This is a genomic window from Agathobacter sp. (assembly GCF_977054825.1).
Genome location: NZ_CDRTEH010000006.1, coordinates 57,672 through 107,492, shown reverse-complemented (window position 1 = coordinate 107,492; position 49,821 = coordinate 57,672). Strand labels below are relative to the sequence as shown.

The following is a 49,821-nucleotide window of genomic DNA, read 5'->3' as shown; positions in this document are numbered from 1 at the left end:
CCTTCTTTCTACTGCTGTCAGAAAGAAAGATAACCTTACCATTTTTATATGAAAGAGTAAACCTTTACTGTGCGGGAGTAAATTCCACCACCAAATGTGGTGGTGGAATTTAAAATTTCATTTTTGGGTATGGAGAAATAGGAACGATTATTATTGTGAATATAGACATATGATGATATAATATGTCTATATTGAAAACGGAGGTGATAATCATGTTTGCACAGCAGGAAGTAATTAGACCATCTGCAGATTTACGAAATCACTATAACGAAATATCCAGACAATGCCGTGAAGACAATGAGGCTGTTATCATTACGGTAAATGGTAGAGGAGACACAGTTTCCATTTCCTATGAGGAGTATAAGAGGATGAAAGCGAGAATTGAGCTTTTGGAAATTCTTGCAGAAGCTGATGAGGATGTTAAGTACGGAAGAGTTGCACCTATGAAGAACACATTTGACGACTTAAGAAGTCTTCTTAAGGAGGGGAAAGCTTGAAGTACGAAGTTATACGAACTGATACGGCTGATTCCTTAATCAGAAAGCTCATCCTCTATGTTGCAGAAAACTTTGGGGACGATGTGGCATTGGAAAAGTTGGATTATCTTGAAGAAGCCATTATGAATTTGGGTGATAATCCGTATATTGGTGTAAAGCCGAAATACAATGTTTTAAAAAGACAGGGGTATCTGGTTCTTATTTTGGAAAAGGATATTGTATTTTATAAGGTAGATGATAATAAGAAGCAGGTTATTGTCTATGCCGTAGTAGATCAGAGGCAAGATTATTTAAGTATTATCAGAGGATTGTAGATTATCTTAATCCCAAGCAAATTCGACTTTCTCCCCAAAAGAACATATTTTTGGGATTAAAAAGGATTGTAGTTATGCAATATGCAAGAAAATTAAGAAATAAATAAAATTGGGAGGTATGTCAATATGCGTGATTCAATAGAAAATATATCACAACTTCAGAAAAAGTTGAATGACCTACAACTGGAAAATCAGATATTAAAAAACATATTGGACAGGGCAGGATTGGCATACAATAAGGAACTATCGGCATTTAGACAAAATGATAGTAAAGAAGATTATGATCCAAAACAGGGCAAAAGAATCATTCATCCGCAGTCAATAACAGAAAATATGGCAAATAAGTTCTTTTATATGTTCTGGGGAAGGCAGGATGTTTATGCAAAGCGTAGTGTTAATAAAGAAACTGGAAAAGCAGCGTACTATCCACAGTGTAATAATTTTTGGACAAGTGTGTGTCATAAGAAGATAAAAGATGGCATCAATTGCAAGGACTGTAAGAATCGTTCTTATAAGAAAATAACAAAATACGATATATTAAATCATTTGCAGGGAAATGCTTATAATTCATCTGATGTGATAGGTGTTTATCCTCTTCTTAATAATGGAACGTGCAGGTTTATGGTATTTGATTTTGATAACCATGATAAAGGAGCAGAAGAAAAAGATTTTGCCAACGATGACGATACATGGATTGAAGAAGTTGAAGCAATGAGGAAAATCTGTGTGATGAATGGAATAGATCCGTTAGTGGAACGCTCAAGATCTGGAAGGGGAGCACATGTATGGATATTCTTTGATAAGCCGATAGCTGCTTCATTGGTAAGAAAGTTTGGATTTGCTTTGCTTGATAAAGGTGCGGAACAGGTTAATTTAAAATCATTTAAATATTATGACAGAATGCTGCCTGCGCAGGATTCATTATCGGATAACAGTGCGCTTGGTAATCTGATTGCATTGCCATTGCAGGGGAAAGCTTTGCAGGAGGGAAATAGTGCATTTGTTGATGGCAACTGGAACGCATATCCTGATCAATGGAAGATATTATTTAGCAAGCCAAGATTGTCACAGGAATTTCTAGAAGAAAAAATAAAAGAATGGTCAAATCACATTGAAGATATTGTTGCAGATGCTGATGAAAATGATAGGGAAAAACCATGGAACAGAATACAGCATTTTAATAAAAATGATGTAGATGGGAAGCTACATATTACACTATCAAATGGAATATATGTTGATAATACAAACTTGAAAGCTTCTATGCAGAATAAAATCCGCAGAATGGCGGCGTTCAGTAATCCGGTTTTCTATAAACATCAGATTATTGGCACATCTAATTATGATACGCCAAGATGGATATATCTCGGAAAAGACCATCTGAGTGGGTACATACAGATACCGAGAGGATTGCAGGATAACCTTTTGGAAAGGGCAAGGCAGGCAGATGTCGATTATGAAATTCAAGACGAGCGTCAGCGTGGAAAACATATTAATGTGGATTTCAAAGGAGAATTGCGCCAGGAACAGGATAAGGCGCTAAAAGAACTGACGAAATACGATAACGGAATACTTCATGCTGCAACTGCATTTGGAAAAACTGTTGTCAGTAGTGCAATAATTGCACAAAAGAAAGTCAATACATTGATTATATTGGAATCATCGGCTTTAATAGAGCAGTGGAAAGATGCATTGGAGAAATTTTTAAATATTGATGAGGAACTTCCGTCATATGAAACTAAGACAGGAAGAGTACGGAAAAGAAAAAGTCTGATTGGAACATTGCAAGGAGTTCACGATTCAATGACTGGAATTATAGATATTGCAATGGTTGGTTCACTATGTAAAAAAGGAGAGTATCATAAGCTGTTGAATGAATATGGACTCGTGCTGATTGATGAATGCCATCATTCTGCTTCTGAAACAATAGCAAATGTTTTAAAAGAATTGAAAGCAAAGTATGTATACGGTGTGACAGCAACTCCGAAAAGAGGAGATGGACTGGAAAAAATTAATTACATGCTAATTGGTCCTATAAGGTATAGCTATACGGCAAAAGAAAAAGCTAAGGAGCAAGGAATACAGCATCTTGTTTACCCACGCTTTACCAGAACTGTACCACCAAGAGGTGTGATTACTGGTAAGATGCATCCCAATGAAGCATATGAGATCATTCATAATAATGATTTAAGAGATGAGCAGATTGTTGATGATGTGAAGAATTGTGTATCGGCAGGTCGTACTCCGGTTGTTTTGTCACGGTACAAGGATCACTCTGAAAAATTGTACAAGCGTTTAAAAAGCTATGCTGATTATGTGTTTCTTATGACTGGTAATAATTCTAAAAAAGAACATAGAAAAATTCTTGAGCAGATGCGTCAGGTTGGCAATGATGAATCTATGATATTAGTAGCAACAGGCTCTTTGGTAGGAGAAGGCTTTGATTTTCCAAGATTGGATACACTTTTTATGGCAACACCTGTATCATTTCGTGGTGTAGTTGAACAGTATGCCGGACGACTGAATCGTGATTATGCAGGTAAAGAAAATGTGATAATATATGATTATGTAGACAATCATATTCCAATGTTTGATAATATGTATATGAAGCGACTTAAAGCATATAAACAGATTGGATACCAGCTTTCGGGTGGATTGAAAGCTCGTAAACAGACAGTTAATGCAATATATGATGGGGATGATTATAGAGAGACTTTCAATAAGGATCTGTTTGATGCCGATAAAAATATAATCATTTCCAGTCCTGCAATCAGCGGACCAAAAGTATATGAATTAATCAGGATGCTAAAGGAAAAACAGGAGGAAGGAGTTCAGATTACAATAGTTACATGGACTTCGGATTCATATGGATTTGGTGATGCATCGTACTGGATGCAGTTGCATGAAGATATGCGTAAAGCCGGGTTTTACATTAAAACAGTAGAAGAATACTGCGACCGGTTTGCCGTTATTGATCAGGAAGTTGTCTGGTATGGAAATATTAATCTGCTTGCAAAAGATAAGATTGATGACAGTATTATGAGAGTCATGAGTAAAGAGATAGCAAGTGAATTGATGGAAATTACATTTGGAAAGAAACAAAACAAATAACGAAAGCAGGTGAACAGATGTCAGAGAAGACATATTTATGGATAGAAGATCGCATAGGAAAAGCAAGCTATAAGTTTTGGACGGCATTTATGCACGAAATATGTCCGCAAGTAATTGTGGAAAGTAAGATGAATAACCGAGAATTGGTAAAAGCGGTTAAGGGGTTAACAGATAAAGAAAATAGATATATAATTGCATTGGACAATTCTTTTGATAATGTACAGATTTACATGGAACAGAGAATTTTGAAAGAGGCAGCCGATAAAAGGAATAATGTATTTCTGCTAAATTTTATATGCTTTGAATATATATTGTTGGAATTTGATAAACTGATTGACTGGATTTATGCACCTGAGGATGAGTTTAGAGAAAAACGTGCGGGTGCTATTGCTGCAAGAGAAAAGCTGGTTCAAATTATAAGTTCAAACGATATGAACTATAAAGCAATACAGGAAATACTGGATTATGACAGCAATTTGCATAATCATAATATTGAGCAGTTATCTGCAAAGCTATTATTTGACCTTACAAGGAATACAGGCTTTGAGGTTTCAAAGGGAAATCTGGGAGAATGTTGGAGGCAGGATTGTTGCGAGTGGGTAGATAGACAAGAAGATGATATATGCGGATTGGATCAGACAAAGCTTTCACTAAAGGAAAAAATGAAGAGCATTTATTGCGGGACATCTCTACATAGGGAATTTCAAAATATTGGTTTGGAGGTGCTGGTATGATTACCATATTGAAAAATAAAAAAGATATACCAAGTGATAAGGATTACGTTGAGCTTAACGATGTTTTCTTTAACCAGAATACCGTTTCCAAGATAGATGATAGCGCAAATGTCATTGTAGAGAAAATAGACGCCTCCAAGCTGATTGGGAAATATAAGATGGAATCAAAGTTCAATGGCGTTACATTAGATATTGATTGTTTATCGACAGGCTGTAAAACCGTGTTGAATGTACTGTATTTTCCTGATAAGGTATTTTGCATGAAAGAATGTGGCGATAATGCCTTGGAAGTATTGTATGGACTAGAAACTGGAACGGTATATAGTGATTATGCAGTAATACCGTTTGACATGAACAAAGTAAAAGTATTTGATGAAAACGGAACTAGAGTGATAGAGGATTACGAAGAGTTGAAGGAGTGGTGGAATAATGAAGAGTAAGCCAATTGTTATGGAACATTTTTCAACGGTTCATACATCGTATATACTTAATTTTGACTTCACAAATAATATTACAATTCTTACTGGTTTATCGGCAACCGGAAAAACAGCTTCTTTTTCATTTATGAGGGAGTGTATGGCGGTGAATCCCAATATAGTATGTATCAATTACCAGGATTATCAGAGGGATATAAAGAAGCTTATTGCTGGTGAGACAGGCAAACTTATAGTGATTGATAATGCTGACATATTGTTAGATGATGATACAAGAAAGTATATTTCGCTGGATGATAAGAATCAGTATTTGATTATAGGAAGAAATCCAAAGAATTTGTTTACAACAAGTGATAATTTATTTGAACTCGTTAGTGAGAAAAAGGGGGAGCAGACAGAATTTAGTTTGAGAAAATATTTGTGAGCTATATTAGAATTTTCCGCAACCTGGTATGTCTAACAGGAGTGTGGAAAGAGCTTGATTTTGAAACTGTAAGTAATGTGGCAGTTAGTGAAATTCAGCAAATAATCCAACAAATTATTTTATTCATGAGATGAAAATGAATGGTTTAATAACGTTTGTTAACAATGCCTATTGAAAATAAAATATTTCATTACTACAATAGATATTAGTAATGCTTCGAACAATATGAAAGGCATAAACCTAATATGAAAAAACACACAAACATAATAATCACAGCTGCGGCATCGCTGCTTATCGTCACACTTGCGGGCAGAGAATTCATTAAAAATCATAAGAAAGAGCATAATGATAAAACATCTATAAATGTATCAGAAAATACATGTGAAGATATACATGACACAAGTATACCTGACACAAGTATATCTGATACGAGTGTAGCTGATACGAATACACCTGACACGAGTACATCTGAAGCAGGTATTCTGGATCAGACCTATGAGAATAATAAAGAGCAATTTTACATATCCGAAATCCCGGATGACATTTTTGAAAAAATGCAGGGCAAATCCTACAAGGCAGATTGTACACTCCCCAGAGAAAATCTGCGATATATACATGTATTACACGTAGGCTTTGACAATCAGGTGCATGAAGGTGAGCTGGTTGTCAATAAAGATATTGCAGATGATGTACTTGAAATATTCAAGGAGCTCTATGAGTCCGGATATCAAATAGAAAAAGTCCGGCTCGTTGATGAATACGATGCAGATGATGAGGCATCTATGAGCGATAATAATTCATCGGCCTTCAATTTCAGATTTATTTCCCACACCACGAAGATATCTAAGCATGGAATGGGAATGGCGGTGGATATCAACACTCTTTACAATCCTTATGTCAAAACAGTCGATGGAGAGCTTTCAATTGAGCCTGCAAATGCTGCAGATTATGTTGACAGGAGCAAGGATTTTTCACACAAGATTGACCATGACGATTTATGCTATAAGCTGTTTACGGAGCATGGCTTTGAGTGGGGAGGCGATTGGACGCATTCCAAGGATTATCAGCATTTTGAAAAATAATGCTGATAATTTCTACGGAAGCAGGTGACCTGCCGCCAGGTACAGCTCATACCATTCCTCGCGAGTCAGCGTAATATCGCATGCCGCGATAATTTCTTTCAGGCGGCTTTCACTTGCAGTTCCGGTAATGATCTGCATATTTGCCGGATGGCGTAAAATCCATGCAGCTGCAATAGTAGTATCGCTGACATTATATTTTTCGGCTATCACTTGAAGTTTTTTATTCAGTTCCGGGTATTCGTCGCTTCCGAGAAAACAGCCTTTCCATGCAGGCATCTGAAACGGAGACCATGCCTGGAGAGTGATATTGTGGAGTCGGCAGTAGTCGAGCAGACTTCCATCATGATCAATTGAACCGGGTGTTTCCATATTGACCTCCATGCCGTTTGCAACGAGATTGGAAACAGGGATACTGAACTGAACCTGATTGACAACGAGTGGTTGGCGTACATACTTCTGTAGCAGTTCAATCTGCATCGGCTTATGGTTTGAAACACCAAAATGGCGAACCTTTCCGCTTTCAAACAGGACGTCAAATGCAGCGGCAACCTCTTCCGGTTCTACGAGTGCATCCGGACGGTGAAGCAGTAAAAGATCGAGATAATCGGTATGGAGTCGTTGTAAAATACCATCTACGGATTTCAGAATGTGCTCCTTTGAGAGATCATAGAAGCCTTGGCGGATGCCACATTTTGACTGCAGATACATATCTTCACGTTTTAGGGATGGATCATCTGCAAACGCTTCGCCGAATATACTTTCGCTCATACCGCCACCGTAGATATCTGCGTGATCAAAGAAATATGCGCCTTGTTCCAGAGCTGCATGAATAAAATGATTCATCTCATCCTTAGATTTTTCAGAAAGGCGCATGCATCCAACTGCAACTGAAGGAACCTTTCGTATGTTATTGCCTAAAATTGTTTCTCTCATAATAAAAATCTCCTTTGGAATTATTTTGTATTAACGTTAAGTGATTATTTCCTAATTCCCATAATGAGTGCGGCGTAGCCCCAATCCCATATGAGCTTTGCAAAGCTGTTTTCCAGATATTCATGTATGTCATCGTCATCATATCCTGTCATGCGTGAGATGATGACAATATGCTCTCTGATGGTTTCATATGTCAACGGACTATTGGCATTGTGACTGTACCATAGGAAAAGACTTTGACGTATAGCAGTGTATTCAATCATAATCCATTGCATTTTGATAATCATGTGTTCAATAATCTTTTTAGTGGATGCTGCTTCAGGCGATATCAGGTCAGAAAACAGTTCGTTTGCCAGATAATTGCGAAAAACAATGTCATAATCTGTGAGCAATGAGTAAAATTGTTTTTGCGATGTTTGTAAGCTGCGGCTCATGGAATTGTTATCTGACTGTGAATAAATATTGGAGTATTTACAAGCCTCGGTCAGTAAAGGTTTAAGAAAGGCGGTATACAAACCTTCTTTGCGATAATTTACTGATAAATCCTGAAGCAGCTCATTGCATTCGATAAATGTATCTTCGTCCGGGATATGGATATCTTCCATGGCGGTATTCAGTTCATTAAGCGTATGTCCGGAAAAATATTCCTGTATATGTGCTTTGGTGATCGGCTGGTTTTTATGTAATTCCAATAAAATGTAAAGCCCGTCAAGCAAAGCCTGCTCCACTGAAAGCCCTTGGTCAGATATCAGTTTAATCAGATTATCACGGATTAAAAATGCCGGAGATAAATTATCCATGGTCTCGGATATTACAGGAAATGTGACAGGTTTTTCGCACCACAAATCAATAACTGCCGGACAGCACGGCATGAGTGTTCGTTCCTCATGTGTTGAAAACCGGTGGATTTCTCTGGGAAACAGTGTGCATGTCTCTGAAAGCACTTCATCTGAGTATGTCATTACAAGATGACATAGCTTATCCTTTGAAAGAAACGGACACCTGTGTTTTTCATCCAGTTTAATAACACGACTGCCATCCTTATGGCAGGTGTAAGAGCTTAAATTGTTACTTTTTCCAGACACATTATCAGCAGAAAATGGGGCTGTACATAAAGTATCCGGAGGAGAAAGCTTCATCCATTTGCGGTTTGTCGCTTCATCTACTGCGATTTTCCACTCCTGACAGCATGTGATACTGCATTTGTCAGCAATACATTTGAATTTGTTGTAATAGTCCGGTTGATAGTTTTTCATAGTTTTCCTTTGCTTTTACAGATTTGTGAATAATGCAGGGTATAGCTTGTTATTATCAATCAATCACATGATGATTCAGCCATTTCCTTGAGTGGAATCTGGCGGTAAATATAATAGAACGAAGCAGCCAGTCACATGCCATGCCAATCCACACGGCGATTGGACCAAAGCCCCATACACGGCAGAGGTATATGCACAGGCTTACACGGCAAAGCCACATTGTGCAGCAGGATACAATCATGGAAAATTTTACATCGCCTGCGGCACGCAGTCCATATGGCGGTATGAAGGATGGTACCCAGCAGATTGGTTTGGTAATTGTGATAAAGGTAACCATCTCAAAGCAGAGCCTTGCACTGGCAGGCTCCATTCCTGCAAGCATCGTGATAGGCTTTGTGAGTATAAAAATAATCAGACAGCTGGCAATGATAACGATCTCAGACACCAGTGACAGTTTTTTGATATAGTAGACAGCTTCATCCTTTCTGCCGGCACCCAGACACTGTCCGACAACAGTCATAAGACCGATTCCTATTCCGATAGCGGCAATACCATTTAAGTTTTCGAGGATATTGGTCATGGCCTGAGCGGCGATGGCTACGGTTCCAAGAGTGGATACAGTAGACTGGATAGCCAGCTTTCCAAACTGGAACATGCTGTTTTCGATTCCTGATGGGATACCGATGAGAAGTATTTTCTTGATCAGGCCCCATTCAGGGCGTATGGACATATAGTTCTTGATGAAAATCGGTTCATTTTCCTTTCGAAGCTGTAGGATAACGACAATTGCGCAAAATATCCTTGATACGAGAGTGGAAATAGCAGCTCCCTCAACACCCATGCCGAAGCCGAAAATCAGGATAGCGTTGCCACCGATATTCATAAAGTTCGAAATAACAGATATGACCATAGGATTGCGGCTGTTATTCTGTGCACGCATAATGGATGCACCGGCATCATAGAGTCCTATAAAAGGAAATGACAGCAATGTAAAAAAGAAATAAACCTGTGAGTTTCTCATTACATCAGCTTCAACAGCACCAAATATGGCACGAAGCAGCGGCTTTCTTGTTATCAGACAAAAAGCAGATAGAATAACAGACAGAAATGCCATGACAAAAAATACCTGCCTTGCAGCATGGCGGGCGCCCTTTGTGTTGTGGCTTCCCAGATACTGCGAACAGAGAATGGCACCACCGGCGGCAAGCGCTGAAAGTGCCTGTATGACAAGGATATTGATTGAGTCTACAAGCGAGACTGCCGAGATAGCGGCAGAACCTACATTGCTGACCATCATTGTATCTACAGTTCCCATAAGAGAGGCCAATAGCTGCTCTATTATAATCGGAACCAGAAGCTTTCGAAGCTTGGTATTTGTATAAATATGATTGGTTGTAGTATGCAGGTTTGCTGTTTTTATTTTATCGGAGTGTAAATTTGTCATATCTGATTACCTTTATTGAAATAAATTCTACGCGTTTAGGTTAATACGATAAATTCGTAATGTCAATAAGAAATATTTAAAGCGTTAGTAACATAAAATAATTAAAATGTCAGCAACATAAATCTTTTTAATAATGGTTTTTGAACAATAGTTAAACAATATTGCACAATCCCCTTTTATTTTGAACCAAAAAGTTGTACAATAGTACCATAGTAAAAGGCAGCAAAACTAATTCCAAAATTAAACCACGAGAGGTATCAACATGAAAAAAGCAAAGAAACCACCTCTGTACAAAAGCTTCGGCTATGCCTTCGAGGGCATATTTACATGCATCAGAAATGAACGCAATATCAAGATACACTGCACTGTCGCTATACTTGTAGTGATAGCAGGGGCTATACTTGGGATAACACCGACCGAGTGGTGCATCTGCCTGACGCTGTTTGGACTGGTGATAGCGCTTGAGCTGGTAAATACCGCGGTTGAGTCTGTTGTTGATTTGGTAACGACAGAGCGAAAGCCACTTGCCAAGGTTGCAAAGGACACGGCAGCAGGGGCGGTGCTTGTGGCAGCTATAATGGCTGCGATAGTTGGACTTATCATTTTTGTGCCAAGGATTGCTTCACTATAATAACAGGAAACGGAGGATTTTACCATGGAAAGACTTACAGACGGATTAAAGAAGATTTTACTTGCAGGAATAGGAACAGTGGCAGTGACCGCTGAGAAATCAAAGGAAGTGCTCGATGAGATGGTTAAGAGAGGCGAGCTGACTGTCGAGCAGGGCAAGGTGCTCAATCAGGAGCTTAAGCACAATATCAAGGATACAGTAAAGAAAAATGTAAATGTATCTGTTAAGCCACAGTCACCGGAGGAGCTCGAGGAGCTTTTGGACAAGATGACACCTGAGCAGATACAGGCTTTAAAGAGCAAACTTGCACAGATGGATGAGGCTGACGTTGATGAAGAAGCCGATGAAAGTGTATTTGAGGATGAGGACATTGTAGCAGATTCTACAGAAGATGAGAAAAGTACTTCCGGTGAAGAATCACAGACAGTGGAGATAAAAATAGAAGCTGAGGACGATAAAGAGGAAAGCGTGAATTAGTATGGACAGCCGCCTGAAGGAGATGACAGCGGTACTGAAGAAGTACAAGCTCACGCATGGACTTACACCCGAAAAATTCAGACTTATATTGCAGGAGCTGGGACCTACCTATATTAAGCTGGGACAGATAATGTCGCTTCACTCGGATATTCTGCCAAAGGAATATTGCGAGGAGCTTATGAAGCTCTGCTCAGATGTGGAGCCGATGCCGTTTGAACAGGTGGAGGCTGTCATAGATGCTTCATTTGGCTATTCCTGGAAGGATGTTTTTGCTTCGATAGATAAAAAGCCTCTTGGGGCAGCTTCTATAGCGCAGGTGCATAGGGCAGTGCTTAAGAGTGGTGAGCAGGTGGTCGTGAAGGTGCAAAGAAAGGGCATTCACGAGGTGATGTCAAAGGACATGGCACTGCTTCACAAGGCAGTTAAGCTCGTGCCGCCAATATCCATAAAGGGCATTGTGGATTTTGACATGGTGCTTGATGAGATGTGGGCAGTGGCACAGGAGGAGATGAATTTCCTGCTTGAGGCATCCAATATTGAGGAGTTTGCCCGCAATAACAGAGATGTCGCGTTTGTCGCCACACCAAAGCTTTACCGCAAGTATACCACATCACATGTGCTTGTCATGGAGTATATAAAGGGCTTTAATATCGATGATAAGGATGGCCTTTTAAAGGAGGGCTATGACCTTGAGGAGATAGGCAGCAAGCTGATTGACAACTATATCAGGCAGGTGATAGAGGATGGCTTCTTCCATGCTGACCCGCATCCGGGCAATGTCAGGATAAGGGATGGCAAAATCGTCTGGATTGATATGGGCATGATGGGAAGGCTCACAGAGCATGACAAAAAGGAGCTTAGCAATGCTGTTTACGGCATCGCCATGAACGATATCGGAATGATAGAGGATGCAGTGCTTGCAATCGGTGACTTTAAGGGTGAGCCTGACAGGGCAAAGCTGTACAAGGATATCAAGATAATCATAAATAAATACGGCAGTCTGGATATGGGGCAGGTCGATGTCGCAGAGTTTATCCAGGAGCTTTTGGAGGTAATGAAGAACAACCGTATTGTTATGCCACACGGTCTTACAATGCTTGCGAGGGGCATCACTCAGATAGAGGGAGTACTCGCGGATATTGCACCTGGCATCAACATGGTTGGGATTGCATCTGCAAGGATAAAGCAGGAGATGTTTAAGAATTTTGATTTCCGGGGAGAGCTTAAAAAAGCCGGGAAGACAGCCTACAAATCAGCTCACCGCATGCTGGGGCTGCCGGAGAGACTGGCGCAGATACTTGAGGAATATCAAAGAGGGCAGACGCGCATAAATCTTGACATGCATGCTTCTGATGAGCTTGCGAGGCTTTTGCACAGGCTGGTGAGAAATATCGTCATGGGCCTCTGGGTTATGGCACTTCTGATCAGCTCAAGCATCGTGTGTACCACAGATATGTCGCCAAAGATACTTGGCATACCGGCGATTGGCGTGATGGGATATGTGTTTGCGTGCATCATAGTGCTTTATACGATTGTGAAGCATTTCATATCCAGACGATGAAAAAAGCAGGATTCTGAAATTAATCAGAAATCCTGCTTTTTGATTGCATTATATTATTTAGATGATTTTTTACTCTTTGCTTTTTTAGAATCCTCATCAAGATGATATTTGTCCTGATACATGGTGAACTGACCCACAAATGCAGGCTCCTGTCCGGCCTTAAGCTCATTGAGATAATCATGTGTCTCGAAGGATGAGTTGTGTGTCTGGATCAGGCATACAGCAATGTTTGAGCAGTGGTCTGAGGCTCTCTCGCAGTTTGTGATATAATCTGTGAGGAATACGCCGAGTCTGCTGTCACATTTGCCCTTCTGAAGACGCTCGATATGGTGATTTCTGATCTCCTTGGTGAGATCGTCAATAACCTGCTCAAGAGGCTCTACCTTGACTGCCTCTGTCAGATCGTTTTTGCCAAATGCCTCTACAGTGAGAGTGAGAATCTCGCGCAGTGCATTGTTGAGCACCGTGAGCTCTTTTCTTGCATTCTTTGAAAACTCAAGCTTGTTGTCATCAATCTGCTTGGCAAGCTTTGCCATATTTATCGCATGATCTCCGATTCTCTCGAAATCGTTGATTGCATGAAGCATCTTTGAAATCTCATTGTTGCCGTCCTCAGAAACATCCTTTCCGGATAAATGAATGAGGAAGGTATCAAGCTGATCCTCTAAGTAATCAAGCCTTTCCTCCATGACTTCAATATCATCGAACTTTGAATCTGAGTAATTGTCAAAGAGGTCTAAAGCATTCTTGAAGCTGTCTCTTGCAAGCTCAGCCATCTCGTTTGTCTTCTCAAGACATTCCTTGACAGCAAGTCCCGGTGAAAGTAAAAGTCTCTCGTCGAGTACGACCTGTCCGTCTGCGTTGTCGGTTGTGACAAGCTTCTTAGCAATCTTTACAAGAGTATTGCTAAATGGCAGAAGGATAATAGTGGTAGCAATATTGAAGATTGAGTGGAATACCGCAATCATTACAGGAGTGATGCTGTCATTAAATAATGACAGATCAACAGCATAACGTGTGATACAGTATACCGCGAGTCCTATCGCTGTACCGAACAGGTTGAAGCTGATGTGGATGATGGATACTCTCTTGGCATTTTTGTTTACGCCGATTGACGAAAGCAGTGCAGTCACGCATGTACCGATGTTCTGACCCATGATGATAGGAATAGCCATGCCATATGAGATAGCGCCTGTCATAGCCAAAGCCTGCAGCACACCAACTGATGCGGCAGATGACTGGATGACTCCGGTAAATACAGCACCTACAAGTACTCCGAGGAATGGATTGTTAAAGGTGGTGAGCAGTCCGGTGAATTCAGGCATATCTGCGAGTGGCGATACAGCGCCGCTCATGAGCTGCATACCATACATGAGTACGGCAAAGCCTGCCATGATGATTCCGACGTCCTTGTGCTTCTCCTTCTTGCTTCCCATAATCATAATCACACCGATAAGCGCGATGACAGGGGAGAAGTTCTCAGGCTTTAGCATCGAGATGAACAGATTGTCACTTTCGATACCTGAAAGACTAAGAATCCATGCGGTGAGAGTGGTTCCGATGTTGGAACCCATGATGACACCAACAGTCTGGGCAAGCTCCATGATGCCGGAGTTTACGAGTCCGACAAGCATAACAGTAAGTGCGGATGAGGATTGGATAGCAATAGTGACTACTGCTCCAAAAAATAAGCTCTTGATAGGATTTGAGGTTACCTCCTTAAGTATCTTTTGGAGATTGCCTCCTGCGAGCTTCTCAAGACTGCCTGACATAACATGCATTCCAAAAAGGAAAAAGGCAAGTCCGCCGCATAACTGCAATATAGAGTAAATGTTCATGTTTACCTCCGTTTGTAAAAATAATTTGTTTTACTATTTGCTCCAGTTATACATATTTAGTTTACACAAAACACATATAACATAACATAGTTTTTACATTCTATCAATATAATCTGAAATTTTAATAAAAAAAGTGATATTCGCTTATGAACACTTTTGAAAACATTTTAAAATTTGTGTATATTTACGTTTTCTTTTGTTTACTTTTGAAGAAAAACGTTGTACAATCATAGTATAATAATTTCAGGTAATTATTCAGAAATTTACAGGACAAGGTGGAGGTATATTATGTCAGACGTAAAAAGTGTTATTGAAAGCGGCAGAGCTGTGCTCGGAATCGAGTTCGGTTCTACAAGAATAAAGGCGGTGCTTATCGGGGAAGATCATGCTCCGATAGCCACAGGTGCCCATGACTGGGAGAACATGCTTGTGGACGGCATTTGGACTTACAGCCTGGATATGATTTGGGAGGGCATTTCAGACTGCTACAGCAAAATGGCGCAGGATGCAAAGGAAAAGTATGGAGTTACCATCAAAAAGCTTGCGGCAATCGGTATTTCCGGCATGATGCACGGCTATCTGCCATTTGACAAGGAGGATAATCTGCTTGTGCCATTTCGGACATGGAGAAATACCATCACAGGTGAGGCTGCAGCAGAGCTTACTGAGGTGCTTGGCTTTAATATTCCGCAGAGGTGGAGCATAGCGCATCTGTATCAGGCTATATTAAATAAAGAAGAGCATGTATCAAAGATATCATATTTCACAACATTGGCAGGCTATATTCACTGGCAGCTCACAGGTGAAAAGGTCATGGGTGTCGGTGAGGCATCAGGCATGTTTCCTATCGATTCGAAGACCAGGGATTATGATGCGGCAATGCTTGATAAATTTGCAGCATTAGATAAGGTAAAAGAATATCCGTGGAACATAAGAGATATCCTGCCAAAGGTGCTTGTGGCTGGAGAAAAGGCAGGTACACTGACAGAGGAAGGAGCTAAAAGGCTTGATGTAAGCGGCAATCTGGAGAGCGGTATATTGCTTGCACCGCCGGAGGGAGATGCGGGCACGGGAATGGTTGCAACCAATTCTGTTGCTGTGCGCACCGGAAATGTATCAGCGGGCACATCTGTATTTGCCATGGTGGTGCTTGAAAAGGCACTTAAGGCGGTTCACGAGGAGCTTGATATGGTCACCACACCATCTGGAGATGCGGTAGCCATGGTGCACTGCAACAACTGTACCTCAGACTTAAATGCATGGGTGGGATTATTCAAGGAATTTTCGCAGCTGTTTGGCATGGATATAGATATGAATGACATATACGGAAAGCTCTACAACAATGCACTTACAGCCGATAAGGACTGTGGAGGCCTTGTAGCCTTTAACCTTTTCTCAGGAGAGCCTGTTATCGGACTTAACGAGGGCAGACCTATGTTTGCCAGAAAGCCGGATGCCAGGATGAACCTCGCAAACTTTATGCGCACACATCTCTATGCGAGTCTTGCAACATTAAAAATCGGCTGTGATATTCTCTTTAAAGAGGAAAAGGTAAAGGTAGACACACTTTACGGTCACGGCGGTCTGTTCAAGACAAAGGGTGTAGGCCAGAGCATACTTGCAGCAGCCATGGATGCGCCGGTTGCGGTCATGGAGACAGCCGGAGAGGGCGGTCCGTGGGGCATGGCAGTGCTCGCAGCCTATATGGTGAATAAAGCAGAGGGCGAGCCTTTGGAAAAATATCTTTCAGACAGGGTATTTAATGGCGAAAAGGGCATAGTAATGCAGCCGGATCCTGACGACGTAAAGGGCTTTGATGAGTACATAAATACATATAAGGCAGCAATTGAGGCTGAGAGTGCCATGGTAAGGGCGCTTCCTCTGTAATTGTCGATATATATTCTTGAATGGATGGTAAAGCACGAGTATTATGCGGTTTTGCGCATGTGCGAGGGTGTTTTTGAATAGTAACAAATATAATGTGAAAATAAGAGAGGAACAAAAAATGCTTGAAGAATTAAAGAAACAGGTTTACGAAGCAAACATGGAGCTCCCAAGAAGAGGGCTCATCACATATACATGGGGCAATGTCAGTGGAATTGACAGGGAAACAGGCTATTTTGTCATAAAGCCAAGTGGAGTGGACTATGATGTACTCACCCCTGATGATATGGTAGTCATGGATCTTGAAGGAAATAAGATAGAGGGTAAATATAAGCCTTCGTCAGACACTGCAACACACTTAGAGCTCTACAAAAAGTACCCGGATATCGGAGGAATTGTACATACGCACTCACCTGAGGCAGTTGCATGGGCACAGGCCGGCAGGGATATTCCGCTCTACGGCACAACTCACGCAGACTATTTCCTAGGCTCAATTCCATGTGCGAGAAATCTCACCACAGAGGAAATCAATGAAGCCTATGAGAAAAACACAGGTCTTGTCATCATAGAGACCTTTGAGAACAGAAAAATCAACCCTGTATACACACCGGCTGTGCTCTGCCAAAATCACGGACCGTTTGCATGGGGAAAGGATGCGGCTGAGGCTGTGCACAATGCCGTTGTACTTGAGGAAGTGGCAAAGATGGCCAGACTCACAGAGTCGGTAAATCCTGATGTTAAGCCTGCCCCTGACAACATCAAGGATAAGCATTTCTACCGTAAGCATGGTGCTAACGCATACTACGGACAGAACTGATTTGTGGGGATAACGGCCAGTATTATTTAAGGTATTTTGTGTTTACATAGCACAAAAAATGTGCTAAATTTTTATGTAAAGTATAGTCTCAAATGACTGTAAATAAGACATAAGGTGGTTGATAAAATGGTACTGGCAGTTGAGATAATAGTCTGCTGCTTAATATTTGGCATATACAGAGTGATACGGATAAAGCGGGATCCGGCATATAAGATAAGCAATATGCCCGAGAAGCTGCAGAAAAAGGTCATGCATATGCGTGGCTACAGGAATCGGAATATCCGTATCATGACAGACTGGGAGAAGTTTGTAAAGAAGCTGCCGACACTTATATTCTGGACGATAGCGCTTGTCATACTGACATCAATAGCCGGTGCGACAAGCTTTTCGACGGGCTTTGTGTTTGCTCTTTTGATATGGATGGCGGTGCTTCTTTTTCTTGAGCTGGTCATATACTGTGGCTGGTATGCACATACGCCGAAGGTGTGGATAAAGGGCACCGAGGATATGGCAAAAAAGACATATACCAATTATGCACATTATATCGGACTGATACCACAGAGAGCTCTGATGGGAATAGTGGTTGCTATTATAGTGGGTCTTGTGATAGATATGATTCCAAGGCTTGACAACAACAATTATTCGCCGAAATATACAGAGATAGAGGATACCCTAAAGGCAGCCTGTGACGATTACAGGATTCCGGGTATGGCTGTTGAGGTGGTAGATGCAGAGGGAGTGCTTTTCTCCGGTACCTATGGGGATTGTGATAGCCTTGATACACCGTTTATTACAGGTTCACTCAGCAAGTCGTTTACTGCGGCATGCATCATGAAGCTGTATGAGGGAGGGCATCTGAATATTGACAGCCCGGTAAATCCTTATCTGGATGCAGCGGAGGTGTTCAAAAATCCAAAGGATGCGACAAGGATTACAATCAGACAGCTGCTCAATCACACAAGTGGACTGGGCGTGTATCAGCATGTGGGAAATGCAAGGATTGTTGGCAAAAATGGTGAATATACCTATGCGAATGTCAATTATGACATACTTGGGCTTATAGTGGAAAAAGTATCAGGTGTCAGCTACAGCGATTATCTGACAGAGACGTTTTTTACACCGCTTGGCATGACACACAGCAGCGCAACCTATGCAAAGGCTAAAGAGGATGGACTGATTACAGGTCACAACAATTATTTTGGTTTTTCAGTGGAAAGCGATGTGAAGTATCCGCTCAGCGATTCATGGTCCACTGTACCGGCGGGCTATATTGCGTCCAGCGCAAATGATATGGGAAAATATCTGCAGATGTATCTGCGTGGCGGCTATGGAATACTCTCTGACAAGAGCCTTAGCACAATGTTTCGGGCAACGGTGCCTATGGATGAGTCCGGTGAGACGGGCTACGGCATGGGCTGGGTACGTTCGGATAAATATGCAGAGACAGTGTACAATCACACAGGTCTCACGGAGAATTATATCGCAGACATGTATCTGCTTCCGGAGAGCGGTGTAGGTGTTGTATTCCTTGCAAATACCAATGACTATATGGTCACAAACAATCTGATGAATAAGGTAACCTCAAAGGTTGTGATGACGCTTATGGGATACGCAACAGACGAGCTTGATCCAAAGGATTATGTTGATTCGCACTTGTTCTATGACCTTGTCTTTGCGGCATTTATATCGGTTGCGCTGATGGAGATTATCAAGTCGCGCAAATGGAGAACAGACAATAGCGGAAACCTGATAGCAAATATTTTCCTGCATCTGTTTTTGCCGGTGGGCATAGTCATTGCGCCTATTGTTGGAGGCATACCATACTGGGTAATAAAGGATTATGTTCCTGATTTGTTTATTGTGGCATGTCTGAGTGTAGTGCTTCTTGCAATAGGTGGAGTACTGAAGCTCAAAAACAGGAGAAATTAGATTATTATGCTATAATGAGCCGTAAACACAGATAATACAAAAGGAGAATAATATGAAAGCAAGCCACAGAAAAGATGTTATAATTGCCAGACTGATTTTTGCAGCAATATGCCTTTTTCTTATTGCCCTGATTGCTACGATAGTGATTACCATTACCTCAAAGGGTGACAAAAAAAAGGAGCAGGACAAGGCACAGCAGAATGTAGCCAGTGAAAGTGAAACTGACAGTGATAGCGATAGTGATACAGAGATAGGTGCCATATATCTGCCACAGCAGACTACAGAGGGAACCGAAAAAACCTACGTCACTACTACAAGCAGTGTAAATATGAGAGAGAAGCCTGATAAAAACGCAAATATAGTTACTGTGATAGCACAGGATGTAAAGCTTGAGTTTGTATCAGAGGACAATGGCTGGGCACAGGTTATCTTCCAGGGACAGACAGGCTATGTCAGCTCTGACTACGTCAAGTCAGATATGGCTGACGGCACCACAGACAGCGGTACATCAGATGGCGATGCAGCAGGAGCTGCGGATAGTGCTGCACAGCCACAGCAGTAGATACATGGTGAGGTAATGTATATGACAGGAATTATATGGGCATGTGCTGCAACACTTATTGCGGCATGTGTGCCTATTTTGGCCAAGGTTGGAACAAAAAAGACAGACCCGGCGCTGGCGGGAAGTATTGCCGGGATTGTTTTATGTGCGTCTTTATTTTTTTACAGGAAAGATAATATAATGGGAAGCAGCCTGATTGCACTCGGCCAAAGGAGCGTTATATTTATACTTCTGGCAGGGCTTGCAACAGGGCTTTTTGGCATCTGTTTTTTTAAATCCATACATGAGGGCTACACATTTCAGGTTACGGCTATAGTTAAATGCAGCTATATAATCACACTTGCAGCGGGATTTTTTCTGTTTCATAACATCCCTGACACTTTTGATTATATAGCGATTGCACTCATGATTGTTGGAACGGTTATTTTAAATCTGGATGGGACAGGCATTTTGTTTGCACTTCTTGCTGCAGCTTGTGCGTCGGCAGCGCATATTCTTGTGTCACTTGGCGGGATACAGCTGGATAAGGGCGTTATTGCATTCTGGTGTGTTTTTATAGGCGCGCTGGTACTTATTATATTTACTGTTGCAACCGGTGGCATGAAGAAAATCAGATCTATGTCATTTGTTGATGGTATTTGCCTGATTCTTGCAGGTATTGCATATCCGTTAGCATATGATTTTTATGGCAGGGCAGTTTCACTGTCCGGCAGCTATGCGGGGTATATTTTTAATCTGACGATTATTGTGATGATGATATGCTCGAGTGTGGTACTTAAGGAAAAGGTATCGGGAAAGAAATTCCTGGGTGCATGCATTTTTATTGCAGCATTGTTTGTTATAGCATGCAACTAATAGCTGATATAGCATATAATGATTAAAAAGAGGTTTTTTGATGTTGCCTTTTTATAAAACATTTCCATTCATGGATTACTATAAAAATGAGGATGCATTTGCAAAGGACCTGGGGATGATAAAGGATATGTATCCGCTTGACACGGCAATGATACAGTCCGCGGTAGAGCAGCGCATGGATGAGCTGGAGTATGAGGGCAGCTTTATCTATGATGAGGTGCCTGACAGGCAGCGTCTTTTCGATGAGGCTGACAGGATTGCAGGCAGATTTATCTCGGAGCAAAGCAGCAGGTGCTTTATCTGTACAATAGCAGGCATACTTTTTAACTGTGAGCTCTGCAGACGCAGATGCAGATACAGAAGGTACCAAAGATTCTGGTAGATATAAGGATATGATTTTATGAGTAAGAAAGTGATAAAGCCGATAGTACTTATAGTAGTATTTATTGCAGCATTAATTACATTTTGCATAACTACAAACAAAGGAAATAAGGATATGACCACGAAGCAGGCGGATGCAACGCTGCCGGTTATGTCATTTAATCTGGATAAAATAAAGATAAACACGCTCCATGGATATACTACTGAGATGGATCCGACAAAGATGCGCGATTGTGTTATTCCGATTTCGGATGACAGGAAGCTCTCATTATCCATTTCCACATATGGCATGGCTGTTGACGGGATATCATACAGGATCAGAAGCATGGATGGCAAGAGGCTGGTGGCCGATGATGAGGTATCTTCTTTTTCTAATAAGGATAATACCATTCAGGCGGACATAAGCATGCCGAATGTGATGGATGAAAATACTGAGTATCTTTTGGTGTTTACCATCACAAGCGGTCAGGATAATATATATTATTACAGCAGGATTATGCAGACTGATGGAAAGGTAGCTGCAAAGGTTGTCGAGTTTGCAAAGAAGTTTCATGATGAGACGTTTATAAAGGATGACAAAGCCTTCTTTACAACATATATGGAGACAACAACGGGAGACAGAAATACGCTTGCACATGTGGATCTGACATCTACGGTGAGCCAGATTACCTGGGGCTCAATGGCAGCTGCACAGTATACGAATCCTGTCATAGCCCTTAAGGAAATAAACGATTCTTATGATGTGGTTACAATAGACTATGTGATGAGCTGTGTGGACGGCAAGGGTGAGACTGAATATTACAATGTAAGGGAATATTTCAGGCTGCGCCAGACGGAAAGCCGTATGTACGTGCTCAACTATGAGAGGACGGCAAATCAGATTTTTAACAGTGAAAACAGCTTTATTTCGGATTCGGGCAGCGTGATGCTTGGTATCAGAAGCAGCGAAGCAGAGTACAGGGCCAATGAAGCAGGCAGTGTGATATGCTTTGTCCAGGAGGGAGATTTATACTCCTATGATATAAACAACGGAATGATAATCAAGGTATTCAGCTTCAGGGATGCTGAGGGTATTGATGAGCGCGAGAACTGGAATCATCACGATATAAAGATTGTCAGTGTAGACGAAGCTGGCAGTATTGATTTTGTGGTATATGGATATATGAACAGAGGCACCCACGAGGGAGAGGTGGGAACCGGCGTGTACCATTATGATGGTCTGGCACATACTATAGATGAGGAAGCGTTTATTCCTTCTAAGACATCATATGAGGTGCTGAAGGCAGAGATGGGCAAGATGCTTTACCTCAATGAGAAGGATGAATTCTATCTCATGATGGATGACAGTCTCTATAGGATTAATTTAGGCTCGATGTCTGTAAAGAAGGTTGTTGAGGGCTTATCAACAGGCTCTTACTGCGCATCGGAGAGCAACAGATACTTTGCATGGGTGGATTCTGCAAATCAGTATTCATCCAATACCGTAAAAGTAATGGATTTAAAGAGCGGCAAGACCTTTGAGGTCAAAAAGGGCGATGACCAGTATCTGCGTCCGCTTGGTTTCATAGGCGAGGATTTTATATATGGACAGGCGAATGCTGCTGACGTGGTCTCTGATGCGGCCGGAAACACAACATTTCCGATGAATGGTCTGACTATTCTTGATACATCTGACCAGTCGGAGCTTAAGACATATACTCCTTCGGGCGGCTATGTCGAGAAAATTTCTGTGGATGGATATACGGTGACGATAGATCTGATTGCACAAAACAATGGTGTGTATGCAGAAATCGGGCAGGATACCATTATGAACAGGGAGGCTGATTCAAAACAGAAGATAGCTCTTGATACGAGCCAGTCCGATACAAAGCTGGCGGTTAGCGCTATTAATATAACAGATGGTAAAAAGCCGGATAAGCTGAAGCAGCTGACAGCACAGATGACTATCAATTCACATGATACTAATGTTGATTTAAAGTTTGATGACAGTACAGTTCATTTTTATGTCTATGCAAAGGGTGATGTGATTTTTGCATCTGATAACATCTCGGATGCCATAAAACAGGCAAATGACAGCATGGGCGTGGTAATTGATTCAAGCCAGCGGTATGTATGGATGAGGGCCAGAAAAAATGCGGTAAATGCATTTTCAAATATTACATGCAATGAAACGGATAAGGATGCCGACAGTGTCGTGAAGTCGGTAAGCGCAATGCTTATATACAATGATGTTACGGTAAGTGTGTCTGAGCTGATTGGAGCAGGCAGCAGTGCTGTTGATGTACTCAAAAATAATCTGCCGGACAAGGAAATCCTGGATTTACAGGGAGTGTCCTCTGAGGATATTATCTTTTATATCAGCCAGGGCAATCCGGTATTTGCGATGACGGGAAATACGTCAGCAGTGCTTGTGACAGGATACTCTTCAAATGGAGCTTTATATATTTATAATCCGGATAATGGCACAACAACATCTATGAGCTATGAGGATGCTGACCGGATGTTTTATAATGGTGGATTGCATTTTATCACATACATGACAAAATAAGCAGAATAATGTTGTAATAATGCCGATTTTGTGACATTAAATGCAAGCTCCTTAGGTAAAGTTTAACAGAAATTTTCCTAAGGATTGAAAAGCAACTATAATTGGGATATATTAATTAAGTATGAAATAGGTTTAATACTTTTTGTTTAAGGAGAACGTATGAGTAAGAAGAGTATTGTCGTTACAAAAGTATGTGAAGGTCATGACAATCCAATCGCAGAGCTTGTTCAAGTGGCATGCAAGTTCGACAGCGAGATTACATTGGAGAGTGACAATCGCAAAATCAATGCAAAGAGCATCATGGGCATTATGGCTTTTAATCCATCAGATGGAATGACTGTTGACATTGTTACAAAGGGTGATGATGAGCAGGAAGCTTTAGTTGCAATTGAAAATTTTTTAGTATGTGAATAATGAGCATGAGGAGGAAAATAGTATGCGTAAAAAGAATAATAACTCAAAGACAGCTAAGCCAGCAGTAAAGCCGGTAGAGGTGAAAAAAGAGGAAACAATGGCACAGCCGGTTTCAGAGCCTAAGGCTGATGTAAAGGCCGATGTAAAAGCTGAGGTAGAAAAAGCTGTAGAGAAGACAACCGAGAAGGTTGAGAAGGCAGTAGAGAAGACAACTGAGAAGGTTGCTGAGAAAGCTGCTGAGGTTAAGGCAGATGTAAAGGAAACTGTTAAGAAGACAACAGCAAAGGCTGCAAAGACAGCTAAGACTGTTAAAGAGGCAAAGCCTGCAAAGAAAGAGCCTGTAAAGCCTGAAATTATCGTTCAGTACCAGAACAGCGAGGTTGATACAGCAGCTGTTGAGGAGCGTGTTAAGGCTCAGTTTGTTGCTGAAGGACACAAGGCTGGCTTCATCAGAAAGCTAAACATCTACATCAAGCCTGAGGAGTATTCTGCATACTATGTTATAAATGATAAGTTTTCAGGTCGTGTAGATTTATTCTAGTCTGACATTATTAGGGAATACATATTTTATCAAGCGCATAATAAAAGCCGATACATTTCGTGGAAACACGGTGTATCGGCTTTTATTTTGTGTGTAGGTATGTGAAAAAGCAGCTGTGTGACAGTATAGGTGCATCATGAAATACATAGTGGATAAAAAAGGGTAACAAAAAAGCGGGTGATGGGAATCGAACCCACGTATCCAGCTTGGAAGGCTGGTGTTCTACCATTGAACTACACCCGCATAGGAATATTTAATTTGTTGTATAATGCCCAGTTCCGGAATCGAACCAGAGACACACGGATTTTCAGTCCGTTGCTCTACCAACTGAGCTAACTGGGCTTGCCTCACAACAAAAGTTATTCTACACGATTTGTACGTGTATGTCAATATAAAATTTCGAGAAATCACGAGTATTTTAAATGGGCTGTAATCGTTGCCGGTCACGCTGTTAGGTGTGAACAGTAGCCGGTTTAGCGAATGTGAGTGGGATGGTTCTGAACGGTTACAATAAACAAGAAACATAGTATTAAAAACTATATAAAATAGAAAATGATATAATTTTACCTTGACACGAATACCGTAAAGGGTTACTATGTGTATATGTTTGATTGTCAAATAATTTGAATATCAAACAGAAAGACCGGAAATTTATACCGGAATTCGGAGGTACATATTATGTTGAAAGAACTGAGAATCGGAGATATGGTTGCAAAGCTTCCTATTATACAAGGCGGTATGGGAGTTGGAGTGAGTCTTAGCGGACTGGCAGGAGCTGTTGCCAAGGAGGGTGGAGTAGGCGTGATTTCCACCGCGCAGATTGGGTTTGAGGAGCCGGAGTTTGAAAAGGATCAGGCGAAGGCTAATCTGATTGCTATCAAGAAGCACATTAAGAGGGCGAAGGAGTTTGCCTGTGGACATGGATTGGTCGGTGTCAATATCATGGTGGCTTTAAAGCATTACAAGGAGCATGTTCGGGCTGCAGTTGAAGCAGGGGCTGATGTTATTATAAGCGGTGCAGGACTTCCGATGGAACTGCCTGAGCTTGTCGATGAAAAGTCACATACAAGGATTGCTCCGATTGTCTCTTCAAAGAGAGCTGCGAATCTGATACTTAAAATGTGGGCACACAGATACAACCGCACAGCAGACTTTATTGTTATTGAGGGACCAAAGGCCGGCGGACATCTGGGCTTTTCCAATGAACAGCTTGCGGATATGGAGCATATGGATTATGACAGTGAGATTAAGGAGATTATAAGCTGTACAAAGACCTATGAGGAGAAGTTTGAAAAGCACATTCCGGTGATTGTAGCGGGCGGAGTGTTTACACACGAGGATGTCATGCACTGCATGGAGCTTGGAGCAGACGGAGTGCAGGTTGCGAGCCGTTTTGTGGCGACAAAGGAGTGTGACGCATCTGATGCCTACAAGCAGGCTTATCTGGATGCAAAGGAGTCTGATGTGCAGATTATAAAAAGCCCGGTCGGAATGCCGGGGCGTGCTGTCAGAAATGAGTTTATCAGGGGATTGGAAAAGGAAAAGCAACCTATCACAAGGTGCTATAATTGTCTTGAGAAATGTAATCCTGCAACAGTGCCTTACTGTATTACAAAGGCACTGATTGCAGCGGTTAAGGGAGATATGCAAAATGGTCTGGTATTCTGTGGAGCCAATGTGGGCCGCATAAACCAAATGACCACGGTTCACGAGCTTATGAGTGAGCTTGTGGGAGCATAGGAAGTACATCCTCGCAGTAGCAGCGCAGCACTTCACCTACGCTCCACGCCTGCGCATAGCAGCCACGGCCGTTGTGAGGGGCATCGCCGTCAAATATCTCGCATATTGAGCCGATACAGTTGTTAAGCAGATGCTCCCTTACAGGGTCAAGCAGCTTGTCGGCGCATAAAGCGGTCGCCTTCGTGCGGCCGTTTACCTTTACATAGGCACTGATGAAGCCGCCGAGCAAAAAGCCCCAGGCTGTTCCCTGATGATAGGCATGGTCGCGCTTTGAGAGAGAGCCGATGTAGATCGGATGGTAATCCTTATGGTCCGGATCAAGTGAACGCAGTCCGCAGCCCACATAGAGCTTATCCATTACCGTATCCACAATTGCTTTTTCACGCTTCTTGTCAAGCATGGTAAAAGGCAGGCTTACTGCATAAATCTGGTTTGGACGGATTGTATCGTCATCCTCGTCGACCACATCATACAGACAGCCGGTGTTTTCATTCCAGAAGTGCTTGTTGAAGGAGTCCTTTACGAGTGAAGCGAGCTGTCTGTAGCTGTCATCATTATCGCCAAACTTAGCCTGCAGCATATCCATGGTGCACAGTGCGTTGTACCAAAGTGCATTTATCTCGACAGGCTTGCCGTGGCGTGGTGTGGCAACCCAGTCGCCCACACGCACATCCATCCATGTGACCTGGTCGAGTCCGCTTCCGGCATGAATAAGCCCGTCGGTGTCCATATATATGGAAAAATCAGTACCTTTTTTATAAGTGGAAATGATATCCTTTAAGCAAGGATAAATATCCTTCTTTATAAACTCATAGGCGTCAGGGGTGTCCACATATTCCAGATATTTGTAGACAGCATAAAAATACCACAGTGATGCATCTACAGTGTTGTAAAGAGGCTTAAGTCCGCTGTCAGGAAACATATTTGGGATGAGTCCGTCCTTACAGTATTTGGCAAAGGTCAGGAGTATATCATGAGCCTTTTCAAAACGGCCGGTGCAAAGAGTCAGACCGGTGTATGAAATCATAGTGTCGCGGCCCCAGTCGGTGAACCAAGGAAGCCCGGCGAGCACAGTGTCATAGCCTGTTGACTGTCTGTATGCGATAAACTGGTTGGCAGCCACAGCGAGCTTTATGGCAAAGTCATCAGTGAAGCCGCTTCTTTTAATCAGCTCATCAGTGTAGTCAAGCTGTGCACGCACAATTTCAAAAGCACTTTCAATGTCTGAGCCTGCGTTGTCATTATTAGCTTCAAGTGGTACGATATCACACAATACAGAAAAATGCATTGAAGCAGAGGCAGGGATATCCACACTCACGTCATATGGGCAAAATGCACAGTCAAGACCGGGAACTTCATTGTCCACCTCGGTCTGAGCCTCAAGGTCGCAGATATATTTGTCGTTTCTTTCAATAAGCTCTCCGCTTGAAAAAGCAATGCGGATACAGTGGTCATCCTGTGCTTTTGGGATGAGACTAAAGCCGTGCTCCTGCTTTTGAACCTCAAATTTTAATGAATCAACGGTGGAGCTTTCAGAGTGCTCACGGAAGTTCATAAGAGGCGTGATCAAAAGCTTAGCTGCCTCTCCCCTGTTACAAATATCGTATGCCACGGCAGCGAGGTTTCTTCCCTGTGCCAGTGCGATGTGTTTTTTAATGGTAATATCACCGGCTTCATATGTAAAGCATATGGTCCCGTCGTATGTGAAATCGCTTATATATTGGATACCGTCTGTGTGGCATCCCCCCTTGAACTGGTCGCTTGAGAGGTCGTAGGTGTGATTTCCCGTGACTATTTTTTCGTTTGTCTTTGAGAAGCAGACGTATCTTTGCACAGGAGAGCGAAGACTTGCGATCAGGTAGCCCTGATGCGTGCGGTTTATTGCGCCTGTGATTGAACCGCCGGCGTATCCGCCAAGGCCGTTGGTCAAAGCCCACTCCCTTCTTATATTGTTTTTGAAATTATTTTGCAGTTTTATGTTAAATTGCATCGCAGCCCTCCGAAATTTCACTAAATTTTTATAATATTTTAACCTATAACCGTGAAAAAATCTATACGAAACGGCAAAAATCTGTTATCATTATAAAGATATATATTTTCAATATGCAAAGGAGAATTATAATGGAAGTATTTACATTGATTGCACGTAAAAAAAATGTAGCGCTGGTATTTATTTCATACCTGCTTGTGGCGCTTGCAGCGATAAGCCTTCTGACTATCTGTATCGGATTTGCACCGGGTATTTTATTTGCCGTAGTATTTGGACTTGTTGCATATCTTATGATTATGGCACAGAATACTGAGTTTGAGTATTCATATTTTGACGGAGAGCTGCGTTTTGCCAAAATTAAAAACAAGAGCCGCAGAAAGCGTCTTGGAATATACAGCATGGAGTCTGTAGCAGCAATCGCACCGGCAGGAGACAGAAGCGTATACAATTACGAGAATGGAAATGAGCTCAAGAAAATAGACTATACCTCAGGACAGAAGGACGTACCTTATTACGATATCATCATCAAATCGCCTGATGAGAACGTGCTTATAAAGGCAGAGCTTGAAGACAGGTTCTTAACAGAGGTGGAGAAAAAATACAGATCAAAGGTTAAAAGAAGAGAGGAGTAATTACTCCTCTCCTTCTAAATGGTACATCTTGGATTTTGTTTTGCCGGCATCGTATCCGGTTGAGTATCCTTTGCTGCCGTTTAACAGCCTCAGGCATTTTGGACAAAGAGTGCCGAAGGAGACTGGTGCACCGCAGCGCTGGCAGTGAAGACCGGCTATAGTGGAGGCTGATTCAGAGTGCTTGTACTCGATTCGGCCGTCCTTTATCCAGCTCTTTACCTGTCGAAGCGGTATCTTAAAATGCTCTGCAACCTCGTATTCATTTACATCGTGGGTACGGATAAATTCCTTTACCTCGCGGAATAATGCCAGGTCAAGGCATCGTGGGCAGAGCTTCTCTTTATAGTCATAGGGCAGAGGCTTTTTGCAGTTTTCACATACTTTTGTGTTGTTGTTAAAAAGACTTTTAGGATTTTCCATGGGTGCCTCCTTAAGCTTGTTTTATTTATTATATCATAACAGATTTTATAAAGAAAGTAGGGACTTTAACAATGTCAATTGCAGTTTTCGATTCAGGAGTCGGCGGAATAAGCGTCTTAAAGAGCCTGGTTGAAGTAATGCCTAACGAAGATTTTATATATTACGGGGATTCGGCAAATGCGCCTTATGGCACCAAAACACTTGAGCAGGTGCGAGCTCTGACCTGCGAGCATGCCAAGGAGCTGATTTTAAAGCAGCATGCAAAGGGACTCGTTGTCGCGTGCAATACAGCGACCAGTGCGGCAGTACGTATATTAAGGGAGCAGTATCCCGATGTGCCTATCGTGGGGATAGAGCCTGCAGTCAAGCCAGCGATGCTTTTTATGAAAAATCCGAGAGTGCTTGTGATGGCGACACCTATGACGATCAGGGAGGAAAAGCTCAAAAAGCTTATGGACAGATACAGACATCTGGGAGAGATTATTCCATTGCCTTGTCCGGGGCTTATGAACTTCGTTGAGAGAGGTGACTTGTACGGTGATGATGTGAGACAGTATCTCGAGGAGCTTTTGTATTCATATTCGCATGGTGAGATAGATGCTGTCGTGCTGGGCTGCACACATTATCCGTTTGTCAGAAAAATGATACAGGAGGTGCTGGGAGATAAGGTTCGCGTGTTCGATGGCGGAAACGGTACAGCGCGTGAGATGAAGCGCCGTCTGATAGAAAAAAACTTATTGACTGAAAATGTAGGGGCTGGAACTGTAGAATTTCAGAATAGTCTGACAGGTGAACAGCATGAAGCCAAAATTCAGTTATGTAAACAGCTTTTTAACAAGGAAATTTAGATATTATGTCATGAATGTTACAATTCTAAAAAAAGTATAAAATAATATTTTTAGAATTTATAAAATGTTTTTAAAACGTACATTCTTAGGACATAATTACCACATATACTTGTTCTTGTAAGAGGAACAAAACCTTTTACATTATTCCCTTTTTATTAATAAACATTTTCATAACTAAACTCCTCGAGAAAGGATCGCGTTGTTACCGCGTGTAACATCGCGGTCCTTTCTCACGTTTTGCAGTAAGGCTGCGAGTTGTAGCCTTACTGTTTTAGTTATGCACAGCGCTTCCGCATATATCATTCAGCACACACATGTCACAGTGCGGTGTGGTTCTGGCAGTACATACGGCGCGTCCATGGTCAACAAGCCTGTGGCAGAAGTCGTTGCTCTCCTCGGGCGGGATGATTTTCCAAAGCTCCATCTCCACCTTTTTCGGGTCCTTTATTCCATCTACAAGTCCTATACGGTTGCAAAGGCGTATGCAGTGAGTATCGGTGACGATGGCAGGCTTGCCGTACACATCACCCATTATCAGGTTGGCACTCTTTCTGCCAACTCCCGGAAGCTTCAGCAGATCAGTCATATTGTCAGGTACAAGACCGCCGAAATCATCGCAAAGCATCCTCATGCAGGCGCTTATATCACGGGCCTTACTCTTTCCGAGACCACATGGGCGCACAATTTCCTCTATGTCGGAAACCTCTGCAGCAGCGAGAGCCTCGATGGAAGGATATTTCTTGAACAAATCCACCACGACCACATTAACGCGGGCATCAGTGCACTGGGCTGCAAGCCTTACAGATACGAGCAGCTTCCAGGCCTCATCGTACTCAAGAGTGCAGTCGGTGCGAGGATACGCGGTTTTTAGTCTTTTTATTACTTCAAGGGCTAATTTTTCTTTTGTCATATGAGCCTCCTTATTCTTTATTTTATAGTATACAAAATTGCGCAGAGATTGTAAAATGGATTTACGTGAGAGGAACAGTATGAATAACAGATATACAATAGAAGTAACAAGAAAAAGAATAAAAAATATGTATCTTCGTGTGAAGGACACGGATGGCACGCTATCAGTGAGTGCACCCTATGGTATGAGCAATACGGAAATCAGAAAATTCGTGGAAAGCAAATCAGACTGGATTGAGCGTACCATGCAGGAAATGCTTGTCGCAAGACAGCTTAAGGAACAGGAGCCGGTTTTGGCACCCTTCATGGAGAGGGAGATACGTCTGGAGCTTAAAAGGCAGCTGCAGAGGCTTATCGACAAATGGGAGCCGGTTATGGGCGTGAAGTCAGCTGGCTTTACAATAAAGAAGATGAAGACAAGGTGGGGCTCATGCAATGTGAAGTCACATCATTTGAATTTTAACCTCCTGCTGGCTAAGGTGCCGCCGGAGTGCGCAGAGTATGTGGTGGTTCACGAGCTTACACATCTGCTTGAGCCAAGCCACAATGCCAGGTTCTGGTCGCTGATGGAATATTATCTGCCGGGAAGCAAAGAACTGCGTAAACAACTTGCTGGCTTTTCTGCGAAGGATATGATATGATACTAAAAAGACCCACTTAGAGAAAGGAAGCTTCAAATGGAATTTTGGGATATATACGATAAGGATAAAAAGCCGACAGGCCGTACCATGAAAAAAAACGACTGGATACTTAAGGATGGAGAGTATCATCTTTCAGTGCTTGGCGTGATTCACAGACCTGATGGCAGGTTCCTTATCACACAGCGTGTCATGACAAAGGCATGGGCACCGGGCTGGTGGGAGGTTTCAGGAGGAGCCGCACAGGCAGGTGAGAGCTCATTTACCGCAGTCTGCAGAGAGGTAAAGGAAGAGGTAGGCCTTGACGTATCACAGTGTCCGGGAGAGCTTGCCTACACCTATCACAGGGAGAATCCGGGTGAGGGTGACAATTATTTTGTGGATGTTTACCGCTTTGAGCTTGATTTTAATGAGTCTGACGTACAGATTCAGACAGAGGAGGCACTCGGCTTTAAAATTGCCACACTCGATGAGATAAAAGAGCTTGCTGCGCAGGGAGTGTTCCTGCACTACGACAGCATAAAGCAGGTATTTGAAAACTAACAGCTATGATAATAAGATAACATAGAATTATAAGGAGCAGATTATGGCATTACCAAAGGACCCGGTTATGCTGCTTAGCTTTGTGAACACACAGCTTCGGGACAACTATTCAGGCCTGAAGGAGCTTGCGGCAGCATATGATATTGATGAGAAAGAGCTTTGCGACAAGCTAGCGCAGATTGATTACAAATATGATGAGACTGTCAATCAGTTTAAGTAGATTTCAGCATACATATTAAAAGTGATGGAAGGATAAGATAATGGAGACATGCTGCGATTTTTGTGCATACAATGAATATGACGAGGATGATGAGGAGTATTATTGCTCGGTAAATATGGACGAGGATGATATGGCGAGATTTGTCCAGAGCAGCTATAAGCGCTGCCCGTTTTACCGCTCAGGCGATGAATACAGGGTTGTCCGTCACCAGATGTGAAGCATTATAACAAAATATAATAAATATAATTAAAAAATAAATTGCATTAATCAATTTAAGGCTGTATAATGAATTGGTTATTTTAAAAATTAAGAATTTACAAATATACAAAGCATATTGATAAGGAGGAAAATTATGCCTGTAAAATACGTGTTCGTCACCGGTGGAGTTGTTTCCGGTCTTGGAAAAGGAATTACCGCAGCGTCTCTTGGACGTCTTTTAAAAGCTCGTGGATACAAGGTGACAATGCAGAAGTTCGATCCATACATTAATATTGATCCGGGTACCATGAACCCAATCCAGCACGGAGAGGTGTTTGTAACAGACGATGGAGCTGAGACAGACCTTGACCTGGGACACTATGAGCGTTTTATTGACGAGAGCCTTACAAAGAACTCAAACGTCACCACAGGAAAGGTATACTGGTCAGTATTACAGAAGGAGCGTCGGGGTGATTACGGCGGAGGAACAGTACAGGTTATCCCTCATATTACAAATGAGATAAAGAGCAGATTCTACAGAGATTTCACATCTGAGGATACCACAATCGCAATCATTGAGGTGGGCGGTACCGTCGGCGATATCGAGAGCCAGCCGTTCCTTGAGGCAATCAGACAGTTCCAGCATGAGGTGGGACACGACAATGCCATCCTGTGTCACGTGACACTGATTCCATACATCAAAGCATCCGGAGAGCTCAAGACAAAGCCTACACAGGCCAGCGTAAAGGAGCTTCAGGGCATGGGAATCCAGCCGGATATCATCGTATGCCGTTCGGAGCATGAGCTTGACCAGAAGCTTAAGGACAAGATTGCACTGTTTTGTAACGTGCCAAATTCACACGTATTACAGAACCTTGATGTGGAGTATCTCTATGAGGCACCACTTGCCATGGAGCAGGAGAATCTTGCAAAGGTTGCATGCGAGTGCTTGAATCTCGACTGTCCTGAGCCGGATCTTGCAGACTGGAAGCAGATGGTTGAGGATCTCCGTCATCCTGATAAAGAGGTAAAGATCGCACTTGTCGGAAAATATACAGCACTTCACGATGCATACATTTCAGTTGTTGAGGCACTGAAGCATGGCGGTATCCCTGAGCATACCACAGTCGATATAAAGTGGGTTGACTCAGAGGAGCTTAATGATGACAATGCAGCAGAGGTATTCAAGGGTATTCAGGGAATTATCGTTCCGGGAGGCTTTGGAGACCGTGGTGTTGAGGGCATGATTGCAGCAGCCAAGTATGCAAGGGAGAACAATATCCCATATCTGGGACTCTGCCTTGGAATGCAGGTGGCAATCATCGAGTATGCGCGCCACGTATGTATGTTCCATGATGCGCACAGTATAGAGCTTGATCCAAACACTACTCATCCGGTTATCGCACTTATGCCTGACCAGAACGGAATAGAGGATATCGGTGGTACACTGAGACTGGGCTCTTATCCATGCGTACTTGACAAGACATCAAAGGCATATCAGGTATATGGCACAGAGAATATTAGCGAGCGTCATCGTCATCGTTATGAGGTCAACAATGACTACAGAACAGCTCTCACAGAGCATGGTATGAAGCTTTGCGGTACATCACCTGATGGCAGAATCGTGGAGATGATTGAGATTCCTGAGCATCCGTGGTTTATCGCCACACAGGCACATCCGGAGCTTAAGTCTCGTCCGAACCGTCCACATCCGCTTTTCCATGGCTTCATAGAGGCGGCAAACAAGGTGAGTAGATAATTTTTCGTTATATTTAATACAATATTTAGAAAGTGCGGTTGATTTTGACCGCACTTTTTTTTATAATAAAGTGAAGCTTCGCACTTTATAAATTGTGAGGAGCCGGTTTCATAGGAATGACTATAAAAATTGCTTTGAAGCTTGTAATAAATAAGAAAAGAACGGAGAAAATATGGATAATCAGGGACCTAATAACTATAACTACAATAACGGACCGGGCAATAATGGGTCCGGTGGAAACGGAAATAACGGTGGCAACAGACCGGGTGGAAACGGAAACGGCGGCAGGAACAATCGTGGCGGACAGGGTATCATGGCATTTATCCTGCTGACACTCGTGGCACTGTTTGTGTATGCACTTATCTCAAACAGCATATCGCATGCCAGCACACAGGAAAAGTCATACAGTGATTTCATAAAGCAGCTCGACAAGGGCAATGTCAAGAGCGTGGAGTTTGATTCCTACGAGATAGACTACAAGCTTGTGGATGACGGACACAAGGATTATGACATCACATATTATACAGGACGTGTGGCTGATGATGAGCTCGTGCCGACACTCAAAAAGGCAAAGACCTCAGAGGGCAAGTCTATCGAGATAAAGGCAGCAATACCTGATAATACATCTACATGGATTTTCAATATATTAAGCTTTATAGTTCCGCTTATTTTACTGTGGGTGCTTTTAGCATTTGTTTCAAAGAAGATGGGTGGCAGCATGGGAATGGGAGTCGGCAAATCGACTGCCAAGGTATATGTGGAGAAGTCCACAGGTGTCACCTTCAAGGATGTTGCGGGACAGGATGAAGCCAAGGAATCACTCCAGGAGGTTGTTGATTTTCTTCACAATCCAAAGAGATATACAGATATCGGAGCCAAGCTTCCTAAGGGTGCGCTTCTCGTGGGACCTCCGGGAACAGGTAAGACACTTCTTGCCAAGGCAGTAGCGGGAGAGGCAGGAGTACCGTTCTTCTCACTTGCAGGTTCAGATTTTGTGGAGATGTTTGTCGGAGTCGGAGCTTCGAGAGTGCGTGATTTGTTCAAGGAAGCCCAGAAGATGGCACCATGTATCATCTTTATCGATGAGATAGATGCAATAGGAAAGAGCCGTGACAGCAGATACGGCGGTGGCAATGACGAGCGTGAGCAGACCTTAAACCAGCTCCTTGCAGAGATGGATGGCTTTGATACATCAAAGGGATTACTTATATTAGCAGCAACTAACCGCCCTGAGGTGCTCGATAAGGCGCTTCTTCGTCCGGGACGTTTTGACAGAAGAATCATAGTTGACAAGCCTGACTTAAAGGGACGTCTGGAGACCTTAAAGGTACACTCAAAGGATGTCAAGATGGATGAGTCGGTAGACCTTGATGCACTGGCACTGGCAACAGCTGGACTTGTGGGCTCGGATCTTGCCAACATGATTAATGAGGCTGCCATCAACGCAGTCAAAAACGGCAGACAGCTTGTAAACCAGGCAGACCTCTTTGAGGCCTTCGAGCTTGTTGCAGTCGGCGGCAAGGAAAAGAAGGACCGTGTCATGAGCGATAAAGAGAGAAAAATTGTCTCATATCATGAGGTAGGACATGCACTTGTATCAGCCCTGCAGAAAAACACAGAGCCTGTACAGAAAATCACAATCGTACCACGTACCATGGGAGCACTCGGATATACACTCCAGACTCCTGAGGAGGAGAAATACCTTGAGACAAAGGACGAGCTTCTTGCCAAAATCACAACATATATGGCAGGACGTGCCGCAGAGGTGCTGGTATTTAACTCAGTCACAAGCGGAGCCGCAAATGATATAGAAAATGCCACAAAGATAGCCCGTGCCATGGTAACTATGTACGGAATGTCAGATAAATTCGGCATGATGTGCCTGGCAACAGTACAAAACCAGTACTTAGAGGGCGGAGCAGGATTAATCTGCGGAGAAAATACAGCATCGCAGATAGATGATGAGGTGCTCTCAATCATCAACAGCAGCTACGCAGAGGCCATGAAGCTCCTCGATGAAAATAGAGAAATCCTCGATAGTATATCAGATTATCTCTACGAGAAGGAAACAATCACAGGCAAGGAATTCATGAAGATGTTCCGCGATATGAAGGGACTCCCGGATCCGGACGAGGAGAAGAATGACGAAGAGAACAAAGAGCAGGAGGCCGCACAGAATGATGATGCACAGAAAGATGTGACATCGGCAGCAGATCCACTCCTCCGTAACGCCATAGACCAGCCTGCAGATACAAATGAATCTTCCGGATATACAGCGTCGAATAATTAGTACCTTATAGGGCAATTTTCGAACATAACGAGCAACCAAGCAATTTTCGCGCAGCGAAAGAGCAGTAGAAAAGAGTTTCGCACACATAAGCTGAAAAAGCCGGAGGGTACACAGTGTGTTCAGAAGGAAAATATGAACTGCCGCGGTTTTCCAAACAAGAGAATGAACGAAAAAGCCTTGCAAACAAAGAAAACCAAACAGAGAGAAAACCCGCGGCTGACTTCATATTTTCCTGAGGAATACACTGTGTGCCATGCCGGCAACCCCACAACCTAAAAGAGCGAATATGGAAAATACATTTGATATCAAAGAAGAATTAAAAAAACTCCCGGATGCCCCGGGAGTTTATATTATGCATGACAAGGATGATGTAATCATATATATCGGCAAAGCCAAAAGCCTGACAAAGCGAGTACATCAGTACTTTCAGGCGAGCCACAATGAGGGCATCAAGAAAAAACAGATGGTAGAGCATATAGATCATTTTGAGTATATAGTCACCGACTCTGAGCTTGAGGCCCTTGTTTTGGAGTGCAACCTGATAAAGGAGTACACACCAAAGTACAACACCATGCTTCGCGATGACAAGACATATCCGTACATCAAGGTGACACTGGGTGAGGACTATCCGAGGGTTTTGTTTTCGCGTCAGATGAAAAAGGACAAGTCACGTTATTTTGGCCCGTATACGAGTGCCTCAGCGGTGAAAAGCTCGATAGATCTGATAAACAAAATCTATAAGCTTCGCACCTGCAACCGCAGGCTGCCGCGTGATATAGGCGCAGACCGGCCGTGCCTCAACTATCATATACACCAGTGCAGTGCGCCCTGCCAGGGCTATGTGACGAAGGAAGAGTATGCCGTAGCGGTAAAGGGCGCGATAGATTTCCTAAACGGTGACTATGAGCAGACAATAAAGGCCCTTAGCGATAAAATGCTAAAGGCCTCAGAGAGCATGGAGTTTGAGAAGGCGGCCGAGTATAGGGATCTGATAAACAGTGTGAAGCAGGTGGCACAGAAGCAGAAGATAACAAATGCCGACGGCGAGGATAAGGATATCATTGCGCTTGCAAATGACGATACGGATGCTGTGGTGCAGGTATTTTTCATAAGAAACGGAAAGCTGATAGGCAGAGACCATTTCCATGTGAGGGTCGGAAGTGAGGAGGCGGCGGATGATGTGCTGAACAACTTCGTGAAGCAGTTTTATTCCGGAACGCCGTTTATACCGCGAGAGGTCATGCTGCAGAGCGAGATAGAGGATATGGACGTTTTGGAGCAGTGGCTCAGTGAAAAGCGAGGCAGGCGTGTGAATATAAAGGTGCCGCAGAAGGGCATGAAGGAAAAGCTTGTCGAGCTCGCCTACAAGAACGCACTCTTAGTGCTCAGCCAGGATAAGGAGCGCATAAAGAGAGAAGAGGGCCGCACAATAGGAGCTGTAAAGGAAATCGAGGGACTTTTGGGATTACAAGGCTTAAACCGTATGGAGGCCTACGATATTTCCAATATCAACGGCTTTGAGACAGTCGGCTCCATGATAGTGTATGAGAAGGGCAAGCCTAAAAAGAGCGATTACAGAAAGTTTAAGCTTCGCACCGTTACGGGACCTGATGATTATGCGTCAATGCACGAGGTGCTCACACGCCGCTTCACACATGGCATGGAAGAGCAGAGGCAGCTTGAAAAAGACGGTTCGCCACAGGAAATCGGCAGCTTCAACCGTTTTCCGGATATCATAATGATGGATGGTGGAAGAGGTCAGGTAAATATATGCCTTCAGGTGCTTTCCGAGCTGGGACTTCACATACCTGTGTGCGGCATGGTAAAGGATGATTTTCACCGCACAAGAGGTCTTTACTACAACAATGTGGAGATACCTATCGACCGCCACGGTGAGGGCTTCAAGCTCATCACGAGAATACAGGATGAGGCACACCGCTTTGCGATAGAATTTCACAGGTCGCTGCGCTCAAAGAGCCAGGTACATTCGGTGCTTGATGATATTGAAGGCATAGGACCGGCGCGCAGAAAGGCGCTCATGCGCCGCTATCAGTCGTTAGAAAAGATAAAGGAAGCGGATGTTGAAGACCTTATGCAGACAGAGACCATGAACGAAAAAGCAGCACAGGCGGTGTATGCATTTTTCCACTCTGCCACGTAGATTTTGCCACCAAATTGTGGTATACTAAGAAGCAAATATACATCAAGGGGGACCGCAAATGAATGCATTACACTCAGTATCAGTTGCAAAGGTAGCAGAATTGCTCGATCTCAACAATCTCACAAAAGAGATGAACCTAAAGGAGAGGGCGATAGAGTGCTCGGATGTCAACAGACCGGCGCTTCAGCTCTCAGGATATTTTGATCATTTTGAGGAGAGACGAATACAGATTATCGGAAATGTAGAGTATACTTATATAGAGAAGATGAGCGACAGCGAGAAAAAAGAGCGCTACAGCCGCTTTATGGAGTTTGATATACCATGTATCATCTTCTGCAGGGATTTACAGCCGGATGAGATATTTATGGAAGAGGCCAGAGAGCACAGCATTCCTGTGCTGTCAACAGGCCGTTCCACATCAAGCTTCATGGCTGAGCTCATCTATTGTCTTGGTGAGCAGCTCGCACCATGCATCACAGTACACGGCGTGCTGGTAGATGTATACGGCGAGGGAGTAATGATCACAGGAGAGAGCGGTATCGGAAAGAGTGAGGCCGCACTCGAGCTCATCAGACGAGGCCATCGTCTCGTGACGGATGATGTGGTAGAAATCAGAAAGATCAACGAGCATACGCTCATGGGCACATCACCTGAGATAACAAGACACTTTATAGAGCTTCGAGGCATCGGAATCATCGATGTCAAGACACTTTACGGAGTAGAGTGTGTAAAGGAAAAACAGCAGATAGACCTCGTAATCAAGCTCGAGGACTGGAAAAAGGAGGCAGAGTACGACAGACTCGGCCTCGAGGAAGAATATGCCGAGTATCTCGGCAACAAGGTAGTGTGTCATTCACTGCCAATCAGACCGGGACGTAATCTGGCGGTCATCGTAGAGACTGCAGCAGTCAATCACAGACAGAAGAAGATGGGCTACAATGCAGCTCAGGAGCTGTATCGCCGCGTTCAGGCAAATCTTACAAAAAATTCGGAGGCATAATAAATCATGGCAACAGAAAAGAAAAACGCCTGGGAGAAATATCCACAGGGACCTGAAAGAGAAAAATTATTTGCATTTGCAGAGGATTACAGAAGGTTTATATCCGGCTGTAAGACAGAGCGTGAGTGTACGTCAGCAGTTTATGCTGATGCCACAGGACATGGCTTTGTGGACCTTGATGAGCTCATTGAGACAGGAAAGAGCGTAAAGGCAGGAGATAAAATCATAGCAAACAATATGGGAAAGGGACTGGCACTGTTTATCGTGGGCAGCAAGCCACTTGAGAAGGGTATGAATATCCTAGGAGCTCATATTGATTCACCTAGAATGGACTTAAAGCAGGTGCCTTTATACGAGGACACAGACATGGCGCTTTTCGATACACATTACTATGGCGGCATCAAGAAATATCAGTGGGTTACACTGCCGCTTGCACTTCACGGAGTCATCTGCAAAAAGGATGGCAGCACAGTGACAGTCAATATCGGAGACAAGCCAAATGATCCTGTAGTGGGCGTGAGCGATCTGCTTATTCACCTGTCAGGCGAGCAGATGGGCAAGAAGGCCTCAGAGGTCATAAAGGGCGAGAGCCTTGATGTGCTGATCGGAAGCATACCGGGACCTGCAAAGGACGAGGACGACAAGGATATCAAGGAGAGAGTAAAGGCCAATATCCTTACAATACTTTCACAGGAGTACGGTGTGGACGAGGATGATTTCCTCTCAGCAGAGATAGAGGTGGTACCTGCCGGAGAGGCAAGAGACTACGGACTTGACAGAAGCATGATCATGGGCTACGGCCATGACGACAGAGTGTGTGCATATCCTTCATACAGAGCTATGCTTGAGATAGAGGGAGCACCGGAATATACAAGTGTATGCCTGCTCGTGGACAAAGAGGAAATCGGCTCAGTGGGAGCCAGCGGCATGCAGTCACGCTTCTTCGAAAACTGTGTGGCAGAGGTGATGAACCTGGCAGGAGACTACAGTGAGCTTGCAGTAAGACGTGCGCTGAAAAACTCAAAGGTACTCTCATCAGACGTATCAGCAGCCTTTGACCCGAACTATCCATCGGTTATGGAAAAGAAGAACTCAGCATACTTTGGAAAGGGCCTTGTATTCAACAAATATACAGGAGCCAGAGGCAAATCAGGCTCAAACGATGCCAACGCAGAGTATGTTGCAAGGCTTAGAAATATCATGGATACAGCAGATGTTTCCTTCCAGACAGCAGAGCTTGGAAAGGTAGACGAGGGAGGCGGCGGAACAATCGCATATATCCTCGCAAACTATGACATGAATGTTATCGACAGCGGTGTGCCGGTACTCAACATGCATGCGCCATGGGAAATTATCAGCAAGGTCGATTTATATGAGGCATTCAGAGGCTACATTGCATTTTTGAAGGAAGCATAGGCTAAAGGAATATAAGATGAATCAGACATTTGTAAAAAGTGTAACAGAACAATTGCCACAGCTTAGCCTACTGCAGGATGAGCCGATGAAAAAGCACACGACCTTCCGCATAGGAGGGCCGGCAGATTACTACGCAGAGCCTGATGCGAGTCAGATTTCAAAGCTTATAGAGATAGCAAAGGCATGCGATATGCCGGTTGCAGTGATAGGAAACGGAAGCAATCTGTTAGTAGGAGATAAGGGCATAAGAGGTCTTGTAATAGGTATCGGAAAAGGCATGTCCGAAATCGATGTTACAGAAGCTGTGGCGCAGCAAAGCACAGCGCAGGAATTCACAGCACAAGGCAACGGTCATGTTATTACGGCCGGCGCCGGTGCTATACTTGCAGCAGTGGCTGCAAAGGCAGCGGAGGCTTCACTTTCAGGGCTTGAGTTTGCATCCGGCATACCCGGAAGTGTTGGCGGAGCGGTAGTCATGAACGCAGGAGCCTACGGCGGAGAGATAAAGGATGTTTTAATCGATGCCACAGTGCTCACGGCAGAGGGAGAGCTAAAGACTGTGACAAGGGATGAGCTTGATTTATCCTATAGGCACAGCATAGTTCCGGAAAAGAGCTATATAGTGCTGTCAGCCAGATTCATGCTCACACCAAAGCCACAGGATGAGATAAAGTCATATATGGCAGAGCTTCGTGCAAAGAGAGTGGAGAAGCAGCCGCTTGAGTACCCAAGTGCAGGCAGCACCTTTAAGAGACCTGAGGGGTATTTTGCAGGAAAGCTTATCATGGATGCAGGCCTTCGAGGCTACAGCGTGGGAGATGCACAGGTGTCGGGGAAGCACTGCGGCTTTGTGGTAAATAAGGGCGAAGCCACCGCAGCAGATGTCCTGACACTCATAAAAGACGTGCAGGAAACAGTTTTAAAGCAGTTTGGAGTAAAGCTTGAACCGGAAGTTAAGATGATTGGAGAATTCTAGTGAAATTTGTAATAGTGACGGGCATGTCAGGTGCCGGAAAAAGCACAGCAATGAAAATGATGGAGGATATGGGATATTTCTGTATAGACAATCTGCCTATACAGCTGTTAGATAAGCTCATAGACTTTTCAAACACCTTCCACAGCGATGTGTCCAAGGTGGCAGTCGGCATAGATGTGCGAAACGGCTCAGGAATTGATGAGATTCCACAGACGCTCGAGCAGCTAAGGCAGAAAAACTTTCCGTATGAGATACTATTTCTCGATGCTGAGGATGAGGTGCTCGTCAAGAGATACAAGGAGACGAGGCGTAATCACCCTCTCGCAGGCAGTGAGCGCATCAATAAGGGCATCGTGCTTGAGAGGGAAAAGCTGCAGTATCTAAAGGACAATGCCGACTATATCATAGACACAAGCCAGCTTCTCACAAGGGAGCTTAAAATAGAGCTGGAAAAGATATTCGTGCAGAATGAGGATTACAAGAATCTGTTTATCACGATACTTTCCTTCGGCTTCAAGTATGGCATACCGTCGGACTCGGATATAGTCATGGATGTGAGGTTTCTGCCAAATCCCTACTATGTGGACGGATTGCGCGCGAAAACCGGCAACGATAAGGAAATACAGGACTATGTCATGCAGTTTCCGGAGGCGAATGAGTTTATCGACAAGCTTGATGATATGATAAAGTTTCTCATTCCAAACTATATCTCTGAGGGCAAGAACCAGCTTGTCATATCCATAGGCTGCACCGGAGGCAAGCACCGCTCGGTAACGCTTGCAAACGAGCTGTACAAGAGGCTTAGCGGCTGCAATGATTATGGACTTAAGATAGAGCATCGCGACATAGGAAAGGATGCATTGAGAGGTAAATAATATGTCATTTTCCAGTGATGTAAAGGAAGAGCTGGCAAAGCAGATATCAAAAAGCAGGCACTGTCAGCTAGCTGAGCTTGCAGGCATCATAGAGCTCTCGGGCCGTATCAATGAAAAAACAAACAGCCTTGAGCTAGACACCGAAAACCTGCTGCTTTTAAATAAATATGCAACACTTATGAAGCGTGCCTTTGGCACAGATACCACAAAGGCACTGGATGAGCAGGATACAAGTAAGATACTTGCAGCACTTAAAATCACGGCATTGCCTGTAAACAGACAGACCACAGACGGACTGCTTCTGATGCAGACCTGCTGTAAGAGAGCCTTTATCAGAGGAGCTTTTATGGCGGCAGGCTCGATAAGCGACCCCAACAAGGCATACCATTTTGAGATAGTGTGTCACACAAAGGAGCAGGCAAAGCAGCTTCAGGAGCTCTTATGCGGCTTCGATACTGATGCCAAGATAGTGGAGCGTAAGGGACACTATGTAGTGTACATAAAGGAGGGCGCCCACATCGTGGACAGTCTCAACATCATGGAGGCGTATGTGTCGCTCATGAAGCTGGAAAATGTGCGCATATTAAAGGAAATGCGAAACAGTGTAAACCGTAAAGTAAACTGTGAGACCGCAAACATCAGCAAGACTGTGAATGCGGCAGTAAAGCAGATAGAGGATATCAGACTGATACAGAAAATGAGAGGACTCGATGATTTGCCGGCGCAGCTTCGTGAGATGGCGCTGCTTAGGCTTGAATATCCGGATGCACCGCTAAAGGAGCTTGGAGGATATCTGGACCCGCCAATGGGCAAATCGGGAGTCAACCACAGGCTTAGAAAATTATCGGCGATTGCGGAGGAACTGAGATAGATGAAGAAAAAGCTTTTATTTGTATTTAATCCCAAATCAGGCAAGGGGCTCATAAAGGAGCATCTGGTAAATATCGTGGACATCATGACAAAGGCTGGATACAAAATCACCATTTATCCTACACAGTGTCAGGGAGATGCCATAAAAAAGGTCAGAAAAAAAGCTAAAAAGTATGACCTTGTAGTGTGCAGCGGTGGAGACGGTACCCTCGATGAGGTAGTGACCGGCATGGAGCAAAGCGATGTAAATGTACCGATAGGATACATCCCTGCGGGCAGCACCAATGACTTTGCAAACTCCCTCGGCATACCAAAAAATATGGAGGAGGCCGCAAGAGTTGCCGTAAACGGCACTCCGTTCCCGTGTGATGTGGGCGGCTTCAACGGAGATACCTTCGTGTATGTCGCAGCCTTTGGTCTTTTTACAGAGGTATCCTACCAGACCTCACAGCAGATGAAGAATATACTGGGACACGCCGCATATATTTTAGAGGGCGCAAAGCACCTGATGGATATCACCTCGTACAGGATGAAGGTGAGCCATGACGGTGAGACAATAGAGGATGAGTTTATATTTGGAATGGTGACAAATTCCCTTTCGGTAGGAGGCTTTAAGGGCATATCCGGTCCGGACGTGCTGCTTGACGACGGCCTTTTCGAGGTGACACTCATCAAGAATCCAAAGAACCCGATCGAGCTCAATAAGATACTTGCGGGGCTTACAAACCGTGAAAATGATAATGAGCTCATCTACTCCTTCAAGACCAGTGAGATGCATGTGGAGAGCGATGAGGAGGTACCGTGGACTCTCGACGGAGAATATGGCGGCAGCCACACGGATCTGACCATCACAAATTTAAACAAACAGATTACCATTATGTGCTGACAAACACAAAATCGGACACAAAATAGTAATAGTACACAATTTTTTGTCTGATTGTGTTAAAAATTTAACTTTATTTTTATAAGGTTATGTAATATAATAACATTAGCTTTTAATTAACAGGAGGAAAAAATATGTTAGTATCTGCAACAGAAATGCTTAAGAAAGCAAAAGAAGGACATTACGCAGTAGGTCAGTTCAACATCAACAACCTTGAGTGGACAAAATCAGTACTTTTAACAGCAGAGGAGCTTAAGAGCCCTGTAATCCTTGGTGTATCTGAGGGTGCCGGAAAGTACATGACAGGCTTCGGTACAGTAGCAGCAATGGTTAAGGCTATGCATGACGAGCTCGGTATCACAGTACCTGTAGCACTTCACCTTGATCACGGCACATACGAAGGATGCTACAAGTGCATCAAGGCCGGCTTCACATCAATCATGTTCGACGGATCTCATTATCCAATCGATGAGAACGTTGCAAAGACAAAAGAGTTAGTAGCAGTTGCTCATGCAATGGGCATGTCTATCGAGGCTGAAGTTGGTTCAATCGGTGGCGAGGAAGACGGAGTTGTTGGAATGGGCGAGTGCGCAGATCCAGACGAGTGCAAGAGAGTTGCTGATCTTGGTGTAGATATGCTTGCAGCAGGAATCGGAAACATCCACGGAAAATATCCTGCAAACTGGCAGGGACTCAGCTTTGAGACTCTTGACGCTATCCAGCAGAAGACAGGTGTTATGCCATTAGTACTTCACGGTGGTACAGGAATCCCAGCTGATATGATCAAGAAAGCAATCGACCTTGGAGTATCTAAGATCAACGTTAACACAGAGTGCCAGCTTTCATTCGCAGATGCAACACGTAAATACATCGAGGCCGGAAAGGATCTTGAGGGCAAGGGATTTGACCCTCGTAAGCTTCTTGCTCCTGGTGCTGAGGCTATCAAGGCAACAGTTAAGGAGAAGATGGAGCTTTTCGGATCAGTTGGAAAGGCTGAATAATATTATTGCAATTTAGTATTTTTGCACATACTACTTTACAAAATATTTATATCTTGTAGTAAAATTTTATAAAACTTAACTTTTTTAACATAAACACTTGATTTTTGATGCTCAAAGGAGTATCTTAATTTCAGAAATAATGTTAAGCGAAATGAACGAGGGCGTTCCACCATAGATGGAGTGCCCTCTTTTTTAATGAACTAAGAAGTCCGGCATAAAACAAGAACATTCGAGTTTATATGTTGTGCAGCAGTTTAAACATTATTTGAAAATAACAATTCACTCAAGGGGATTGATGAACAGAAAGGATGTAAGATATGAGCGAACAGGAATATTTCAACGTAGCAGACATCTTTGGAGAGAACGTATTCAACGATGCAGTTATGCAGGAGCGTCTTCCAAAGAAGGTTTACAAGAAGCTCCATGAGGTTATGGACGAAGGAAAGGAGCTTGATCTCGAGACTGCTGATGTTATCGCACACGAGATGAAGGAATGGGCCATTGAGAAGGGTGCAACACACTATACACATTGGTTCCAGCCACTTACAGGCGTTACTGCTGAGAAGCATGATTCATTTATCACTTCTCCAATGCCAAACGGAAAAGTACTTATGAGCTTTTCAGGAAAAGAGTTAATAAAGGGTGAGCCGGATGCTTCATCTTTCCCATCAGGTGGTCTTCGTGCTACATTTGAGGCAAGAGGATATACAGCCTGGGATTGTACATCACCTGCATTTGTAAGACAGGACGCAGCAGGCGCAACACTTTGCATTCCAACAGCCTTCTGTTCATACACAGGCGAGGCTCTTGATCAGAAGACACCTCTTCTTAGATCAATGGAAGCAATCAACGATCAGGCACTGAGACTTCTTAGATTATTCGGAAATACAACATCAAAGAAGGTTACTCCTTCAGTCGGACCTGAGCAGGAGTACTTCATTGTAGACCGTGAGAAGTATTTACAGAGAAAGGATCTCATCTTCACAGGACGTACACTTTTCGGAGCTATGCCTCCAAAGGGACAGGAGATGGATGATCATTACTTCGGAGCTATCCGTGAGAGAATCGCAGCTTACATGAGAGATGTAAACAAGGAGCTCTGGAAGCTTGGTGTTTCAGCTAAGACACAGCACAACGAGGTAGCACCTGCACAGCACGAGCTTGCACCTATCTATGCTGAGTGCAACGTAGCTGTTGACCACAACCAGCTCATCATGGAGACACTCAAGAAGGTGGCAGGACGTCACGGACTCCAGTGCTTACTTCATGAGAAGCCATTCGCAGGAGTTAACGGTTCAGGAAAGCATGACAACTGGTCAATCACAACAGATGACGGTATCAACTTACTTGAGCCTGGCAAGACACCACATGACAATGTACAGTTCTTACTTGTACTCACATGTATGTTAAAGGCAATCGACGAGCATGCAGCACTTCTTCGTGCGGCAGCAGCAGATGTAGGAAATGATCACAGACTTGGAGCTAACGAGGCACCACCTGCAATCCTTTCTATCTACCTTGGAGATCAGCTTGGAGACGTATTGAACCAGCTTATCTCAACAGGTACAGCTACACACAGCTTAAAGGGTGAGAAGCTTGAGACAGGTGTTAAGACAATTCCTGATTTCATGAAGGATGCTACAGACCGTAACCGTACATCACCATTCGCATTCACAGGAAACAAGTTCGAGTTCCGTATGGTTGGTTCACAGGATTCTGTTGCACAGGCCAACATCGTACTCAACACAATCGTTGCTGAGGCGTTCTCAGACGCTTGTGATATACTTGAGAAGGCAGACAACTTCGACCTCGCTGTACATGATCTCATCAAGGATTACGCAGTAGAGCACCAGAGAATCGTATTCAACGGAAACGGATACTCAGATGAGTGGGTAGCTGAGGCAGAAAGACGTGGACTTCCAAACATCAAGTCTATGGTAGATGCAATCCCTGCATACGTTGCTCCTGAGTCAGTTGCAGCATTCGAGAAGTTCGGCGTATTTACAAAGACAGAGCTTGAGAGCCGTGCCGAGATTGAGTATGAGACATATGCAAAGACTATTAATATAGAAGCAAAGGCTATGATTGATATTGCCGGAAAGCAGATTATTCCTGCAGTTATCAAGTATGTTACATCACTTGCACAGTCAGTTAACTCAGTTAAGAGTGCAGTTGCTGATGCAGATGTATCTGTTCAGTCAGAGCTTCTTACAGAGAGCTCAGCTCTTCTCTCAGATGCACAGGTTGCACTTGCAAAGCTTAAGGATGAGACAGCAAAGGCCGGTGCTATGGAAGAGGGCAGAGAGCAGGCTGTTTACTACAGAGATGCTGTAAAGACTGCTATGGATGCACTCCGTGCTCCTGTTGATGAGCTTGAGATGATCGTCGACAAAGAGATGTGGCCAATGCCATCATACGGCGATTTAATCTTCGAGGTTTAATCCTTGAATTTAACATAATAATAAAATGGAGACATTTTGCTGAACCACGAAGCTGTGGAAATTGGTGAAGTGTCTCTATTTTTTTATAAATTTTACTTTCGATAAAATGAAAAAATGAAAGAAGAAACAGGAAAGAGAGGACATAACTATGACAGAAGAGATTAGTGGAGTAATTTTCGGAGTCTGGTTCCTTATTGGAGCAGCATTGGTATTCTGGATGCAGGCAGGTTTTGCTATGGTAGAAGCAGGTTTTACCAGAGCAAAGAATACCGGTAACATCCTTATGAAAAACCTCATGGATTTCTGTATTGGTACAGTTGTATTCATACTGATTGGTTTTTCACTTTTATTAGGAGAAGATGTACTTGGTTTTATTGGTAAGCCGGGATTTGACATCTTTACATCTTACAAAGATTTTGACTGGTCAAACTTTGTATTCAACCTGGTTTTCTGTGCGACAACAGCAACTATCGTATCAGGAGCTATGGCTGAGAGAACCAAATTTATTTCATACTGTGTTTATTCAGGAGTTATTTCGGCAGTTATTTACCCGATCGAGGCTCACTGGATCTGGGGCGGTGGCTGGCTTTCACAGCTTGGCTTCCATGATTTCGCAGGTTCATGTGCCATCCACATGGTTGGTGGTATCAGTGCTCTTGTAGGAGCTGCAATCCTTGGACCTCGTATTGGAAAGTTTACAAAGGATAAAGACGGAAAGATTACAAAGGTAAACGCTATTCCGGGACATAACATCACAATCGGTGCACTCGGTGTATTCATTCTCTGGCTTGGCTGGTATGGATTCAACGGTGCAGCAGCAAAATCAGTAGAGCAGCTTGGTTCTATTTTCGTAACAACAACAATCGCACCTGCACTTGCAACAGTAGTTTGTATGATTTTCACATGGCTCAAATATGGCAAGCCTGATGTGTCAATGTGTCTGAATGCTTCACTTGCAGGACTTGTAGCTATCACAGCAGGATGTGATGTAACAGATGCACTCGGTGCTATCATTATCGGTTCCGTAGCAGGACTTCTTGTATGCTTCGGTGTATGGTTCCTTGACTATGTACTTCGCGTGGATGACCCTGTAGGTGCTGTCGCAGTACATATGATGAATGGTATCTGGGGAACAATCGCTGTTGGTCTTTTTGCCACAAACAGTGCTCCTGGATATTCAATCGCTGATTCAAAGGGCAACGAGCTCGTAGGACTTTTCTACGGCGGTGGATTTAAGCTTTTAGGACTCCAGCTCACAGGCTTTGTTTCTGTTGCAGCATGGACAGTAGTTACTATTACAATCGTATTCCTTGTTATCAAGGCTACACTTGGACTTAGAGTTTCAGA

Annotated in this window: 45 protein-coding genes and 2 tRNA genes (1 of these 47 cut by a window edge); 38 read left to right on the top strand and 9 right to left on the bottom strand. The window is 43.4% G+C overall.

Features of this window, described 5'->3' with window-relative positions:
* Nucleotides 1–182: 182 nt before the first annotated feature.
* The 7 genes from ACW6PM_RS07765 to ACW6PM_RS07735 all read left to right on the top strand — a co-directional run bounded on the left by ACW6PM_RS07765 (nt 183) and on the right by ACW6PM_RS07735 (nt 6,593).
* Nucleotides 183–497: a type II toxin-antitoxin system Phd/YefM family antitoxin gene (locus ACW6PM_RS07765; protein ID WP_456056776.1), complete on the top strand. Its 315-nt coding sequence runs from the start codon at nt 183–185 to the stop codon at nt 495–497.
* Entirely contained in the window at nt 494–811 is a 318-nt protein-coding gene (locus ACW6PM_RS07760) for a type II toxin-antitoxin system RelE/ParE family toxin (protein WP_456056775.1), read from the top strand. Before ACW6PM_RS07765 ends, ACW6PM_RS07760 begins: the two co-directional genes overlap by 4 nt.
* Before the next feature lie 126 nt (nt 812–937).
* A complete protein-coding gene (locus ACW6PM_RS07755) occupies nt 938–3,919 on the top strand; it encodes a TOTE conflict system archaeo-eukaryotic primase domain-containing protein (RefSeq protein ID WP_456056774.1) in 2,982 nt (993 codons plus the stop codon).
* A gap of 17 nt (nt 3,920–3,936) precedes the next feature.
* Nucleotides 3,937–4,653, top strand: a complete 717-nt coding sequence (locus tag ACW6PM_RS07750; protein ID WP_456056773.1) for a hypothetical protein — start codon at nt 3,937–3,939, stop codon at nt 4,651–4,653.
* Nucleotides 4,650–5,093: a DUF4869 domain-containing protein gene (locus tag ACW6PM_RS07745; protein ID WP_456056772.1), complete on the top strand. Its 444-nt coding sequence runs from the start codon at nt 4,650–4,652 to the stop codon at nt 5,091–5,093. Before ACW6PM_RS07750 ends, ACW6PM_RS07745 begins: the two co-directional genes overlap by 4 nt.
* Complete coding sequence (locus tag ACW6PM_RS07740) at nt 5,083–5,511, top strand: ABC transporter ATP-binding protein (RefSeq protein ID WP_456056771.1); 429 nt, start codon at nt 5,083–5,085, stop codon at nt 5,509–5,511. The genes ACW6PM_RS07745 and ACW6PM_RS07740 overlap by 11 nt, the downstream gene beginning before the upstream one ends.
* A 245-nt stretch (nt 5,512–5,756) precedes the next feature.
* Entirely contained in the window at nt 5,757–6,593 is an 837-nt protein-coding gene (locus tag ACW6PM_RS07735) for a M15 family metallopeptidase (RefSeq protein WP_456056770.1), read from the top strand.
* 12 nt (nt 6,594–6,605) lie between these two features.
* On the opposite strand, the gene ACW6PM_RS07730 is transcribed toward ACW6PM_RS07735, so the two are convergent.
* The 3 genes from ACW6PM_RS07730 to ACW6PM_RS07720 are packed head-to-tail and all read right to left on the bottom strand — an operon-like array spanning nt 6,606 to nt 10,226.
* Nucleotides 6,606–7,526: an aldo/keto reductase gene (locus ACW6PM_RS07730; RefSeq protein ID WP_456056769.1), complete on the bottom strand. Its 921-nt coding sequence runs from the start codon at nt 7,524–7,526 to the stop codon at nt 6,606–6,608.
* A 44-nt stretch (nt 7,527–7,570) separates the two neighbouring features.
* On the bottom strand, nt 7,571–8,782 hold the full coding sequence (gene fliB, locus ACW6PM_RS07725) for a flagellin lysine-N-methylase (protein WP_456056768.1): 1,212 nt from the start codon (nt 8,780–8,782) through the stop codon (nt 7,571–7,573).
* Between the two features lie 55 nt (nt 8,783–8,837).
* Nucleotides 8,838–10,226 (bottom strand): MATE family efflux transporter, encoded by a 1,389-nt coding sequence (locus ACW6PM_RS07720; protein ID WP_456056767.1) that lies wholly within the window; start codon nt 10,224–10,226, stop codon nt 8,838–8,840.
* A 262-nt stretch (nt 10,227–10,488) separates the two neighbouring features.
* On the opposite strand from ACW6PM_RS07720, the gene ACW6PM_RS07715 reads away from it, so the two are divergent.
* The 3 genes from ACW6PM_RS07715 to ACW6PM_RS07705 are packed head-to-tail and all read left to right on the top strand — an operon-like array spanning nt 10,489 to nt 12,895.
* Nucleotides 10,489–10,857, top strand: a complete 369-nt coding sequence (locus ACW6PM_RS07715; RefSeq protein WP_456056766.1) for a diacylglycerol kinase family protein — start codon at nt 10,489–10,491, stop codon at nt 10,855–10,857.
* A 24-nt stretch (nt 10,858–10,881) separates the two neighbouring features.
* Entirely contained in the window at nt 10,882–11,334 is a 453-nt protein-coding gene (locus ACW6PM_RS07710) for a phasin family protein (protein ID WP_456056765.1), read from the top strand.
* A 1-nt stretch (nt 11,335) separates the two neighbouring features.
* Nucleotides 11,336–12,895 carry an ABC1 kinase family protein gene (locus ACW6PM_RS07705; RefSeq protein WP_308651748.1) on the top strand — a complete coding sequence of 520 codons (1,560 nt, stop codon included), beginning with the start codon at nt 11,336–11,338 and terminating at the stop codon, nt 12,893–12,895.
* A gap of 53 nt (nt 12,896–12,948) precedes the next feature.
* On the opposite strand, the gene ACW6PM_RS07700 is transcribed toward ACW6PM_RS07705, so the two are convergent.
* Entirely contained in the window at nt 12,949–14,733 is a 1,785-nt protein-coding gene (locus ACW6PM_RS07700) for a Na/Pi cotransporter family protein (RefSeq protein ID WP_456056764.1), read from the bottom strand.
* Nucleotides 14,734–15,021: 288 nt separating this feature from the next.
* Here ACW6PM_RS07700 and ACW6PM_RS07695 point away from each other — a divergent pair, with 288 nt between their 5' ends.
* The 9 genes from ACW6PM_RS07695 to ACW6PM_RS07655 all read left to right on the top strand — a co-directional run bounded on the left by ACW6PM_RS07695 (nt 15,022) and on the right by ACW6PM_RS07655 (nt 24,664).
* Nucleotides 15,022–16,620 carry a xylulokinase gene (locus tag ACW6PM_RS07695; protein WP_456056763.1) on the top strand — a complete coding sequence of 533 codons (1,599 nt, stop codon included), beginning with the start codon at nt 15,022–15,024 and terminating at the stop codon, nt 16,618–16,620.
* A 118-nt stretch (nt 16,621–16,738) separates the two neighbouring features.
* Entirely contained in the window at nt 16,739–17,434 is a 696-nt protein-coding gene (locus ACW6PM_RS07690) for an L-ribulose-5-phosphate 4-epimerase (protein WP_330021973.1), read from the top strand.
* Nucleotides 17,435–17,560: 126 nt separating this feature from the next.
* Entirely contained in the window at nt 17,561–19,363 is a 1,803-nt protein-coding gene (locus tag ACW6PM_RS07685; RefSeq protein ID WP_456056762.1) for a serine hydrolase domain-containing protein, read from the top strand.
* A 52-nt stretch (nt 19,364–19,415) separates the two neighbouring features.
* Nucleotides 19,416–19,925 carry an SH3 domain-containing protein gene (locus tag ACW6PM_RS07680; RefSeq protein ID WP_456056761.1) on the top strand — a complete coding sequence of 170 codons (510 nt, stop codon included), beginning with the start codon at nt 19,416–19,418 and terminating at the stop codon, nt 19,923–19,925.
* Between the two features lie 21 nt (nt 19,926–19,946).
* Nucleotides 19,947–20,780, top strand: a complete 834-nt coding sequence (locus ACW6PM_RS07675) for an EamA family transporter (RefSeq protein ID WP_456056760.1) — start codon at nt 19,947–19,949, stop codon at nt 20,778–20,780.
* 40 nt (nt 20,781–20,820) lie between these two features.
* A complete protein-coding gene (locus ACW6PM_RS07670; protein WP_151198477.1) occupies nt 20,821–21,162 on the top strand; it encodes a hypothetical protein in 342 nt (113 codons plus the stop codon).
* An 18-nt stretch (nt 21,163–21,180) separates the two neighbouring features.
* Nucleotides 21,181–23,709 (top strand): hypothetical protein, encoded by a 2,529-nt coding sequence (locus ACW6PM_RS07665; RefSeq protein ID WP_456056759.1) that lies wholly within the window; start codon nt 21,181–21,183, stop codon nt 23,707–23,709.
* A 159-nt stretch (nt 23,710–23,868) separates the two neighbouring features.
* Nucleotides 23,869–24,123 (top strand): HPr family phosphocarrier protein, encoded by a 255-nt coding sequence (locus tag ACW6PM_RS07660; protein WP_055061124.1) that lies wholly within the window; start codon nt 23,869–23,871, stop codon nt 24,121–24,123.
* Nucleotides 24,124–24,145: 22 nt separating this feature from the next.
* Nucleotides 24,146–24,664 carry a DUF6465 family protein gene (locus ACW6PM_RS07655; protein ID WP_308651649.1) on the top strand — a complete coding sequence of 173 codons (519 nt, stop codon included), beginning with the start codon at nt 24,146–24,148 and terminating at the stop codon, nt 24,662–24,664.
* Between the two features lie 172 nt (nt 24,665–24,836).
* Here the strand turns inward: ACW6PM_RS07655 and ACW6PM_RS07650 are convergent.
* Nucleotides 24,837–24,907 (bottom strand) — tRNA-Gly (locus ACW6PM_RS07650).
* A gap of 26 nt (nt 24,908–24,933) precedes the next feature.
* Nucleotides 24,934–25,006 (bottom strand) — tRNA-Phe (locus tag ACW6PM_RS07645).
* 336 nt (nt 25,007–25,342) lie between these two features.
* On the opposite strand from ACW6PM_RS07645, the gene ACW6PM_RS07640 reads away from it, so the two are divergent.
* The gene (locus tag ACW6PM_RS07640; protein ID WP_456056758.1) at nt 25,343–26,404 is read left to right on the top strand and encodes an NAD(P)H-dependent flavin oxidoreductase; all 1,062 of its coding nucleotides are present in this window, start codon (nt 25,343–25,345) and stop codon (nt 26,402–26,404) included.
* Here ACW6PM_RS07640 and ACW6PM_RS07635 read toward each other — a convergent pair.
* Entirely contained in the window at nt 26,379–28,394 is a 2,016-nt protein-coding gene (locus ACW6PM_RS07635) for an amylo-alpha-1,6-glucosidase (RefSeq protein WP_456056757.1), read from the bottom strand. The two genes, ACW6PM_RS07640 and ACW6PM_RS07635, sit on opposite strands and share 26 nt — an antisense overlap.
* Before the next feature lie 131 nt (nt 28,395–28,525).
* Here ACW6PM_RS07635 and ACW6PM_RS07630 point away from each other — a divergent pair, with 131 nt between their 5' ends.
* Nucleotides 28,526–29,026 (top strand): DUF6106 family protein, encoded by a 501-nt coding sequence (locus tag ACW6PM_RS07630; protein ID WP_456056756.1) that lies wholly within the window; start codon nt 28,526–28,528, stop codon nt 29,024–29,026.
* On the opposite strand, the gene ACW6PM_RS07625 is transcribed toward ACW6PM_RS07630, so the two are convergent.
* Nucleotides 29,027–29,446 (bottom strand): hypothetical protein, encoded by a 420-nt coding sequence (locus ACW6PM_RS07625; protein ID WP_456056755.1) that lies wholly within the window; start codon nt 29,444–29,446, stop codon nt 29,027–29,029. It lies immediately after the preceding gene.
* A gap of 71 nt (nt 29,447–29,517) precedes the next feature.
* Here ACW6PM_RS07625 and murI point away from each other — a divergent pair, with 71 nt between their 5' ends.
* A complete protein-coding gene (gene murI / locus ACW6PM_RS07620; protein WP_456056754.1) occupies nt 29,518–30,294 on the top strand; it encodes a glutamate racemase in 777 nt (258 codons plus the stop codon).
* 271 nt (nt 30,295–30,565) lie between these two features.
* Here the strand turns inward: murI and ACW6PM_RS07615 are convergent, their stop codons facing one another.
* Nucleotides 30,566–31,204 (bottom strand): endonuclease III domain-containing protein, encoded by a 639-nt coding sequence (locus ACW6PM_RS07615; RefSeq protein WP_456056753.1) that lies wholly within the window; start codon nt 31,202–31,204, stop codon nt 30,566–30,568.
* Between the two features lie 79 nt (nt 31,205–31,283).
* On the opposite strand from ACW6PM_RS07615, the gene ACW6PM_RS07610 reads away from it, so the two are divergent.
* The 16 genes from ACW6PM_RS07610 to ACW6PM_RS07535 form a co-directional block, all read left to right on the top strand.
* Nucleotides 31,284–31,844: a M48 family metallopeptidase gene (locus tag ACW6PM_RS07610; RefSeq protein WP_456056752.1), complete on the top strand. Its 561-nt coding sequence runs from the start codon at nt 31,284–31,286 to the stop codon at nt 31,842–31,844.
* Nucleotides 31,845–31,880: 36 nt separating this feature from the next.
* A complete protein-coding gene (locus tag ACW6PM_RS07605; RefSeq protein WP_308650524.1) occupies nt 31,881–32,384 on the top strand; it encodes an NUDIX hydrolase in 504 nt (167 codons plus the stop codon).
* A gap of 43 nt (nt 32,385–32,427) precedes the next feature.
* A complete protein-coding gene (locus tag ACW6PM_RS07600) occupies nt 32,428–32,604 on the top strand; it encodes a DUF4250 domain-containing protein (RefSeq protein ID WP_012741591.1) in 177 nt (58 codons plus the stop codon).
* 40 nt (nt 32,605–32,644) lie between these two features.
* Nucleotides 32,645–32,821, top strand: coding sequence for a DUF6472 family protein (locus tag ACW6PM_RS07595; protein ID WP_012741592.1), 177 nt, complete (start codon nt 32,645–32,647; stop codon nt 32,819–32,821).
* A gap of 135 nt (nt 32,822–32,956) precedes the next feature.
* The gene (locus ACW6PM_RS07590) at nt 32,957–34,561 is read left to right on the top strand and encodes a CTP synthase (RefSeq protein ID WP_022293932.1); all 1,605 of its coding nucleotides are present in this window, start codon (nt 32,957–32,959) and stop codon (nt 34,559–34,561) included.
* 172 nt (nt 34,562–34,733) lie between these two features.
* Nucleotides 34,734–36,851 carry an ATP-dependent zinc metalloprotease FtsH gene (gene ftsH, locus ACW6PM_RS07585; protein ID WP_456056751.1) on the top strand — a complete coding sequence of 706 codons (2,118 nt, stop codon included), beginning with the start codon at nt 34,734–34,736 and terminating at the stop codon, nt 36,849–36,851.
* 286 nt (nt 36,852–37,137) lie between these two features.
* Nucleotides 37,138–39,012 carry an excinuclease ABC subunit UvrC gene (uvrC, locus tag ACW6PM_RS07580; RefSeq protein ID WP_456056750.1) on the top strand — a complete coding sequence of 625 codons (1,875 nt, stop codon included), beginning with the start codon at nt 37,138–37,140 and terminating at the stop codon, nt 39,010–39,012.
* 58 nt (nt 39,013–39,070) lie between these two features.
* Entirely contained in the window at nt 39,071–40,012 is a 942-nt protein-coding gene (gene hprK / locus ACW6PM_RS07575) for an HPr(Ser) kinase/phosphatase (protein WP_117686044.1), read from the top strand.
* Between the two features lie 6 nt (nt 40,013–40,018).
* The gene (locus ACW6PM_RS07570; protein ID WP_448754672.1) at nt 40,019–41,428 is read left to right on the top strand and encodes an aminopeptidase; all 1,410 of its coding nucleotides are present in this window, start codon (nt 40,019–40,021) and stop codon (nt 41,426–41,428) included.
* A 16-nt stretch (nt 41,429–41,444) separates the two neighbouring features.
* Nucleotides 41,445–42,404, top strand: coding sequence for a UDP-N-acetylmuramate dehydrogenase (gene murB, locus ACW6PM_RS07565; RefSeq protein ID WP_456056749.1), 960 nt, complete (start codon nt 41,445–41,447; stop codon nt 42,402–42,404).
* Nucleotides 42,404–43,279, top strand: coding sequence for an RNase adapter RapZ (gene rapZ, locus ACW6PM_RS07560; protein WP_109258458.1), 876 nt, complete (start codon nt 42,404–42,406; stop codon nt 43,277–43,279). Before murB ends, rapZ begins: the two co-directional genes overlap by 1 nt.
* A gap of 1 nt (nt 43,280) precedes the next feature.
* Complete coding sequence (gene whiA / locus ACW6PM_RS07555) at nt 43,281–44,150, top strand: DNA-binding protein WhiA (protein ID WP_456056748.1); 870 nt, start codon at nt 43,281–43,283, stop codon at nt 44,148–44,150.
* Complete coding sequence (locus tag ACW6PM_RS07550) at nt 44,151–45,035, top strand: diacylglycerol/lipid kinase family protein (RefSeq protein ID WP_456056747.1); 885 nt, start codon at nt 44,151–44,153, stop codon at nt 45,033–45,035.
* Between the two features lie 131 nt (nt 45,036–45,166).
* Nucleotides 45,167–46,033, top strand: a complete 867-nt coding sequence (fba, locus tag ACW6PM_RS07545) for a class II fructose-1,6-bisphosphate aldolase (RefSeq protein ID WP_012741603.1) — start codon at nt 45,167–45,169, stop codon at nt 46,031–46,033.
* Nucleotides 46,034–46,350: 317 nt separating this feature from the next.
* On the top strand, nt 46,351–48,474 hold the full coding sequence (locus ACW6PM_RS07540) for a glutamine synthetase III family protein (protein WP_308650514.1): 2,124 nt from the start codon (nt 46,351–46,353) through the stop codon (nt 48,472–48,474).
* A 148-nt stretch (nt 48,475–48,622) separates the two neighbouring features.
* Nucleotides 48,623–49,821, top strand: the 5' portion of a protein-coding gene (locus ACW6PM_RS07535) for an ammonium transporter (RefSeq protein WP_456056746.1). The gene runs 559 nt beyond the window's last position; only the first 1,199 of its 1,758 coding nucleotides appear in the window; it begins with the start codon at nt 48,623–48,625; the stop codon falls past the right edge of the window.

Bases quoted from the DNA above. Each gene is read 5' to 3' on its own strand.
- ACW6PM_RS07680 (WP_456056761.1), top strand. From the start codon at position 19,416: ATGAAAGCAAGCCACAGAAAAGATGTTATAATTGCCAGACTGATTTTT.
- ACW6PM_RS07755 (WP_456056774.1), top strand. From the start codon at position 938: ATGCGTGATTCAATAGAAAATATATCACAACTTCAGAAAAAGTTGAAT.
- murB (WP_456056749.1), top strand. From the start codon at position 41,445: ATGAATCAGACATTTGTAAAAAGTGTAACAGAACAATTGCCACAGCTT.
- ACW6PM_RS07615 (WP_456056753.1), bottom strand. From the start codon at position 31,204: ATGACAAAAGAAAAATTAGCCCTTGAAGTAATAAAAAGACTAAAAACC.
- ACW6PM_RS07625 (WP_456056755.1), bottom strand. From the start codon at position 29,446: ATGGAAAATCCTAAAAGTCTTTTTAACAACAACACAAAAGTATGTGAA.
- ACW6PM_RS07700 (WP_456056764.1), bottom strand. From the start codon at position 14,733: ATGAACATTTACTCTATATTGCAGTTATGCGGCGGACTTGCCTTTTTC.
- uvrC (WP_456056750.1), top strand. From the start codon at position 37,138: ATGGAAAATACATTTGATATCAAAGAAGAATTAAAAAAACTCCCGGAT.
- ACW6PM_RS07765 (WP_456056776.1), top strand. From the start codon at position 183: ATGTCTATATTGAAAACGGAGGTGATAATCATGTTTGCACAGCAGGAA.
- ACW6PM_RS07540 (WP_308650514.1), top strand. From the start codon at position 46,351: ATGAGCGAACAGGAATATTTCAACGTAGCAGACATCTTTGGAGAGAAC.
- ACW6PM_RS07740 (WP_456056771.1), top strand. From the start codon at position 5,083: ATGAAGAGTAAGCCAATTGTTATGGAACATTTTTCAACGGTTCATACA.
- ACW6PM_RS07715 (WP_456056766.1), top strand. From the start codon at position 10,489: ATGAAAAAAGCAAAGAAACCACCTCTGTACAAAAGCTTCGGCTATGCC.
- ACW6PM_RS07635 (WP_456056757.1), bottom strand. From the start codon at position 28,394: ATGCAATTTAACATAAAACTGCAAAATAATTTCAAAAACAATATAAGA.
- ACW6PM_RS07630 (WP_456056756.1), top strand. From the start codon at position 28,526: ATGGAAGTATTTACATTGATTGCACGTAAAAAAAATGTAGCGCTGGTA.
- ftsH (WP_456056751.1), top strand. From the start codon at position 34,734: ATGGATAATCAGGGACCTAATAACTATAACTACAATAACGGACCGGGC.
- ACW6PM_RS07595 (WP_012741592.1), top strand. From the start codon at position 32,645: ATGGAGACATGCTGCGATTTTTGTGCATACAATGAATATGACGAGGAT.
- ACW6PM_RS07685 (WP_456056762.1), top strand. From the start codon at position 17,561: ATGGTACTGGCAGTTGAGATAATAGTCTGCTGCTTAATATTTGGCATA.
- ACW6PM_RS07705 (WP_308651748.1), top strand. From the start codon at position 11,336: ATGGACAGCCGCCTGAAGGAGATGACAGCGGTACTGAAGAAGTACAAG.
- ACW6PM_RS07670 (WP_151198477.1), top strand. From the start codon at position 20,821: ATGTTGCCTTTTTATAAAACATTTCCATTCATGGATTACTATAAAAAT.
- whiA (WP_456056748.1), top strand. From the start codon at position 43,281: ATGTCATTTTCCAGTGATGTAAAGGAAGAGCTGGCAAAGCAGATATCA.
- ACW6PM_RS07610 (WP_456056752.1), top strand. From the start codon at position 31,284: ATGAATAACAGATATACAATAGAAGTAACAAGAAAAAGAATAAAAAAT.
- ACW6PM_RS07675 (WP_456056760.1), top strand. From the start codon at position 19,947: ATGACAGGAATTATATGGGCATGTGCTGCAACACTTATTGCGGCATGT.
- ACW6PM_RS07655 (WP_308651649.1), top strand. From the start codon at position 24,146: ATGCGTAAAAAGAATAATAACTCAAAGACAGCTAAGCCAGCAGTAAAG.
- ACW6PM_RS07600 (WP_012741591.1), top strand. From the start codon at position 32,428: ATGGCATTACCAAAGGACCCGGTTATGCTGCTTAGCTTTGTGAACACA.
- ACW6PM_RS07550 (WP_456056747.1), top strand. From the start codon at position 44,151: ATGAAGAAAAAGCTTTTATTTGTATTTAATCCCAAATCAGGCAAGGGG.
- ACW6PM_RS07590 (WP_022293932.1), top strand. From the start codon at position 32,957: ATGCCTGTAAAATACGTGTTCGTCACCGGTGGAGTTGTTTCCGGTCTT.
- murI (WP_456056754.1), top strand. From the start codon at position 29,518: ATGTCAATTGCAGTTTTCGATTCAGGAGTCGGCGGAATAAGCGTCTTA.
- ACW6PM_RS07660 (WP_055061124.1), top strand. From the start codon at position 23,869: ATGAGTAAGAAGAGTATTGTCGTTACAAAAGTATGTGAAGGTCATGAC.
- fliB (WP_456056768.1), bottom strand. From the start codon at position 8,782: ATGAAAAACTATCAACCGGACTATTACAACAAATTCAAATGTATTGCT.
- ACW6PM_RS07720 (WP_456056767.1), bottom strand. From the start codon at position 10,226: ATGACAAATTTACACTCCGATAAAATAAAAACAGCAAACCTGCATACT.
- fba (WP_012741603.1), top strand. From the start codon at position 45,167: ATGTTAGTATCTGCAACAGAAATGCTTAAGAAAGCAAAAGAAGGACAT.
- hprK (WP_117686044.1), top strand. From the start codon at position 39,071: ATGAATGCATTACACTCAGTATCAGTTGCAAAGGTAGCAGAATTGCTC.
- ACW6PM_RS07730 (WP_456056769.1), bottom strand. From the start codon at position 7,526: ATGAGAGAAACAATTTTAGGCAATAACATACGAAAGGTTCCTTCAGTT.
- ACW6PM_RS07690 (WP_330021973.1), top strand. From the start codon at position 16,739: ATGCTTGAAGAATTAAAGAAACAGGTTTACGAAGCAAACATGGAGCTC.
- ACW6PM_RS07665 (WP_456056759.1), top strand. From the start codon at position 21,181: ATGAGTAAGAAAGTGATAAAGCCGATAGTACTTATAGTAGTATTTATT.
- ACW6PM_RS07695 (WP_456056763.1), top strand. From the start codon at position 15,022: ATGTCAGACGTAAAAAGTGTTATTGAAAGCGGCAGAGCTGTGCTCGGA.
- ACW6PM_RS07640 (WP_456056758.1), top strand. From the start codon at position 25,343: ATGTTGAAAGAACTGAGAATCGGAGATATGGTTGCAAAGCTTCCTATT.
- ACW6PM_RS07710 (WP_456056765.1), top strand. From the start codon at position 10,882: ATGGAAAGACTTACAGACGGATTAAAGAAGATTTTACTTGCAGGAATA.
- ACW6PM_RS07605 (WP_308650524.1), top strand. From the start codon at position 31,881: ATGGAATTTTGGGATATATACGATAAGGATAAAAAGCCGACAGGCCGT.
- ACW6PM_RS07750 (WP_456056773.1), top strand. From the start codon at position 3,937: ATGTCAGAGAAGACATATTTATGGATAGAAGATCGCATAGGAAAAGCA.
- ACW6PM_RS07745 (WP_456056772.1), top strand. From the start codon at position 4,650: ATGATTACCATATTGAAAAATAAAAAAGATATACCAAGTGATAAGGAT.
- ACW6PM_RS07570 (WP_448754672.1), top strand. From the start codon at position 40,019: ATGGCAACAGAAAAGAAAAACGCCTGGGAGAAATATCCACAGGGACCT.
- ACW6PM_RS07735 (WP_456056770.1), top strand. From the start codon at position 5,757: ATGAAAAAACACACAAACATAATAATCACAGCTGCGGCATCGCTGCTT.